This is a genomic window from Burkholderia savannae (assembly GCF_001524445.2).
Classification (GTDB): Bacteria; Pseudomonadota; Gammaproteobacteria; order Burkholderiales; family Burkholderiaceae; genus Burkholderia; species Burkholderia savannae.
This window is the reverse complement of record NZ_CP013418.1, coordinates 920,422-976,059: the sequence shown is the minus strand read 5'-3', so window position 1 is coordinate 976,059 and position 55,638 is coordinate 920,422. Positions and strand designations below refer to the sequence as shown.

Below are 55,638 nucleotides of genomic sequence, written 5' to 3'. Positions count from 1 at the left end.
TACATAACCGCGCGGGCGCGGCGGCGCGGGGCGGCGCTCGTGCCGAAGCGGCGGCGGCGGACGGTCCGGGCGACCATGGTACGGCGGCCTGGCGGGCTGAGGCTGCATCGGCGGGCGGTAGTCGGGCGGCCGATAGCCGGGCGGCGACTGTGGCGATTGCGGCGGCCCGGGCGGCTGCTGGGCGGTTGCGGCGGTGCCGAATCCGAGGCCGCCGGCAAGTGCGATGCCGCCGAGCGAAAGCGTGTGGAGAAATTGACGTCGATTCATGGTTGCTCCATGGAGTGAACCGGAAGCGGCGCAAGCCGAAGCGCCGCCGCAGGTTCGACCCTAACGCGTTGCAAGCAGGCTATCGTTACGAACCCTGTAACGGCTGTTACGGCGCCCAACCGTGGTGCGGACTGGTGGAGCGAACGAGATCTATCGAAAGTATGCTGGCGATAGTCTTTCGTTTTGGCGACGCCGAGTGCGCTTAAATGAGTAAAAAATACCGAATCCGCCGGTTTTACTGGAAGGCGTTTGTTGTTTATACGCAACCGTCAAGACGCTGACACAGAGGAATGATCTTGGCGAGACCGCCAAAAAGGAGGTGTCAAGAGGTCAAAAACTTGCGACAAAACAAATACTTATAAGAGGTCGGCATTTCTATTATTTCTAGTTCTGGAAAAGCTTATTTCTTTATTCGCGAATGGCGCCCCTAGGGTACACCCCTAAACTCACGGTTCCCAGAACGGGCAACCATCCGGGCGCGGCCATGCAGGAAGTTTCGCAAGCCGATATGGCGCTTCCGGGCGGTTGCAGACCGTTTATCGAAACGAGGTCGCAAGGCCTACCTTTTTTAAAAGGGAGCTCCACGCATGAACAAGACTCTGATTGTTGCAGCAGTTGCTGCATCGTTCGCCACCGTCGCACACGCGCAAAGCAGCGTCACGCTGTACGGCGTGCTCGACGCAGGCATCACGTACCAAAGCAACGTCGCGACGCCGTCGGGCTCGGGCAAGTCGCTGTGGTCGGTCGGCTCGGGCGTCGATCAAAGCCGTTTCGGTCTGCGCGGCTCGGAAGACCTGGGTGGCGGCCTGAAGGCAATCTTCACGTTGGAAAGCGGCTTCAACATCGGTAACGGCCGCTTCAACAACGGTGGCGGCATGTTCAACCGTCAAGCGTTCGTCGGCCTGTCGAGCAACTACGGCACCGTCACGCTGGGCCGTCAGTACGACGCAACCCAAGACTACCTGTCGCCGCTGTCGGCAACGGGCACCTGGGGCGGCACGTACTTCGCTCACCCGCTCAACAACGACCGCCTGAACACGAACGGCGACGTCGCGGTGAACAACACGGTCAAGTTCACGAGCGCGAACTACGCCGGCCTGCAATTCGGCGGCACGTACTCGTTCTCGAACAACTCGCAATTCGCGAACAACCGTGCATACAGCGCGGGCGCTTCGTACCAGTTCCAAGGCCTGAAGGTCGGTGCTGCGTACTCGCAAGCTAACAACGCTGGCGCGAACACCACGGGCGCAACGGATCCGTTGACCGGCTTCAACATCGGCGGCACGAACGCGGCGAACATCCAAGGCCGTTCGCGCGTGTACGGCGCTGGCGCAAGCTACGCGTACGGCCCGCTGCAAGGCGGCGTGCTGTGGACGCAATCGCGCCTCGACAACCTGGCAAACGGCACGCCGACCATCCGTGCCGACAACTACGAAGCCAACGTGAAGTACAACCTGACGCCGGCACTGGGTCTGGGCGTTGCTTACACGTACACGAACGCGAAGGCAAACGGCGAAAGCCAGCACTGGAACCAAGTTGGCGTCCAGGCCGACTACGCTCTGTCGAAGCGCACCGACGTGTATGCACAAGCTGTGTACCAACGTTCGTCGAAGAACGCGAACGCGTCGATCTACAACGGCGACCTCAGCACGCCGTTCAGCACGTCGATCAACCAAACCGCGGCAACGGTTGGTCTGCGTCACCGCTTCTAAGCTTGACGGCTGGCTTGTCCAGTCTCGAAAAGGCGCCTTCGGGCGCCTTTTTTTATGCGCGACGCCGATGCGATGCGCGTCGAGGTGAAAGAAAAAAGCGAGGGTTGCACATGCATCCTCGCTTTTCTCTTGGTGGGTCGACGTCGACGGGCGGCGCGCCCGTTCTTCGGCATTCGTGCTGTGCGGCTGGCTAGCCGGCCGTGCTTGCCCGGCTACCGTGCCGCATCCGGCGATTCGCCGCCGTTCAGTAGGTGTAATCGCCGCTCGCTTCCGGCTGGTACACGATCTCGGCGATTTTCAGCGTCGCGTCCGCGCCGCCCGGCAGCGTGACTTTCACTTTTTCGCCGCAGCGTGCGCCGAGCAGCGCCATGCCGACCGGAGAAAACACGTTCAGCCGGCCCTGTTCGAAGTTGACCGCATCCGGATAGACGATGGTCCAGGTCATGTCCTGGCCGGCCGTTTCGTCGATCAGCTTGATCTGCGAGTTCATCGTGACGACGTTTGCCCGAATCTTGTCGGGCTCGACGATATCCGCACGCTCTAGCAGCGTGTCGAGCATTTCCTGGTAGCGAGGGTTGCGTTCCGCGTGCTTTTCGAGGCGCGCGACGTCGAGTTCGGTGAGCTGATAAATCCTGTTCTTCATGACAGTCTCCAAATGATCGGCTTGGGTGGCGTGGCCAACCTGCGGGATCGCCCGGAGCCTGGCTGACGCGGCTCCGGGATGGAGGCTGCTGTCAGGTCAAGCGCCGGGCCGCGGCGAGCGGCGCTGCAAGCGTGCTTCGAAGGAGGGGAGGCGTCGCGACGGCGACCACGGCCGCGCGCGCACCGCGCGGGCGGTGCGCAAAATTGGCGTGGAAGGTCTGCGTGCGCATGATCGAGGCAATGAAACGAAAGACGAAAGACGGGACAAACTTTACAAATATACAACAAAACGACGAACCGGACAGCAGGCGAGCGAGCCTGTGGCGTCGCTTCCCATTGTTGCCGTCGTGATGCTTTTGACTGGCTTTCGGCTGCAATACAGCCTGAAATTATTGCTATTGATGCAACGCTGTATGTTTAAACTAGGGATTTCCCCTTGTAATGCCGGTGACTAGACTGGAATCAATCGCTTCGGACAACGGTGCCTGGAGCGACGCCAATACAACATTCCGGAGGTCCATCATGAAATCGTTCGTCTATGCAGCCGTTGCCGCGTCGATGCTCGTCGCGCCGCTCGCTTCTTTCGCGCAAGCCGACCAGCAGCAGCCGCTGACCCGCGAGCAAGTGAAGTCCGAGCTCGTCCAGCTCGAGCAGAACGGCTACAAGCCCGAATCCGGCGAGACCCAGTATCCGGCGAATGTCCAGGCTGCTTCGCAACGCATGCGCCCCGCGCAGCAAACGCTCACGCACGCCGACACGAGCGGCTATGGCGTGCAGCCGGCCGGCGCATCGGAATCCGGTAGCCGCGCGAGCATGTCGCCGACTTCGCCTTCGTTTGGCCATTCGGTCTACTTCGGCAACTGACTGGATCGGCACGTCGTACTGAATGCACCCGGCAGCGCCGAGCGCCGCCGGCAACCCTGAAGAGGTCGATTCCATAAACCGCGAGCCCGTGCGATGCGCGAGGCTCGCGAGTGCAGAGCCGAACCTCCGTCGCCGCACTTCGGCGGCTTTGCCCAGACGCGATGCGTTTGGGCATTTTTTGATAGGCGCCGTGGCGCGTGTCTACTGCGGGTGCACGGCAGCCGGAATTCCGTGGATGTAATGCTCCAGCTGATCGATCGTAAACTGCTGATCGGCGATCACGTTTTTCACAAGGTCGCCGATCGACACGAGCCCGATGAGCCTGCCGTCGTCGAGCACGGGCAAGTGGCGCATCCGGTGTTCCGTCATCAGCGCCATGCACTCGTCGCTCGTCTGCGTCGGTTCGACGTAGCGCACCTTCGACGTCATGATTTCCTCGACGCGCGTCGCCTTCGACGAACGGTCGAGGAGCACCACCTTGCGCGCGTAGTCGCGCTCCGTCACGATGCCGGCAATGTCCGCGCCGTCCATCACGAGCAGCGCGCCGATGCTCTTTTCGGCCATCAGCTTGATCGCGTTGTAGACGGAATCGGACTTCTCGATCGTGTGAATCGTGCGTCCCGAATCAGGCTTGGACCTGAGAATCTGTGCGACGGTGAGGCTCATACGCTGTCTCCCTTGGCTGGGCGATTCACGGAAGGCGGCGCGCGGCCGCCGCGTCGGGTGAAGCATCCAGTATAGATCGGCGTCCGCGGGCGGGTGCGTCCAGTTCGCAGATTAGCGGTAAACTCCGTCCACTCGCCATCCAGAACATTCCTTAATTCTTTCGTTTGATGCATTCCATGAAGTCTTCGCATCCTGAATCGCCGCAGCCCGACGACGGCGCCGTGCCCGAGTGCGTGACGCTCGTCGCCACGGCGACGCTTCCCACCCGCTACGGCACCTTCACGTCGTATGCGTTTCGCGTCGCGGGCGGCGATGCCGAGCACCTCGCGCTGGTGATGGGCGATGTCGCCGAGCAGCCGTCGGTGCTGACGCGGCTTCATTCCGAATGCCTGACGGGCGACGTGTTCGGCTCGTATCGATGCGATTGCGGCGAGCAACTCGATCTCGCCTTGCGCTACATCGCGGCCGAGGGGCGCGGCGTGCTGCTGTATCTACGCGGACACGAAGGCCGCGGGATCGGCCTGAGCAACAAGATCCGCGCGTATGCGCTGCAGGAGCAGGGGCGCGACACCGTCGAGGCGAACCTCGACCTCGGCCTGCCGGACGATGCGCGCGAGTATGATTCCGCCGCCGCGATCCTGCGGATACTGAAGGTCACGTCGGTCCGACTGATGAGCAACAACCCGAAGAAGTTCGACACGCTCGTGCGGCACGGCATCCCGGTCTGCGAGCGTGTCGCGCTCGCGGTGCCGGTGCGCGAGGAGAACGAGCGCTATATCCGGACGAAGCAGCTCAAGTTCGGCCACTATTATTTCGACGAAAACGAGTAGAGCGCATTGCGCGGCGCGGCTTGCGCGCGCCGAAGCGCTGCTCGGCAATCGGTAGATCGAAGCGGCGGCGCATCTCGGCCGCGATCCACTCGCATGCCTGCCGCGCGCAATCGGTGAGCATTCTACGGTCCGCGTGGCCGTCGATGTCGTAGACGAAGCGCACGTCGACCTCGTCGCCCGTCAGGTGCCGCTCGAGCTCGTTCAGGTGCAGCCGCGGCGACAGGCCTTGCGCGAGCGCGCGTAATTCGTCGAAGTGGTATTCGAGCCAATCGGCGAAAAAGAGGGCGTCGCCGCGGTCCGCGAGCCGGAACGCCGCGCTGCGCGTCACGCGCATGCCGGCCCCGGCCGCTTGCGAGCCGCACGGTTCGTCGCGCGTCGACGCGTCGCGCCGGCGCGACGCCGCCGGCGCGTTGGCCGCCGACGGCGCTCGGCCGCCCGGTGCGCGTTGCGCGAGCGGCGCCCGCGCATGCCGGCAACGCGTGCGCAGCGCATGCCAGAGGAGCGCGTCGCCGTTCGCGGCCGACGGCTGCATCGTCAGGTCGTGCGCGCCGTCGTCGCACGAGTCGACTTCGCGGATCACGAGGCGCAGCGTGCAGAGCGGCTCGTCGTCGAGATACAGCGTCGCGGAGCGGGGCAGTCCGCAGACGGGCGGCATCGCGCCGCGCGCGCGAAAGACGAGCCCCTGCCTGCCGAGCCGCACGAGCGGCAGGCGCCCGGCGAACGACGGGAAGGCGACGGCGATGCGGGTTTCGCCGGCATCGAACGTGGGCAGCATCGCGCGAAATACCGATGAATGGTCCACGGTGTATATATCTCCTTGAATGGCGAACGGCACGGTTCCGAGGGCCGACAATCGCGCGCTCAGGCCGCTTCGGCGCGCGGCGCGCACAGCAGCGGATCGAGGCCGAGTGCGGCGAGCGTCTGTGCATCGAGATCGATCCAGCACGCGACCACCATGCGCCCGTCGATCTGTTGCGCGGGCCCGGCCCGGTGCGCGTGCACGCCGATCCGGCGAAACAGCCGCTCCATGCTGAGGAAGGTCACGCCGATCAACTGCTTCGCGCCGCGCCGCACCGCGCACTCGACGACGGCGGCGAGCATCGGCCGCACTGCCCACGCCGGATTGCCGCTTCCGGCCGGATCTTCCGCGTTCGCGGCGAAGCGCGACAGCTCCCAGACGGCCGCGGCCTGCGGCAGCGGCATGTCGTTCGCGACGAGGCTCGGGAACAGTTCCTGCAGAAGATACGGGCGGGTGGTCGGCAGCAGCCGCGCGCAACCGCAAATTTCGCCGTCGTCGTCGCGGGCGAACACGTAGACGGTGTCGTCACGGTCGTACTGGTCCCGCTCGAACCCTTCGCTTGCCGACGGTAGCTTCCAGCCGAGCTGCTCGACGAAAACGCGGTGCCGATAAAGGCCCAGATCAGCCGCCAAGTCGCTCGGCAGGCGCCCGTCGCCATGAACGAAAGTTCGCATGGTGTCGTCCTCGTGCGTGTACTTTGGAATGGGCGCATTACATCGCGCGCTCCGAGGACAAGTAACTGTTAACCCTTACAGGGTCGGGATGGCGAGGCGGGTGGGGGAGCTTTGGCGGATTTCGTCAGTGCCGGGTTGCAAAGATTGGATAATTTGCTTGTCAATCCGCAACGTTCGAGGAAAATTGGACAATATGCACTAATTGCACCAATGCGCATCATTGCAGAGTGGGGCCCGCGTGCGAAAAATCGCCGCGACGAAACATCGCGGCGGCGACTGCGGACGGCCAGTTCAACTGGGCGAGCCGGCGTGACAGCGCGGCCGACGTCGGGTCCATCCCGATGTCGAGACCGTTGCCGTCCACGCCCATCACGTTGCTGCGCACGTCGCCCCATGCTATGACGAATGCGCCCGTGGAGCCGTCGACGTACCAGTCCCAGCCGACGGTGACGTGCGCGGCGCACGTGCTCGACGGCCGCTCCCATTCGGTGTAGCCGGCGAGACGGGCGTCGATTTCGCTCGCGCGCAGCTCGACGAGCAATCCGGAATCGATTCCGGACGACACGTGCACGAGCTGCAGCTCCGCGAGCGCGTGCACGGGAAGGCGCACGTAGCCGTCGGTGGATGGGCCGCAAAAGCGGTGGAGCAATGGTGAATTCATGCCGCGGAATGTATCAGTCCGCGCGCGTGCTGAAACCTAGCAAGTATGACAGCGTGAAGCTGCTGGAGAACGAATGGAACTGCGCTGGCAAGATGCCTATCTTCAATTTAGCGCCGCGGAAAACGAGCAGCAGCTCTTTCAACAGATCGCCGCGTACTCGAAGCGGCTCGGCTTCGAATATTGCTGCTATGGCATACGCGTGCCGCTGCCGATCTCGAAGCCGGCGGTGGCGATCTTCGACACCTATCCGAACGGCTGGATGGAGCGCTATCAGGAGATGAACTACCTGGAGGTCGATCCGACCGTGCGCGACGGCGCGCTCTGCTCGAACATGATCGTCTGGCCCGAGGCGAGCAGCGTCGACGAGACGACGCTATGGCGCGACGCGCGCGATCACGGGCTGGCCGTCGGCGTCGCGCAGTCGAGCTGGGCGCCGCGCGGGGTGTTCGGGCTCCTGACGATCGCGCGGCACACGGATCGCTTGACGCCCGCCGAGATCAATCAGTTGACGCTGCAGGCGAACTGGCTCGCGAACATGTCGCACTCGCTGATGAGCCGCTTCCTCGTGCCGAAGCTCGCGCCCGAATCGGGCGTGTCGCTCACGCATCGCGAGCGCGAAGTGCTGTGCTGGACGGGCGAGGGCAAGACGGCGTGCGAGATCGGCCAGATCCTCAACATCTCCGAGCGCACCGTGAACTTCCACGTGAACAACATCCTCGACAAGCTCGGCGCGACGAACAAGGTGCAGGCCGTCGTGAAGGCGATCGCGATGGGGCTCATCGAGGCGCCGTGAGCGGCGCGGGCGCGCCCGCGTCACTCCATCATCGGCTCGGCCTCCTTCGCCGTCCAGCTCACGCTCGAGATGCTCTTTTCCATGCTCATGCGGCTCGCGATCTGCTCGAGCTTCTGCTGATCCTTCGGGTGCAGCTTGAGCGTCGCCGTCACCTTGATGCGCTCGGGCGCGTCGGGCTCGCGCGGCACGTCCTCGCTCGTCAGGCTCTGGAACGACAGCGGCTTCGCATACATCGAATTCGACAGCAGCGTCCGGATGTGCACTTCGTCCGACGCGAGGCAGATCACGATGATCTGATATTCGCGCACGAGATCGGCGTTCGAGACGGGCGTCGCGTTGATCGCCTGGCTCACGCCGCGCAGCAGCGTGTTCGTCAGCAGTACGACGCCCGTGCCCGCGAGCGCGGGCATGTAGTGGCCGGCGCCGGACAGCACGCCGACCGCGGCCGAGCACCAGAGGGTCGCCGCGGTGTTGATGCCCTGGATTGAGCCTTTGTCGCGCATGATGACGCCGCCGCCGAGAAAGCCGACGCCGGACACGACGTAAGCGGCGATCTGCGTGACGCCGGGAATCCCGTTGCCCGTCAGCACGCCGAGCGTGACGAAGAGGCACGCGCCGCTCGCGACGAGCGTGATCGTGCGCAGGCCGGCCGTGCGCTGGCGGATTTGCCGCTCGAGGCCGATGGCGACCCCGCAGGCGAATGCGGTGAAGAGGCGAAGTGCGAATTCGAAAGTCATTGGTGTTCTGCCATGCCGAGTGCGCGGCGCGCGACGGAGCGCGGCGGCGCGAGCGTCCCGAGCGGGCGCGCATGCATCGTGCGCCGCACGCCACTTTAGCGCGCGAATCGATGCGTTTGTGTGAATCGGGAAATCGCACGCGTTCCGATGAACGCGCGCGGCGGCGACTGGGCCGGCAGGCGGGCGTTCAGGCGAAGCGGCGTGCGGACGTTGCGCTGCTACTGTCCACGACGGTTCCTGAAAGGATGGATGGCCGGCATTCTAGGCGGGACCCGTCGCGCGAGTCAACCCGCAAGAGCGGCTGCGCGGGCGCTCGGGTGGGCGACGTCCGGCGACATTCCGTGACGGCCGCGGCGATGCGCGAACGCGGGCGGGGTGCAGACGTTGCGGAGTGGATATCGTCGGGATTCCGCATGAATCGATCCGGCAGGCGACGGCGAGCGTGGGCGTTTGCCTCGACATTCGTCTCTTCTATGGTCCGTCGAATCGCGTTCTGCCTTCGGCATTCGGCATTCGGCATTCGGCATTCGGCATTCGGCATTCGGCATTCGGCATTCGGCATTCGGCATTCGGCATTCGGCATTCGGCATCGACGGCGCGCACGCTTAGTTCCCGTCGTCGCGCACGAGACGCAATCGCGTGATTTCCGACGGCGCGCCGAGCCGCTTCGGCGGCCCCCAGTAGCCGGTGCCGCGGCTCGTATAGACCCACAGCCCGCCGAGCCGCGCGAGCCCCGCGGTAAACGGCTGCTGGAGGCGCACGAAGAAATTCCACGGGAAGAACTGGCCGCCGTGCGTGTGGCCCGACAATTGCAGCGTGAAGCCCGCATCGGCCGCCGCGGTCGCGCTGCGCGGCTGGTGCGCGAGCAGCACGCGGATGCGCACGTCGACGGGCGCGCCCGCGAGCGCCGCGTCCGGATCGCTGCGATGCGCGGGATCGAAGTGGCCCGCCGAGTAGTCGGTGACGCCCGCGATCACGAGCCTGCCGTCGCCGTGGTCGAGCGTGCGGTGCTCGTTGAGGAGCACGTCGAGGCCGATGCGACGGAACTCGGCGATCCATTCGTCGGCGCCCGAGTAGTACTCGTGATTGCCCGTCACGACGTACGCGCCGTGCCGCGCGCGCAGCCCGCCGAGCGGCGCCGCGTGGCCCGCGAGCTGCGCGACCGTGCCGTCGACGACGTCACCCGTCACCGCGACGAGGTCCGGCTCGAGCCGGTTGACCGCGTCGACGATCGCCTCGACGTAGCCGCGCTTGATCGTCGGGCCGACGTGGATGTCGCTGATCTGCACGATCGTGAAGCCGTCGAGCGCGGCGGGCAGGTCGTCGATCGGCACGTCGACGTCGACGACGCGCGCGCGGCGTCGCGCATTGACGAAGCCGACGACGCTGACCGCGAGCGCCGCGAGCGGCACGCCGGCCGCCGTCTGCGTGCGCCAGTGCGCGAGCGACACCGCGCCGGGCGCGAGCGCGTCGATGGTGACGAGCGACGCGAGCAGCACGTCTCGCGCAAGCGTGAGCACGAGCAGCGACGAGAAGAAGCCCATCGCGACGAGCCCGACCCATGCGATGCGATCGCCGAGCGGCTGCCGCTCGAACACGCGCGAGAGCATCCCGAGCGGAATCAGGAAGCACGACGCGACGAGCCACAGCGCGCCCGCGTAGCGGGCGGCGGGCGACGCGAGGTCGGGAAGGAGGCGAAAGCCGACGTACACGTGCAGCAACACGCCGATGATCGTGAGGCGCAGCAGAAACGATGAAACGCGTCGCATGGGCGGGAACGGGAGGAACTGGGGAGAAGGCGGCGCGCGCACGCGCCGCCCGTTGCACGATTATGCGATGCGCGCGATTTCGTCGAACGAGAAGCGGGGGCTGCGCGGGAACAGGCCGGCGGGGTCGCCGTAGCCGAGGTTCACGAGGAAGTTCGATTTGATCGACGTGCCGGCGAAGAACGCGGCGTCGACGGCCGCCTGATCGAAGCCGGACATCGGGCCCGCGTCGAGGCCGAGCGCGCGCGCGGCGACGATCAGGTACGCGCCTTGCAACGACGAATTGCGGAACGCCGTGGCTTCGATCAGCGCGTCGTTGCCCGCGAACCAGCTGCGCGCGTCCGCGTGCGGAAAGAGTTTCGGCAGATGATCGTAGAACGCGAGATCCATCCCGACGATCACCGTGACGGGCGCGGCCATCGTCTTCGCGCGATTGCCCTCGGACAGCGCGGGCTCGAGCTTCGCCTTCGCTTGCGGCGACTTCACGAACACGAAGCGCGCGGGGCTCGAGTTCGCCGACGTCGGGCCGTATTTGACGAGGTCGATCAACTGGTGGAGCAGCGCGTCGTCGACGGGCCTCGGCTGCCACGCGTTGTGCGTGCGCGCGGTGCGGAAAATTTGATCGAGGGCGGAATCGGAAAGAGTCATGTCGAGATCCGGATGAGCGCGCAAACGGCTTTGCGTTTGCGCGGCTAGAATTTGAACAGGGCGGCGCGGCGCCGCACGATGCGATGCGCGCCATTCCGCGATGATAGCCGGATGCGGAGATTTTGACCGACGATGTTCGATTTGTTCGACGACCTGCCGAAACCCGATGTGGACTGGCATCCGGACTGGCTCGCGCCCGCCGACGCAGACCGTTTCCATGCGCGCCTCGTCGACGAGGTCGCGTGGCGGCAGGACACGATGCGCACGCCGCGCGGCCTGCTGCCGCTGCCGCGCCTGACCGCGTGGCAGGGCGAACCGCAGGCGATCTACGTGTACTCGGGCATCCGCAACGAACCGGCGCCCTGGACGCCCGCCGTGCTCGAGCTGAAGCGGATGGTCGAGGCGGCGAGCCGCGCGCGCTTCAACAGCGTGCTTTTGAACCGCTATCGCAACGGTTTCGACAGCATGGGCTGGCACGCGGACGACGAACCGGAGCTCGGCGCCGAGCCGGTGATCGCGTCGCTGAGCCTCGGCGCGACGCGCATTTTCGATTTGCGGCACAACGGGACGGGCGTCGCGCATGCATATCGTCTGACGAACGGCAGCCTGCTCGTGATGCGCGGGCGTACCCAGCAGGAATGGCGGCACCGCGTGCCGAAGGAGCCCGCCGTGCAGGGCGAGCGGATCAACCTGACGTTTCGCTGGGTGAGCGCGCCGCCCGCCGCCGCGCGGCGCGTCCGGCCGCTGGCGGGCGGATGACGGCGGGCGCTGCCCGCGCGTCAAAACCGGGCAGCCTTCGCGTTATGATTCGGTTTCTTTCCGTCCACTGCAGCCGACATGGCCAAAACCACCACGACAGCCGCGGCGAAGCGTGCCGCCGACGCCGCAACGGGCAATCCGCGCCATGCCACGGCCGCTGCGGCCGCAGCGCCTGACGCGGCCGACGACGAAGCCGCGGGCGGCGCGTCGTCCTATCTCGTTCCGGGGCTCGAACGCGGGCTGCGCATCCTGGCCGAGTTTTCCGCGCGCGAGCCGGTGCTGAGCGCGCCGGAGCTGTCGAAGCGAATCGGCATTCCGCGCACGACGACGTTCCGTCTGCTGCAGACGCTCGAGGCGCTCGGCTTCATCGAGCGCGCGAACGGCGACCGTCATTTTCGGCTCGGCGTCGGCGTGCTGCGACTCGGCTTCGAATATCTGAACTCGCTCGAACTGACCGACCTCGGCACGCCGGTGCTCGAGCGCCTGCGCGATGCGACCGGCCTGTCGGCGCATCTGCTGATCCGCGACCGGCGCGACGTCGTGTTCGTCGCGAAGGCGCAGAGCAACGCGCCGATGTTCGGCTCGGTGAAGGTGCACGTCGGCACGCGGCTGCCCGCGCACGCGACCGTGCACGGCCATGTGCTGATGGGCGACCTGACGCGCGACGCGATGCGCCAGCTCTATCCGGAAAAGCGGCTCGAAGCGTTCACAGAGCATACGCCCGCGACCGTCGACGAGCTTTACGAGCGCGTGCGCCATTACGCGCGCCTCGGTTATGCGGTAAGCGAGGGCGCGTTCGAGAGCGGAATCTCGGCGGTGACGGCGCCCGTGCGCGATCACTCGGGCTCGATCGTCGCCGCGATCACGGCGACGGTGCCGCGCTCGGAGATCGGCTCGGCCGATGAAAAGGAGCGGCTCGTCGAAGTGGTGTGCGGCGCGGCCGTCGATCTGTCGCAGCGCCTGAACTATCGGCCGCTCGACAGCGATCCGACCGTCGCGCACGCGCGGCACAAGGTCGCGTTGTTCTGATCGCTTCGTTCGTCTCGGGCGGCGCGGGGCGCGTGGGATGTGCGGGCAGCGCGGGCGGCGCACGATGCGGCGCGAGGCGAATCGGGCTGCGGCGGTGGCGGTTCGAACTGGCTGATCGGTCTTTGAGGTTCTTCTCGACGACGCTTCAAAAGACAAAGCCCTCGCACGAAGCGAGGGCTTTTTTGCATCCGCGCGCTGCCGCTGCGGCGTGCTGGGCCGCCGCGGCGAAGCCGCGTTGCGCGCCGCCCGCCCGTCACGCGACGGGTGCTCGGCGCGCCCGCGCGGCGTCACGCCGCGATCGGAGCAACGTCAGAACGAGTGATGAATCCCCGCCAGAAGGATCACCTGGTTCGCCGTGCTCGACACGCCCGCCGTGAAGAACGCCGCCTTCGCATTGCCGCTCGCGTGCTCGTAGAGCACGTTCGCATAGAGCTGGGTGCGCTTGGACAGCGAATACGTATCGCCGAGCTCGAACTGCGTCCAGCGGCGGCCGGCGAGCGTCGATGTCGCCGCGCCGCCCGCAATCACGTTGAACGGCGACGTCTGATAGTTCGCGCCGGTGTCGTAGCTCTGGAACGTGTCCGAGTGGCCGTTCGCCTGCAGCTTCACGCGCGTGTAGAGGCCGTGCACGAGCAGCGGCCCGAACTGGTACGACAGCCCCGCGCCCATGTTCTCGGCCTTCTTTGCGACGTAATTCGCGACGGGCATGCCCTGGAACGTGCCGCCCGGCCCGGCGATGCCGCCGACGGTCGCCATCGAGAACGCCTGGTCGTGCTCGTTCGAATAGACTGCGGCCGCCTTGAACGGGCCGTTCGCGTAGTTGACGCCGAAGCTCATTGTCCGGCCGGTCGAGAAGTTCGTCGTGTTGCCGAAGCCGAGCATCGCGCCCGCGGTGAAGCCCGCGTAGGTGGGCGACCGGTACTTGACCGAGTTGTTGAACGGCACCGTGCTCGTGTCCGCGAGCTGGTCGAGGTTGCCCGGATGGAACGCGTACCAGCTCTGCGCGAGGAACGCGGTCGACAGCGGGTCGAGCCAGTCGAAGTTGAACGGCGTCTGATGGCCGAGCGTCAGCGTGCCGAGCTTGTCCGAATTCAGGCCGACGAACGCCTGGCGGTTCCACATCGTGCCCGCCGCCGCCATCTGGCCGCTGTTCGTATAGAAGCCGTTTTCGAGCTGGAAAATCGCCTTCAGGCCGCCGCCCAGATCCTCGACGCCTTTCAGGCCCCATCGGTCGGGCTGCGTGTTGCCCTGAATCATCGACCACTTCGCGCCGCCGCCGGCGTTGTTCACGTACGCGACGCCGGCGTCGAGGCTGCCATACAGCGTGACGCTGCTCTGCGCCCACGCGCCGGCGGCGACGCCCGCCCCGAGTAATGCTGCTACCGCATGCTTGACCATCTGATCTCCTGACCTTCGCTTCGAATGACGCGGGCGGTGGCCGCGCGCGAAAGAGTCGGCCACGCGCGTTCCCACGGCTGAGTATTTGGCCTTCTTGTGTTCCATATATGGAACTTTGTGCCTTTGGTGGAATGAAGTATAGGGGCGGAAATTGACAGGAACAAAATAAATTTTCGAATCGGAACGGCGCGCGCGATTCGTCCGACGACACGCTCGTAACATCATGAAAAATCGAGGGAAAACCCGAAATTCCCATCTCGTGCCCGGCTGGCCTGGGTTGCGGCGCATCGCACGGAATCCACACCTCGGTGTTTTCCCTAGGAGCCGCAGCTTTTTATTTTGATCTTCGAGACGCACTCCTATAATCACCATCCATAAACTGATGTTCCGCATGTGGAACAAACGGACAGGCCGACTTGAAGGAAGGGTGTGAGATGTCTGAACAATGGGTTTGCGCCGGACATGCCGGCGCGTTGTCCGAGGATTCGCCGATCGAGTTCAAGCGCACCGACGGCGTCGAGATCGGGATCTATCGCGTTGGCGACGAGGTGTACGCGCTCGAGAACGTCTGCCCGCACGCGTATGCGCTTCTTACGCAAGGCTTCGTCGACGAAGGCACGGTCGAGTGCCCGCTGCACGAGGCCGTGTTCGACATCAAGTCCGGCCAGTGCCTGAAGGGGCCGGGCGGCCGCGCGCTGAAGACATACGCGGTGCGGCTCGCCGGCGAAGAAATCCAGATCAAGGTGGAATGACATGAACGAGACGACCGTGAACTTCAACCCGTTCCTCATGCCGTGGCGCGCGCCGCAGCCGAACAACGTCGCGGGCAAGGGGCAGATCGAGACCCCCGGGCAAATGCCGAATCTCGTGTGGCAGACGCGCAAGGCCGAGCCGACGCAGTACGAGAACGATCTGGGCGACGCGCTCGAGCGCGTGTTCGAAGGCGGCGCGACCGAGCTGGCGGACGTCGTCGCGGGCCTGAACCGCATCGGCTTTCGCGCGCCCGACGGCGCCGAGTGGACCGCCGAGCGCTTCTGCGCGGAACTCGCCGCGCTCGCCGAATGACGCAGCCGCCCTCAAACGCTTCCGGAGCAAACAGATGACGTCTTCCGCCCAAACGAACGCCGGCGCCGATCCGATCCGCGAGTATCTCGACCGCGGCATCCGTAACTACTGGTACCCCGTCGCGCCGAGCTGGCAAGTGTCGAGCGCGCCCGTCGGCATTACTCGGTTATCCGAACAGATCGTGCTGTGGCGCGATCAGCAGGGCAAGGTGCAGGCGCTCGAGGATCGTTGCCCGCACCGCGGCGCGCGGCTGTCGCTCGGCTGGAACCTCGGCGATCGCGTCGCGTGCTGGTATCACGGCGTCGAAGTGAACGGCGGCGGCACCGTGACGAAGGTGCCGGCCGTGTCGAACTGTCCGCTCGAAGGGCAGGCATGCGTGAAATCGTATCCGGTCGAGGAGCGCGCGGGCGCGATCTTCCTGTGGTTCGGCGACGACGCGCATCGCGAGCCCGCGCCGCTCGTGCTGCCCGACGAGCTCGTCGGGCCCGAGTATGCGCAGTTCGTGTGCGTGTCGAACTGGACCTGCAATTACCAGTACGCGATCGACAACGTGATGGACCCGATGCACGGCGCGTACTTGCACGCGACGTCGCATTCGATGGCCGAAGGCGACAAGCAGGCCGACATGCGCGTGCGCAAGACCGAGACCGGCCTGATGTTCGAGAAGGTCAACCAGCGCGACGTGAACTTCGACTGGGTCGAGCTCGGCGAGACGGGCTGCATCTGGCTGCGTCTCGCGATTCCGTACCAGCGCAAGTTCGGCCCGGGCGGCAGCTTCGGGATCGTCGGCTTCGCGACGCCGATCGACGACGACCACTGCCAGGTCTATTTCTGGCGCACCCGCAAGGTCGATGGCTGGCAGCGCGACGTGTGGCGCTTCCTGTATCGCAATCGCCTCGAAGGGCTGCACTGGGCGGTGCTTGAACAGGACCGCTACGTGCTCGAGAGCATGGCGCCGAACGCGCGCGATCACGAATACCTGTATCAGCACGACGTCGGCATCACGCGCGCGCGGCGGATGCTGCGCCAGCGCGCGCAGGAGCATCTCGCGGCGCTCGACGCGCATCGCGCGGCCCAGGCCGAAGCGGCGGAGCGCGCATGAGCGCGCCCGTGCAAGCGGTCGCGCTCGCCGGCCGCCGCGTGCTCGTCACGGGCGGCGCGCGCGGGCTCGGCGCGGCGTTCGTCGAGGCGCTCGTCGCGGCGGGCGCGAAGGTCGCATTCGGTGACGTGCTCGACGTGGAAGGGCGCGCGCTCGAGCAGCGTTTGCGCTGCGCGGGCCACGACGCGCGCTTCATTGCGCTCGATCTGGCGGACCCGGCGAGCGTCGCCGCGTTCGTCGACGAAGGCGCGCACGTGCTCGGCGGCGTCGACGGCCTCGTCAACAACGCGGCGATCACGAACTCGGGCGGCAAGCTCGCGGCCGAGCTTTCGATCGACACGTGGGACGCGGTGATGAATGTCAACGCGCGCGGTGTCTGGCTCGCGTGCAACGCGGTGCTGCCGCATCTCGCGCGCTCGGGGCGCGGCGCGATCGTGAATCTCGCGTCCGATACCGCGTTGTGGGGCGCGCCGAAACTGCTTGCGTACGTCGCGAGCAAGGGCGCGGTGATCGCGATGACGCATGCGCTCGCACGGGAGTTCGGCGAGCACGGCGTGACGGTCAACGCGATCGCGCCGGGCCTGACCGAAGTCGAGGCGACGGCCTACGTACCCGCCGAGCGCCACCAGTATTACCTGCAGGGCCGCGCGCTGCCGCGCGCGCAGGCGCCGGCCGACGTGACGGGGCCGGTGCTGTTCCTTCTGTCCGACGCCGCGCGCTTCGTGACGGGCCAGCTGCTGCCCGTGAACGGCGGCTTCGTGATGCATTGACCGATTGTTAGAACTCTTGAAGGAGATGACGATGGCGGACGCCGATATCGAGCGTAAATCGTGGGACCAGCCGGCGAGCGCGAGCTTCGCCGAGTGGATGGACGGGCGCGTCGCGCGCTTCGCGACGCGCCGCTACGACTGGGACGCGCTGAAGTTCCAGGCCGATTTCGATCCGAAGTACCGCCGCGCGCAGATGCGTTACGTGGGCACGGGCGGCACGGGCGTCGCGAAGGATACGAACACGGTGCCGGCGGGCGGCTTCACGTTTTCGACGATGGTGATTCCGGCCGGCAACGTCGGCCCGAGCCACATCCACGTCGACGTCGAGGAAATTTTCTTCGTGCTGCGCGGCAAGATGAAGGTGATCTGCGAGCGCGACGGCGAGATCTGGGAAGCCGTGCTCGGCGAGCGCGATCTGATCTCGGTGCCGCCGGGCGTCTATCGGACCGAAATCAACGTCGGCGAGGAGGACGCGCTGATGTGCGTGATGCTCGGCTCGCCGAAGCCGATCACGCCGACGTATCCGCCGGATTCTCCGCTTGCGAAGATCAAGCGCTGAGGCACGGACGACGACGATGAGCGCAATTTCCAGGCCGGCTGGCGACGCCAGCGCGAAACCGTTCGCGGAGCTGCTCGGCTGCTTTGCCGAGCGCCGCGCGGACGCGGGCGCCGCGGGCACGATCGGCTACCGCGAGGCGGGCGACGCGCACGGCGAGCGCTGTCCCGTCGTGTTGCTGCACGGGATCGGATCGGGCGCGGCGTCGTGGGTGCGTCAACTCGATGCGCTCGGCGCGACGCGCCGCGTGCTCGCGTGGGATGCGCCCGGCTATGGTGCTTCGTCGCGCGTCGCGGCCGATTCGCCCGTCGCGGCCGATTACGCGGCGGCGCTCGGCGCATGGCTCGATGCGTTGCGGATCGGGCGCTGCGTGCTTGTCGGCCATTCGCTCGGCGCGATCGTCGCGGGCGCGTTCGCGCGGCGCGCGGGCGAGCGTCTGTCAGGATTGCTGCTGATTTCACCCGCGGGCGGCTACGGCAGCGCGCCCGCCGACGTGCGCGCCGAGCGGCGCGACAGCCGGCTCGCGCTGCTCGCGGCGCTCGGCCCGCAAGGGCTCGCCGACGAGCGCAGCGCGAACATGCTGTCCGCGTACGCGAGCGACGCGGCGCGCGCGTGGGTGCGCTGGAACATGGCGCGCATCGTGCCCGCGGGCTATGCGCAGGCGACGCACCTGCTCGCGAACGCGGACCTCGCGTCCGATCTTTCGCATTATCACGGCCGCATCGCGGTCGCGGCCGGCGCGAACGACGCGATCACGCCGCCCGCCGCATGCGAGCGGATCGCACAGGCGGCGGGCGTCGGGTTGCAGGTGATTCCGCGCGCGGGCCACGCGGGCTATGTCGAAGCGCCCGATGCGTACAGCGCGTTGATCGACGCATTTTGCCGTCAATGCGACGGATCGCGAGGTGCGCCATGAGCGAGCCGCTGCTGAAAGACGCCGACGACGCGAAGAATGATTCGAACTACGTAGTACCTGGGCTCGAGCGCGGGCTGCGGATTCTCGCCGAATTCTCGCCGCGCGAGCCGGTGCTCGGTGCGCCCGAGCTGTCGAAGCGGCTCGGCATCCCGCGCACGACGGTGTTCCGCTTGCTGCAGACGCTCGAATCGCTCGGCTTTCTCGAGCGCGCGGACAAGGATCGCAACTATCGCCTCGGGGTTGCGGTGCTGCGCCTCGGCTTCGAGTATCTGAGCTCGCTCGAGCTGACCGATCTCGGCTTGCCGGTGATCGAGGGGCTGCGCGACGCGACGGGCTTCACGACGCACATCGTGATCCGCGACGGCCGCGACGTCGTGTTCGTCGCGAAGGCGCAGAACGCGGGGCATGCGTTCGGTTCGGTGCGGGTGAACGTCGGCACGCGCCTGCCCGCGCATGCGACGACGCACGGTCACGTGCTGATGGGCGACCTGTCGCTCGCCGAGTTGCGCGCGCTGTACCCCGAACGGGAGCTCGAGCGCGTGACGAAGGCGACGCCGGAAACCCTCGACGCGCTCTTCGACGTGATTCGCGACGACGCGCGCCGCGGCTACGGGATCGGCAATTCGGCGTTCGAGCGCGACATCTCGGTCGTCACCGCGCCCGTGCGCAACGACGCGAGGAAGATCGTCGCGGTCGTCACGGTGACGGTGCCGAGGCCCGAGATCGACGCATCGCTCGTCGCCGACGGGCTGATCGACAAGGTGCTGCGCGCGGCGGCGGAGCTGTCGCGGCGGCTCAACTACCGTTCCGACGACGAAAACACCTATTTGAAGGCTTTGGGATTGCGATGATCCAGATCGATTTGAGCGGGCAGGTGGCGGTGGTGACGGGCGGCTCGTCCGGCATCGGCTACGCGAGCGCCGAGCTGTTTCTGCGCGCGGGCGCGTCGGTCGCGATATGCGGCCGCAGCGACGAGCGGCTCGCGAGCGCGCATGCGCGGCTCGTGCAGCAATTCCCGCGCGAGCGCGTGCTCGCCGCGCGCTGCGACGTGCTCGACGAGGCCGACGTGAACGCATTCGCGCAGGCCGTCGCCGAGCGCTTCGGCTGCGCCGACATGCTCGTCAACAACGCGGGCCAGGGCCGCGTGTCGACGTTCGCGGACACGACGGACGACGCATGGCGCGACGAGCTCGAACTGAAGTACTTCAGCATCATCCGCCCGACGCGCGCGTTCCTGCCGCTGCTGCGCGCATCGGCCGCGCCGACGATCACCTGCGTGAATTCGCTGCTCGCGCTGCAGCCGGAGCCGCATATGGTCGCGACGTCGTCGGCGCGCGCGGGCGTGCTGAGCCTCGTGAAGTCGCTCGCGACCGAACTCGCGCCCGAGCGCATCCGCGTCAACTCGATCCTGATCGGCATCGTCGAATCGGGGCAGTGGCGGCGGCGCCACGAGGTGCAGGCGCGGCCGGGCGAATCGTGGGAAGCGTGGACGGCCGCGCTCGCCGCGAAGAAGAACATTCCGCTTGCGCGTTTCGGCCGGCCCGACGAGGCCGCCTGGGCGCTCTTTTATCTCGCAACGAATCTGTCGTCGTACACGACGGGCAGCCATATCGACGTATCAGGAGGCTTTGCACGCCATGTCTAACAAAACCACGACCACGGTGGGCGAGCTGATCGCCGCCTTCCTCGAACAATGCGGCGTGAAGACCGCCTTCGGCGTGATCTCGATTCACAACATGCCGATCCTCGACGCGATCCATACGCGCGGCAAGATCCGCTACGTCGGCGCGCGCGGCGAAGCCGGCGCCGTCAACATGGCGGACGGCCTCGCGCGCGTGTCGGGCGGCCTCGGCGTCGCGTTCACGAGCACGGGCACTGCCGCCGGCAACGCGGCGGGCGCGATGGTCGAAGCGCTGACGGCGGGCACCGCGCTCTTGCATATCACCGGGCAGATCGAGACGCCTTACCTCGATCAGGATCTCGCGTACATCCACGAAGCGCCGGATCAATTGTCGATGCTCAACGCGATCTCGAAGGCCGCGTATCGCGTGCGCACGGTCGAGACCGTGCTGCCGACGATCCGCGAAGCCGTGCGCGTCGCGATGACCGCGCCGAGCGGCCCCGTGTCGGTCGAGATTCCGATCGACATTCAGGCGGCCGAGATCGAATGGCCGGACGATCTCGCGCCGCCGCACGTCGCGGTGCGCGAGCACGACAGCGCGCGCGTCGCGAAGCTCGCCGACGCGCTTGCGAACAAGCGCCGGCCGCTTCTGTGGCTCGGCGGCGGCGCGCGGCATGCGCGCGCGGAGGTCGAGCGGCTCGTCGCGCTCGGCTTCGGCGTCGTCACGAGCGTGCAGGGGCGCGGCGTGCTGCCCGAAGACCATCCGGCGACGCTCGGCGCGTTCAATGTGCACGCGGCCGTCGAGAGCTTCTACAGGACCTGCGACGCGATCGTCGTCGTCGGCTCGCGGCTGCGCGGCAACGAGACGCTGAAGTACAAGCTCGCGCTGCCGCGTCCACTCTTCCGCGTGGATGCCGATGCGCTTGCCGACAACCGCGGCTATCGCAACGATCTGTTCGTGCACGGCGACGCGAAGCGCGTGCTCGCCGAGCTCGCCGACCGGCTCGAAGGCAAGCTCGCCGTCGATCCGCGCTTCGTCGACGATCTCGCGGCCGCGCGCGAGGCGGCGGCGGCCGACGTGGGCAAGGGGCTCGGCCCGTACAAGCGTCTCGTCGACACGCTGCAGCAGGCGGTCGGCCGCGACTACAACTGGGTGCGCGACGTGACGATCTCGAACAGCACGTGGGGCAACCGCCTGTTGCAGATCTTCGAGCCGCGCGCGGGCGTGCACGCGTTGGGCGGCGGCATCGGCCAGGGCATGCAGATGGCGATCGGCGCGGCGCTCTCGGGCGCGGCGGCGAAGACCGTGTGCCTCGTCGGCGACGGCGGCCTGATGGTGAACGTCGGCGAGCTCGCGACCGCCGTGCAGGAAAACGCGAACGTGATGATCGTGTTGATGAACGACCAGTGCTACGGCGTGATCCGCAACATCCAGGACGCGCAGTACGGCGGCCGCCGCTGCTACGTCGATCTGCATCAGCCGGATTTCGCGCAGTTCTGCGCGAGCCTGAACCTCGCGCATCACCGGATCACGTCGCTCGACGACGCGGAGCGCATCGTTCGCGAAGGGCTCGCGCACGAAGGCCCGGTGCTCGTCGAAGTCGACATGCTGTCGATCGGCTCGTTCGCGACCGCGTTCGCGGGCCCGCCCGTGAAGAAGGACACGCCCGCGGAGCGCCAATATGCGTAACGCGCACGCTCCCGTCGACGTCGCGATGATCGGCTTCGGCGCGATCGGCGCGGCCGTCTATCGCGCGGTGGAGCACGACGCCGGGCTGCGCGTCGCGCACGTGATCGTGCCCGAGCATCAATGCGACGCGGTGCGCGGCGCGCTCGGCGAGCGCGTCGACGTCGTGTCGTCGGTCGAAGCCCTCGCGTACCGTCCGCAGTTCGCGCTCGAATGCGCGGGGCACGGCGCGCTCGTCGACCACGTCGTGCCGCTCTTGAAGGCGGGCACCGATTGCGCGGTCGCGTCGATCGGCGCGCTGTCCGATCTCGCGCTGCTCGACGCGCTGTCCGAGGCGGCCGACGAAGGCGGCGCGACGCTCACGCTGCTGTCGGGCGCGATCGGCGGCGTCGACGCGCTCGCGTCCGCGAAGCAGGGCGGCCTCGACGAAGTGCTGTACATCGGCCGCAAGCCGCCGCTCGGCTGGCTCGGCACGCCGGCCGAGGCGCTCTGCGACCTGCGCGCGATGACGTCCGAGCAGACGATCTTCGAAGGCAGCGCACGCGACGCGGCGCGGCTCTATCCGAAAAACGCGAACGTCGCGGCGACGGTCGCGCTCGCGGGCGTCGGGCTAGACGCGACGAAGGTGCGCCTGATCGCCGATCCGGCGCTCACGCGCAACGTGCACCGGATCGTCGCGCGCGGCGCGTTCGGCGAGATGTCGATCGAGATGAGCGGCAAGCCGCTGCCGGACAACCCGAAGACGTCCGCGCTGACGGCGTTCAGCGCGATTCGCGCGCTGCGCAACCGCGCGTCGCACTGCGTGATCTGAACGGTTAGGACACCCATCATCATGACTGCATTCGACTCTTCCCTCGTGCCGACGGGCGAGATCCTGATCGGCGGCGAATGGCGCCGCGGCCGCGGCGCGACGACGCCGAATTTCTATCCGGCCGACGGCTCGCTCAACACCGAGATCCACATGGCCGGCGCGGCCGACGCGCACGAAGCGGTCGAGGCCGCCGACGCCGCATGGCGCCGCGCGAACTGGTCGGGACTGAAGCCGCATCAGCGCGCCGGCGTGCTGTACCGGATCGCCGATCTGATCCACGCGAATCACGAGGCGCTCGCGCAACTGCAGCGGCGCGACAACGGCAAGCCGATCAGCGAGACGCGCGCGCTCGTCGCGAGCGCGGCGAACACGTTTCGCTACTTCGCCGCATCCGCCGAGACGCTCGACGAGGCGCTCACGCCGTCGCGCGGCGACTATCTGTCGATGAGCGTGCACGAGCCGCTCGGCGTCGTCGCGGCGATCACGCCGTGGAATTCGCCGATCGCCTCCGACGCGCAGAAGCTCGGCCCGGCACTCGCGGCGGGCAACGCGGTCGTGCTGAAGCCGGCCGAGGTGACGCCGCTTGCGTCGCTCGCGCTCGCGCGTCTCTGCGGGCAGGCGGGCGTGCCGCCCGGCGTGATCTCGGTGCTGCCTGGCAAGGGCTCGGTGATTGGCGACGCGCTCGTGCGCCATCCGCTCGTGAAGAAGGTGTCGTTTACGGGCGGCACCGAAGTCGGCCGAGGGATCGCACGGCTCGCGGCCGAGAAGCTGATGCCGCTGTCGCTCGAGCTGGGCGGCAAGTCGCCGACGATCGTGTTCGACGACGCCGATCTCGATCACGCGGTGAACGGCGTGCTGTTCGGGATCTTCAGCTCGTCGGGCGAATCGTGCATCGCGGGCTCGCGCCTGTTCGTGCAGCGCGCGATCTACGACGCGTTCGTCGCACGGCTCGTCGACGCGGCGCGCAAGCTGCGCGTCGGCGATCCGGCGAGCGAGCGCACGCAGATGGGGCCGCTCGTCACCGCGCAGCATCGCGACACGATCGAGCGTTACGTCGCGCTCGGCCGCGACGAAGGCGGCCGCGTGCTGTGCGGCGGCGAGCGGCCGACGGGCGAAGGCCGCGACGCGGGCTTCTTCTATCTGCCGACGATCCTCGACGGCTTGTCGAACCACGCGCGAATCTGCCAGGAAGAGATTTTCGGGCCGGTGCTCGTCGCACTGCCGTTCGACGACGAGGCGTCGCTCGTCGCCGAAGCGAACGACAGCGTGTTCGGCCTCGCGGCCGGCATCTGGACGCGCGACTACAAGCGCGCATGGCGCATCGCGCGCGCGCTCGACGCGGGCACCGTGTGGATCAACACGTACAAGCAGTTCTCGATCTCGACGCCGTTTTCCGGCTGGAAGGAAAGCGGAATGGGCCGCGAGAAGGGCAGCCTCGGGATTCGCGAGTACATGCAGCAAAAGAGCCTCTACTGGGGCTTGAACGAATCGCCGCTGCCGTGGGCGAACTGACGCAAAGGATCATCGAATGAGCATTCTCGGCATCGAACAGATTACCTACGGCGTGACCGATCTCGCGACGTGCCGCCGCTTCTTCGCGGACTGGGGGTTGAAGGAGATTGCGTGCGACGACGTGCACGCGCGCTTCGAAACGATGAACGGCTGCACGGTGCTCGCCGTCGACGCGCGGGAGCCGTCGCTGCCGCCCGCGTTCGAAGCCGGCCCGACGCTGCGCGAGGTGACGTGGGGCGTCGGCACGCGGGCGGAGCTCGACGCATTGCGCGGCAGGCTCGCGGGCCAGCCGGGCCACTACGAGACCGACGACGCGATCGGCTGCATCGATCCGAACGGCATGGCGATCCGCATCGAGGTGACGCGCAAGCGCGCGATCGACGTGAAGGGCTCGCTGCCGAACGTGTGGGGCGAGACGCTGCGCGTCGATCAGCCGGCCGCGATCTACGAGCGTGCGGAGCCGATCGAAGTCGGGCACGTCGTGTTCTTCACGAACCGGCTCGCGGAGCAGGAGGCGTTCTATCACGAGCTGCTCGGCTTCGAGACGTCGGACCGCTATCCGGGCCGCGGCGCGTTCATGCGCTGCGCGCCGCACGGCGGCCACCACGACCTGTTCCTGCTTGCGCTGCCTACGGCCAAACGCGGCCTGAATCACGTCGCGTTCACGGTGCGCGACATTCACGAAGTGTTCGGCGGCGGCATGCACGTGAGCCGCTGCGGCTGGGAGACGCAGCTCGGGCCGGGGCGGCATCCGGTGTCGTCCGCGTATTTCTGGTACTTCCGCAATCCGGCGGGCGGCCTCATCGAATACTACGCGGACGAGGACATGCTGACGCCCGCGTGGCAGCCGCGCGAGTTCGAGCCGGGCCCGACCGTGTTCGCCGAGTGGGCGATCGACGGCGGCCTCGACGGCAACACGCGCCGGCAGAAGAACGCGAAGGCGCCGGAGGGCAAGTTCATGACGGAGCGTAAGGATGACTGAGCAAGCGAATGCCGAAGCGCTCGCCGCGCCGCGTACCGTCGTCGTGATCGGCGGCGGGCAGGCGGCGGGCTGGGTGGTGAAGACGCTGCGCGGCGAAGGTTTCGCCGGCCGCATCGTGATGATCGCCGACGAAACGCATCTGCCTTACGAGCGGCCGCCGCTGTCGAAGGCGGTGCTGGCGGGCGATGCGGACCTCTCGACCGTGCGCGTCGTGCAGCCCGACGAATTCGGCGCGCTCGGCGTCGAAGCATGGCAGCCTGAGCGCGCGGCGTCGATCGATCGCGTGCGGCGCGTCGTGCGCGCGGCGTCGGGCCGCGAGGTCGAATACGATCGGCTCGTGATCGCGACGGGCGGCGCGCCGCGCCGTCTGCCGGAATCGATTGTCAAGACGCCTAACCTTCATTATCTACGCACGCTCGACGAGGCCGTGGCGCTCGGCGAGAAGCTGCGCGCGAGCCGTCGCGTGCTCGTGATCGGGGGCGGCTGGATCGGGCTCGAGGTCGCGGCGACCGCGAGCAAGCTAGGCGTCGACGCGGTCGTCGTCGAAGGCGCGCCGCGCCTTTGCGCGCGCTCCGTGCCGGACGCCGTGTCCGACTTTCTCCTCGAATTGCATCGTGCGAACGGCGCCGACGTGCGGTTGAACGCGTCGCTCGCGTCGCTCGGCGCGCATCCGGACGACGCCGGCCGCGTGCGCGCGGCGCTCGCCGACGGCACGACTGTCGATGCGGATTTCGCGGTCGCGGGAATCGGCCTCGCGCTCAACACGTCGCTCGCGGCCGAGGCGGGCCTGCACGTCGAAGACGGCATCGTCGTCGACGAATACGGAACGACGAGCGATCCGGCGATCTTCGCGTGCGGCGACGTCGCGAATCATCCGAACGCGTGGCTCAAGCGCCGCGTGCGGCTCGAATCGTGGGCGAACGCGCAGAACCAGGCGATCGCGGCCGCGAAGGCGGTGCTCGGCGTGCGCGCGCCGTATGCGGAGATTCCGTGGTTCTGGTCCGATCAATATGACGTGAACCTGCAGATTCTCGGCGACCTGCCGGCCGATGCGCAGCTCGTCGTGCGCGGCGACGTCGCCGCAAAGCGCGCGACGCTGTTCTTCCTGACGGACGGCGCGCTGCGCGGCGTGATCGCGATCAACTCGGCGCGCGAGCTGAAGCTCGCGCGCAAATGGATGAACCAGGGGCGCGCGATCGACGTCGCCGCGCTGGCGGACACGACGAAGGCGCTTGCCTGACCGACGAGAACGACGACATGGAGGAGAACACACGCATGAGCACACTGGAAAGCGTCGTCGCGGGCGGGGCCGCGGCGCAGGCGGCGACCGCCGCGACCCCGGGCGCGATCATCGCCCGCCTCGAGCGGCTGCCCGCGAACGCGATGCAGATCCGCGCGCGCGTGTTGATCGGCACCGCCACCTTCTTCGACGGCTTCGACGTGATCACGATCGCCGCGACGCTGCCGCTGCTGATCCACAAATGGGGGCTGTCGCCGAATCAGGTCGGGATGCTGATCGCGTCCGGCGCGATCGGCCAGTTGCTCGGTGCGTTCCTGTTTCCGGCGCTCGCGGAGAAGCACGGCCGCGTGCGCGCGATCGCGTGGAGTTCGGCCGTGATCGGCGTGACGAGCATCGCCTGCGGATTCGCTTCGACATTCGAAGCATTCGTACTGCTGCGCATCCTGCAGGGCCTCGGCCTGGGCGGAGAGCTGCCGGTCGCCGCGACCTACATCAACGAGATCACGCGCGCGCACGGCCGCGGCCGCTTCGTGCTGCTGTACGAGATCGTGTTTCCGATCGGCCTGCTCGCGTCGATGGCGCTCGGCGCGTGGCTCGTGCCGCGCTTCGGCTGGGAAGTGATGTATTTCATCGGAGGAATGCCGCTTGCGCTCGCGTTCGTGCTGACGCGGCTCGTGCCGGAGTCGCCGCGCTGGCTCGCGTCGCGGGGGCGGCTCGACGAGGCGGGGCGCGCGCTGCACGTGTTCGAATCGGCGGTGAAAGGGCCGCTACCGCCCGTCGCGCATGCGAGCGAGTTCGACGCGCTCGTGCGCAGTCATCCGAAGCGCCGGATGGTCGATCTGTTCGGGCCGGCCTACCTGAAGCGCACGCTCGCGATCGCGACGCTGTGGGCGACGTGCGGCTTCATCCAATACGGGCTGTCGACGTGGCTGCCGACGATCTACAAGAACTTCTACCACGCGCCGCTGCAGCTCGCGCTGAACCTGGCGGTGATCGGCTCGGTGATGGGCGTGGTCGGCTCGCTCGTGTCGGCGCTCGCCGTCGACGTGGTCGGCCGCAAGCCGGTGATCGTCTGGTCGTTCGTGCTGTGCGCGCTGTCGCTCGCGTTCGCGGGGATCTATCACGCGTCGTCGGTGTACGTCGTCGCGACGTTCTGCTCGCTCGCGCTCGGGCTGATGGCATCGGGCTTCATCACGTCCTACGTATACACGCCCGAGCAGTATCCGACGAGCATCCGAGCGGCCGGCTGCGGGCTCGGCAGCGCGTGGCTGAAGATTGCGTCGTTCGTCGCGCCGATGGTGGTGCCGCGCGCCATCGTCGGTGGCGATCTGAGCCCGGCGTTCTACCTGCTCGCGGCGGTGCCGCTCGTCGCCGCGCTGACCGTGCATTTCGTCGGCATCGAAACGAAAGGGCAGGTGCTCGAGAAACTCGAGGCATAGCGCGGCATTTTCGCGACGTTTGGCAATGCAACATAAACGGCCCGGACATTCCGGGCCGTTTTTCTTTGGCGCGCATCGGCTCGAAAGCGGCAAAAGGGATGCATCGATTGCGGCGATCGGCGCATCCGGCGATTCCGCGCGGACCGGCCAAGGGCGGGCCGCTGCGCGCATTCGATAAGTGACATTCCAGGGATTTATTAATGGCGAGTTTAAAACATTTATTAGTGAATATAAATTTGGCGACGTGGGATTTATGGAAATGTTAGGTGGATTACATTTCTCACATTCTTTCGCTAGTGTTCGATGGGTTACTGTTTTTGATTATTTGAAGTTTGGTTGGGTGGAAAGTTATTAATATCCCTGCCTGCGAGGCGTGATCGGGGTTCGCGATTGATATGCGGGAAATCATATATATGGTTTTTACATTTTAATCGCAATGCGTGATTTCGTATTCGGCGGCAACGTCGTGCGAACCGCGCGCTCGGAATTCAACCCTGCTGACGACCCGTGCGAATTAAATTCACAGGGGATATTGAGTGAACAAAATCTACAATGTTGTCTGGAGTCGGGTGCGAGGCCAGTTGATTGCGGTTTCTGAATTTGCCGGGTCGAATGGAAGCAAGGGATCGACGACGCGCGTCGTCACGGCGGCGCCTCGCATCGGCGCAAGTGCCGCGGCCTCGCGGGCGTCGCGCCTGTCGTGGGCGAAGCTCGGGCTGATGTCGCTGTCGGTGAGCGCGGCGATGGGTTGGATGGCGGCTGACGCCGCCGCGCAGGTCAGCTATGCGGCGGGCTATAACGCCTACGCCGGCCCCGGCAGCAATACGGGCCCGTGGGCGTTCTACAACCCGGCCTTCAGCCCGGGCGCACTGCTGTACGGCACGGCGGTCGGCAATTACGCGCACGCGAACGGCGAAGGCAGCTCGGCCTACGGCGATCACGCGACGGCGACGGGGCGCATCGGCACCGCGGTCGGCGTCTATTCGGAAGCGGCCGGCGACGGCGGCACCGCGATCGGCGCCAGCGCACGGGCGCTGCCGGACTTCAGCCTCGCGATCGGCGCGAACGCGCAGGCGCTGAAGGACACGGGGCAATCGATTCCGGGCCGCGAAGACATCGGCACCATCGCGATCGGCGCGGGCGCGCTCGCGCAGGGCGACAACAGCGATCCGCTGCACGTCGCCGCGCCGAATGCGTTCGGCGGCTACACCACTGCGACGGCGAGCGGCGCGGTGGCGCTCGGCGAGGGCGCCGCGTCGACCGCCTATTACGCGAACGCGCTCGGCTCGTATTCGAAGGCGTCGGGCGCCGGCGCGGTCGCGGTCGGCGGCGGCGCGCAAGCGACGGCTCAAGGCGCGGTCGCGATCGGCGGCGCGACCGGCGTCAACAACGCGACCGCACTGTCCGGCTTTGCTAGCGCGAGCGGCGTCAATGCGATCGCGATCGGTTCCGGCGCGCAGGCGACGGGCAGCCAGTCGATCAGCATCGGCACGGGCAACGTCGTGTCGGGGGCGAACGCCGGCGCGTTCGGCGATCCGTCGACGGTCACGGGCACGGGCTCGTACTCGTTCGGCAACAACAACACGATCAACTCGAACAACGCGTTCGTGCTCGGCAACAACGTGACGATCGGCTCGGGGCTCGACGGCTCCGTCGCGCTCGGCAATGGCACGACGGTGGCGGCGGCCAACCCGACCAGCAGCGCGACGATCACGACGACGTCCGGCGGCCAACTGACGCTATCCGGTTTCGCCGGCGCGAATCCGACGAGCGTCGTGAGCGTCGGCGCGCCCGGCGCCGAGCGCCAGATCACGAACGTCGCGGCGGGACGCATCACGGCGACGTCGACGGACGCCGTCAACGGCAGCCAGCTGTATGCGGTCGCGAGCACCATCGACAACGCGGTGAACGGCGGCGGGATCAAGTATTTCCACGCGAATTCGACCGCGCCGGATTCGACGGCGGCGGGCACGGACAGCGTCGCGATCGGGCCTGCTGCCGTCGCGTACGGCCAGGACTCGATCGCCGAGGGCAACAACGCGACGGCGGGCGTGAGCGGCAATCCGGCGATTGCGGGCGACGTCGCGCTTGGCAGCGGCGCACAGGCCACGGGCGGACGCTCGCTCGCGCTCGGCGCGAACGCGACCGTCAACACGGCGGGCGGCGTCGCGCTCGGCGCGGGTTCGGTCGCGAATCGCGCGGCCGGCACGTACACCGATCCGATCACGGGCAGCAGCTTCACGACGGCGTTCGGCGCGGTGTCGGTCGGCCTCGAAGGTTCGCTGCGGCAGATCACCAACGTCGCGGCAGGCACGCAGGCGACGGACGCGGTGAACGTCGGGCAGCTGCAAGGCGCGATTGCGCAGCTCAATCAAACGATCCAGAACATCACGAACGGGTCGAACTCGGGCAACAACGGGAACAACGGCAATAACACCGGGCAGACCGTGTCGGGCCAGTGGATCACCGGCAATCCGTCGACCTATACGCCGCCGGTGGCGAGCGGTGTCGGCTCGACAGCCGCGGGCAGCAGCAGCGTCGCATCCGGCGCGAACAGCGTGGCGATCGGCGACGGCGCGACGGCTTCCGGCTACAACTCGGTCGCGCTCGGCGCGCATTCGGTCGCGACTGCGCCGAACACGGTGTCGGTCGGCTCGGCCGGCAACGAGCGGACGATCTCCAATCTCGCGCCGGGCGTCAACGGCACCGATGCGGTGAACGTGAACCAGTTGAACAGCGGCATCGGCAATGCAGTGGGGCAGGCCAATCAGTACACGGATCAGAAGGTCGACCACCTGCGGCGCGAGATGAACGGCGGCGTGGCGGCGGCGATGGCCGTGGCCGGATTGCCGCAGCCGACCGCGCCGGGCAAGAGCATGGTGGCGGTCGCGGGCTCGACGTGGCAGGGCCAGCAAGGTTTCGCGCTCGGCGTGTCGACGATTTCCGAGAACGGCAAGTGGTTGTACAAGGGGTCGCTCACGACCAGCACGCGCGGCGGCACGGGCGCGGTGCTCGGGGCAGGCTATCAGTGGTGATGGGGTGAGGTGAGTCGCGCATGACGGCCGGTTTCGCGCCGGCTGTCCAAACGATAAGGAATCCAATATGAAAATGAACAGGATATCGAAATATGTGGCGGCTGCCGGGTTTTGCGGGGCGCTGCTGGCGGGATGCGGAATGGCGCCGACCACCGCGCCGGACGGCTCGGTCGGGTTCCCGGCGCGCAACAGCGCGTGGCTGAAGGAAGGTACGTTCGTGAACGCCGAGAATCTGCGGCAGATCGGGCCCGGCCTCGACAAGAACCAGGTTTATGCGCTGATCGGCGAGCCGCATTTCAGCGAAGGCATCGTCGGCGTGCACGTGTGGAACTACGTGTTCAATTTCCGCACGGGTCAAGGGCCGGGGGACGTCGTGACCTGTCAGTACCAGATCCAGTATGACGATCACTATCGCGTGAAAGCGACGTACTGGAAGGACCCGGCATGCAAGGCGCTGGCCGACGGCCCGAAGCCGCCGCCGGTGGCGCAGACGGCGCCGAGCGATGAAGTGAAGCAATTCACGCTCGATTACCACCTGCTGTTTCCGTTCGACAAATCGGCGCTGCGCGATCTGCTGCCGAGCGGGCGCGCGGAACTGGACCGGATCGCGACCACGCTGCAGCAGCAATACCAGCACATCCGTTCGGTACGGGTCACGGGCTATACCGATCGGCTCGGCACGGACGAATACAACCGCCAGTTGTCGCATGCGCGGGCCGAAACGATTCGCTCGTACCTGACGACGCGCGGGCTGCCGGGCGATCTGATCGTCGCGCAAGGTTTCGGCAAGGCCGATCCGGTGAGCGCCGGCTGTCCTGCCGGACGTTCGGCCGAGGCGATCGCCTGTCTCGCGCCGGATCGGCGCGTGAGGATCGACGTCGCCGGAGAGCGGCGCTAGTTTCGCGGCGAATCGCTTGCGTCGGCATGCATCGGCGGCCATGACGGCGCCGGCGCATGCCGCGTTTGCGCGTCTATGCGATGGTGCGGTGGTTCGATGGTGCGGTGGTTCGGCCGTGCGCAGGCGCGACGTCCGGCAGTCGCTGAAGGCGGATCAAGCGCGAATTATCGCAAGCATCGCCTCGACCCGGCGCGCGACTCAGCGCACGGCGGTGACGGGCACGCTCGCGATGCGCACGAGGCGGTCGAGGATGCTTTGGTGGAAGAAGTGGGTGATCGCGTGGAGCGGATCGCGGCGCGGGGCGACGACGACGATTTCGTCACAGCCGTTTTCCGTTGCGCACGCGGCGATCGTGTCGGCGATCGGGCCGACTTTCATCGCAACCGAATATTTGACGTTGGCGTCCTTGAGGATGCCGATGGCTTGGGCGAGTTCGCCCTCGGAGAAATCATGCTCGATCTGGCGGAGCTTCGCGAGCGAGTGGAAGGCTTCGAGGCGGGTGGATTCGAGAGGGGGCTGCACGTTGACCAGCACGACTTCGGACGCACATCGCTCGTGATACAGAAACGCGGCGTGCCGTACGGCCTGCAGCGAACGCTGCGAGTGACCGACGGGAACCAGGAGTTTGAGCATGAGAAAACCTGTTCGGTGATGCGATGACGATAGGCTAGTCCTGTCCTCGTCGGCATGGCCTAAAGAATTTTGGGGACGGCGTAAAAATGTCGTAAACGCCCGGTGCGCATTCGCTTAATAAAAAATATAAGAAAAATAAGTTTATGCGCATAAAGGGGCGGGTTCAGCCGGTGACGGATTCGGATCTTCTGCGCCCGGCGCGCATCGAGGCGCGCCGTTGCGCGGTGAGTGCGGCAACGTTAGCGCGTGACCATGGGCAACGCGCTTGTGCGCCGCCGCAAGGCGCTGCGGGTTCGATGCGTCGATTGGATCGTAATCCGAATCGTCTGTCGGACGTCTCAGGGGATGTTGCGGTGCAGCGGGCTATGCGCGGTTCACGGCCGTAGCGCAGTGCGATCCCATGCGTTTATATAATCGTCTGCAATCGTTCGACGCGACGCCGCCGAGCATGGTCGCCCGCGTTGCCGCCGATCGCCCCATCGACCCGCACGGAGTTCCGCATGTCAGCAGGCATTCCCCCGTCTCCCGCCGCATCTCCCGCGCCGTTCGATCCGCTCGTCGAAATGCCCGCTCATGCGCTTGCCGCAGCGATCCGGCGCAAGGACGTTTCGTGCGTCGAGACGATGCGCGCGTATCTCGCCCACATCGAGCGCGTGAACGGCGACGTCAATGCGATCGTCGCGCTGCGCGAGCCCGACGTGCTGCTTGCCGAGGCCGCGCAAAAAGATGCGGCGCTTGCGCGCGGCGAATACGCGGGCTGGTTGCACGGCATGCCGCAGGCGCCGAAAGATCTCGCGATGACGAAGGACATCGTGACGACGCTCGGCTCGCCGATCTTCCGCGCGATGAAGCCGTCGGCCGACGCGATCGTCGTCGAGCGGATGCGCGCGGCGGGCGCCGTGTTCATCGGCAAGACGAACACGCCGGAGTTCGGGCTGGGCTCGCACACGTTCAACGAGGTTTATGGTGCGACGCGCAATCCGTACGATCTGTCGAAGAGCGCGGGCGGCAGCAGCGGCGGCGCGGCGGCCGCGCTCGCCGCGCGGATGCTGCCCGTCGCCGACGGCAGCGACTTCGGCGGCTCGCTGCGCAATCCGGCCGCGTTCTGCAACGTGTACGGCTTTCGCCCGTCGCAAGGGCGCGTGCCGCGCTGGCCGAGCGTCGACGTATTCATCCAGCAGCTCGGCACGGAAGGGCCGATGGGGCGCACGGTCGTCGACGTCGCGCAGCTGCTTGCGATCCAGGCGGGTTACGATCGGCGCGATCCGCTGTCGCTCGCCGAGGAGCCGCGGCGCTTCGCGCAAGCGCTCGATGCCGACTTGCGCGGCAAGCGGATCGCATGGGTCGGCGACTGGAACGGCTATCTCGCAACGGAGCCGGGCGTGCTCGAACTGTGCGAGGCGAGCTTCGACGCGCTGCGCGCGATCGGCTGCGACGTCGACGCGGCGCTGCCGTCGTTCTCGCCGCAGCGGATCTGGCAGACGTGGCTCGTGCACAGGCATCTGCTGTCGGGCGGGAATCTGCTGACGCATTACCGCGAGCCGTCGCGGCGGGCGCTGCTGAAGCAGGAGGCGATCTACGAAGTGGAAGGCCTGTTCGAGCTTGGCGCGTCCGACGTATACGACGCGAGCGCCGCGCGCAGCGCATGGTATCAGGCGCTGATGACGTTCTTCGAACGGTATGACTACATCGCCGCGCCGACCGCGCAGGTCTTTCCGTTCGACGTGGATCTGCGCTGGCCGCGGACGATCGCCGGCCGCTCGATGGATACCTATCACCGCTGGATGGAGACGGTCGTGCCGTGGACCCTCGCAGGCTGCCCGGCGATCAGCGTGCCGGTCGGATTCAACGCGGCGGGATTGCCGATGGGCATGCAACTGATCGGCCGGCCCCGCGGCGATTTCGCGGTGCTTCAGCTCGCGCGCGCATACGAAAAGGAGCGTGATTGGGTGAATGCGCGCCGGCCCGTGTTATCCGGCGCTTGAATCAAAAGAATGCGGCGCAGCCGCTCGCCCGATGCGGTCGACGGGCGGCACGCAGAGTCGCTCAGCGCAAGTGGCGAGATCTATTCTGGCCGCAGCCGGGTGATGACTGTCCCGACTGACGGCTGTTGGTGACGGGCGCGGAACGATACCCGAAGTTATTTTGTCATGCTGAATTGTTTGGGGCGGTTAGGCCGCGCCAATTAAACCGATTCACTTCGTCATCCTCAATTCGTTCGCCGGCAGCCGGCTCGTCGATTTCAATTCGCGCATCGAAATGGTGCTGAGCAGTTCCTTGACGCCCGGCAACGACCGGAGCCGATTCAACACGAAACTCGAGAACGTATCGAAATTCTTCGCCACGATCTGCACGAGATAGTCGTGCTGGCCGGTCGTGTTGTGGCACGCGACGACTTCCGGCATCGCCATCACGCCCGCCTCGAACGCGCGGCAGGTTTTTTCGGTGTGGCTGTCGAGCGAAATGTTGACGAACGCGACGATCTCGTAGCCGAGTGCGCGCCGATCGAGGATCGCCTGATAGCCCGAGATGAAGCCGTCGGCTTCGAGCCGACGCAAGCGCTTCCAGCACGGCGCCGCCGACAGCGCGACGCGATCGGCCAGCTCCGCGTTGCTGAGGCGTCCGTTCTCCTGCAGGATCTTCAGGATCTTCAGATCTGTCTCGTCCAGCTTCATGCCGATCGCCATTTTTTTATGAGGAAAATGAAAGAAGAAAGATTCTTTTGATTATAGGGGTGAGCGGGAATGAAATGGAAAGCATATTTCCTGCTAGCTTTTTTACACTAATTCGATTGGCGATCGGCGCCGCGCGCGGCCTGCCGGCAACCCGCTTCGCATTCATCGTAAAAAGGAGCCACCGCATGACGTATTCGAGCTATCACAAGAAGGACATCGACGGTCGTCCGTTGCATCCGGAAACGCAGATGATGTCGTACGGATTCGACCCGTTTTTGTCCGAAGGTGCGGTGAAGCCGCCGGTGTTTCTGACGTCGACGTTCGCGTTCCGCTCGGCGGAGGACGGCGCCGATTTCTTCGACGTCGTGTCGGGCCGCAAGCCGCTGCCGCAGGGCGAGGCGGCGGGCCTCGTCTACAGCCGCTTCAATCACCCGAACCTCGAGATCGTCGAGGATCGCCTCGCGCTGCTCGACGGCTCCGAGGCGGCCGTCGTCACGTCGAGCGGGATGTCGGCGATCAGCTCGATTTTTCTCGCGTTCCTGCGCCCGGGCGATCAACTGGTTCAGTCGGTGCCGCTGTACGGCGGCACGGAAACGCTGATCGCGAAGTACTTTCGCGAATGGGGCGTCGCTGCGCACCCGATCCAGGACGGCCTGTCGCCGCAGTCGATCGGCGCGGCGCTCGAGGCCGCCGCGCAGCAGGGCCCCGTGCGGCTTTGCTACGTCGAGACGCCGGCGAACCCGACCAACGCGCTGATCGATCTCGACGGCATGCGTCGCGAGCTCGACGCGTTCGAAGCGCGTCACGGCTATCGCCCGATTTCGGTGTGCGACAACACGTTGCTCGGGCCGATCTTCCAGAAGCCGAGCGAGCACGGCGTCGACATGTCGGTGTATTCGCTGACGAAGTACGTCGGCGGCCATAGCGATCTCGTCGCGGGCGGCGTGACGGGACGCCGGGATCTCGTCGCGAAGGTTCGAGCGGTGCGCAGCGCGTTCGGCTCGCAACTCGATCCTCACTCGTCGTGGATGCTGATCCGTTCGATGGAAACGGTCGTGCTGCGGATGAAGCAGGCGGCGCGCACGGCGTCGGCGGTTGCGAAGTGGCTCGCGACGAATCCGTATCAGAAGGTCGACGTCTATCATCCGGAACTGATCGTCGACGATGCTTATCAGGCCGTGTACAAGCGGCAATGCGAGGGCGCCGGCTCGACGTTCGCCTTCGTGCTGAACGGCGGCCGCGCCGAAGCGTTCCGGTTCATCAACGCGCTGCATCTGTTCAAGTCGGCGGTGAGTCTCGGCGGCACCGAGTCGCTGATCTGCCATCCGGCGTCGACAACGCATTCGGGCGTTCCGGAGGCGGCGCGCAAGGCAGCGGGTGTGTCGGAAGGGTTGATTCGCGTGTCGATCGGGCTCGAGCACGAAGAGGATCTGATCGCCGATCTCGACAACGCGTTTCGCCGGTCCGGCCTCGCGGCGGGCGGCTGACGCGCCTGCGGCGAGTGTGTGGGGGATGAATCGGCGTCGTCAGTGATCCTGAGCGATCGACGCGCCGGGCTCGTTTGCGTTCGTCGATAACGTCGCGCGATATCCGAAGAATGCCGGAATTTGGCTTCGACGGATGGCGGCGCGCCATTGATCGGAGTCGATCGATTTTTATCGATCGGCTCCGGTTTCCATTCCAGTCAATTGGAATGGGACTGGTACGTCGACAGTGCCGCGATGATCGCGTTTCTCGATTCGATGAAGTCTTTTTGCACTCGCTTGATTTCCTCTCCCGTTTTGGCGAAGCCGATCTTCGGCACGAGCGTCGCTGCGTACAGATCGACGATCCATTGAGGCGGGTGTGGCGATATCTCTCTGACGAGCTTTGCAGCGATGATTTCCGCGTCGATTGTTGAGGTATCCATAATGAAGTTTTCAAGTAATCGATGTGGTTAACCTAGGTAATTTTTGGCGATTGGTCAATTCGTCGGCCGATGTTTTTTTTGAGTGCTCGATTAATCGATTTTTTAAAATGGGGCGGTGTCGAATTCAATAAGGCATTCGAAAGAAATCAGATGTTGAATTTTGCTGCGGGAGCGCGCGATGCCGTGCGCATGGAACAGTTGCCGTCACCGCAAGCACGGCATCGGTTTCGGCCGCCGACCGCCGACCGCCGACCGCGGACCGCAGGTCATCGATCACGCCACATCCGTTCAATCGCGGTTCAACTGCGCGAGCCGGCGAACGTCGATTCGCCGCGCGTGTGCCGTGCAACAGATCCGGCGGCGCCGCCGCATGCATGTCCCCGCAACATGGCCCGTCAATACGTTTCGATATGTATCCGTGATTGCATTCGCCGCATGCTCGCCTCGACAATTCTGCTGGCAGGATTCACAGGGAGATTCGATGAAATCAATCAATCGCTTCGCGAAGCGCGCGGCGCTCGTCTGCTGCGCAAGCGGCGCGTTCGCGAGCGGCGCTGCGTTCGCACAGGTCGATCTGCAAAGCCTCGGCGCATCGCTGCTCGGCGGCGGCGGTGCGACGCAGCAGGCGAGCACGTCCGGCGCATCCGGCATGTCGCAGCTGCTGCAGTCGTACGTCGGCGCAAATCAGCAGGTGCTTGCCGGCCAAGCGAGTCTCGCGTCGGCGATGGGGCTCTCGGGCGCGGCCGGGCAGGCGCAGCACGCTGCGGGCCTGTTGACCAACGGCGGCGCGAACGCGCTGACGCCCGGCGCGCTGTCGCAGGTCGGCGGCGCGCAGCAGTCGGTCGCGCAGGCGCTGACGCAAGCGTTCGCATCGGGCGGCGCGAACGGCGCCGCGCCGGGCGCGGGCGTCGACAAGGCGGCGTTCACCCGCGGCCTCACGTCGCTCGGCGAAGGCGTCACCCAGTATTCGCAGCTTCAATCCGGGCTCGGGAATCTCGGCGCATCGAACCCGGCGTCGCTGCTGCAGGCCGGGCTGGACCCGAACAACCTGCAAGCCGCGTCGTACATCGCGCAGAATGCGCCGAACCAGTTGCAGGCGATCGGCGGCACGCTCGGCGCGGCCGTGCAGTTCGCGGCGAGCCACGGCATTTCGGTGCCGTCCGTCGCATCCGCGGCGCTCAAGCTGCTGCCGTAACGCGTGTTGTCGATGCGCGCGCCGCCGCGACGGCCGGCGCGCGCTTTTCCCCGCGTCGGATGGGGTTATCCGCGTAATGCTATGGTGACGCGATTCGTCATCCTCGGATTGCCTACATGCGCGACGCAGTCGATCTTTCCCGTTATTTCGCCCGCATCGGTTATCGCGGACCTGCGCAGCCGACGTTCGACGTCCTTCGCGAGCTGCAACTGCTGCATCCGCAGTCGATTCCGTTCGAGAACCTCAATCCGTACACGGGCGCGCGCGTCGCGCTCGACCTCGAATCGGTCGTCGACAAGCTGATCGAGCGGCGTCGCGGCGGGTACTGCTTCGAGCAGAACAAGCTCTTCTACACGGTGCTCGTGCAGCTCGGCTTTCGCGTGACGCCGCTGATCGCGCGCGTGCGCTGGCAGCGTCCGCCCGACGTGTCGACGCCGCAGACGCACATGCTGCTGCGCGTCGATCTGGACGGCGCGACGTGGTTCGCCGATGTCGGCTTCGGCTCGACGACGCTGACGGCGCCGCTGCGCTTCGATCCGAACGTCGCGCAATCCACGCCGCACGGGACGTTTCGCGTCGTCGACGCGCCTGTCGCGGGCGAGCTCGAAATCGAGTGCGAGACGCCGGCCGGCTGGCAGCCGCTGTATCGCTTTTCGCTGAAGCCGGTCGAGTGGGTCGATTACGAGGTCGCGAACTGGTACACGTCGCGTCATCCCGATTCGTTCTTCACGCACGACCTCGTCGTGTGCCGAATCCTGCCCGATGCGCGCGCGCTGCTTTTCAACGATGCGGTGACGCTGCGGACGACGGACGGCGCGGCGCAAACGACCCGGCTGCCGGATGTCGACGCATGGGCGGCGTGCGTGCGCGAGCGCTTCGGCCTCGACCTGAGCGGATTCGATGTGGCGGCGCTCTACGCGCGGGCGGTCGCGCGCGCCGCCGACGAGCGCGAGAGCGACGAGACGACTTGAATCGGCGTTGCCGGCCGGACGCAGGTAAGTTGGGGCGCGATGCTATTTGCCGAAGGCGCGGACCGACTCAGTGAATGGGCTCGCGTGTGCTGCGAATGCCGATGAAGGCCGCTGCGCCGTTTGGCGTCACGAAGCGCATGAGGCCGCCGACGCAAAGCGACGCACGGCACTCGCGCGACGACGAACGCATCCATGTTCGCCCGCGCGCATTGGCGCAAGCGATCGAAGGTTAGAGACAAAACAGAGACAATCGAGGAGAAATCCGATGCGTGAAGTGCGTTGGGCGTCGCTCGAGCACGACGGGATCGAGCATCTGGCGTTCGAGCGACACGCATTCGGCAGCATCGCGGAGAGCGTGGTCGTCGGGCGCGACGAAGGGCGTGCGTATGGTGTCGCCTATCGCGTCGTCTGCGACGAGGGCTGGCGGGCGAAGCACGTGATTGTGACGGTGATGGGCGGCGGCGCGCTCGAGCTGCGCGGCGACGGGGAGGGCCGCTGGCGCAACGGGGCGGACGAGCCGCTCGCGATGCTTGACGGGAGCATCGACGTCGACATCGCCGCGACGCCGTATACGAACACGCTGCCGATCCGCCGTCTGAGGCTCGCGCGCGACGAGCGGCGGCCGATCGATGTCGTCTATATTTCGATCCCCGATCTGACGGTCGGCCGCATGCGACAGGCGTACCGATGCATCGAGCCGGATCGTGTCTATCGCTACGAAAGCGTCGCGAGCGGCTTCACCGCGCAACTGGAAATCGATCGCGACGGGCTCGTGCTCGACTACGAAGCGCTTTTCAGGCGCTTGCCGGCCGACGCGCGCTGATTCGCGCGCTGCTGGCCGCCGGATTTCGCGGCGGCGGCCGCATGCCGCTTCGGCTCGTGCGCGGTCGCGAACCGGCCGATTCGCGCGGCGATCAGCGCCGCGTCGCGAATCACCGTCCAGTGCGATGCGGCGATTTCGTCGCGGCGATGCGCGCCGAGCCAGCGATCGAGATGGCGGGTGAGGGCGGGCGTCACATACCGGTCGTAACGCGGCACGATGATCTGCACCGGCGCCTGCGCGTAGCGCTCGCGCGGCCGACGGGCGCGCTCGATGAAATTCGCGCGGTAGAGCTTGAGGCCGTTCAGGCCGTTGCGCAGTTGATCCGGATCGGCGTCGACGGCGATGCGCTCGGTCTTGCGCAGCCACAGCGGCCACAGCTTCGCGCCGCCCAGCCGCCACACGAGCTCGGGCACGAGCGGCAGATGAAAGAACGCGATGTACCACGACTTCAGCGTCTGCTTCAGATTGAGCGGCGCGCGAAACACGTGGTCGAGGCACGGCCCCGAGATCGACGTGTACGACGCGAGCCGGCCGTTGATCGCGGGATCGGTCGCCGCTTCCCAGCATTGAATCGATCCCCAGTCGTGGCCGACGAGGTGAAACGGGCGATCGCCGCACGTCACGTCGGCGACGGCGAGCAGATCCTGCGCGAGCAGGCTCAGCTTGTAGTCGGCGCGGCGCTTCGGCGCATCCGATGCGCCCGCGCCGCGCACGTCGTACGCGATCACGCGAAAGCGCTTGTCGAGATGCTCGCGCACGCGTTCCCACACGCGCGCCGAATCCGGATAACCGTGCACGAGAATCACGGGCGGAGCGTTGCGCGGCCCGCTCAGGTAGACGGCAAGGCGCACGTCGCCCGAGCGGACCGTCAGCGTGTCGCGAACGGACGCCATCGCTCGTTCGCTTACGCGTGCTGATGCGCGGGCGACGAGTGCAGCGGCACGCGGCGCGGCGCGACCTGGTCGGCGTAGCGCTCGTTCGCGGCGTCGATGTTCGCGAGCAGCGCGTCGAGGTCTTGCAGGTACACGCGATTGTCGTGGTCCCACGGATGAAAGCCCGGCCGGAAGTAGTCGAGCCATTCGAGCGCGATGTTCGCGAACACGCCGTTCTTCGGGCTGTACAGATACTTGACGAGCCGCCACATTCCCTTGAGCTTGCCGTGGCGCATCCGGTGCGCGAACATCAGGCGCACGTGGAAATCGAACACGACGGTCCAGAAGATCAGCGTCGTCAGCAGCATCGTGCCCGTGCGCAGCAGGTAGGTCTTCACGCCGGGCTTCATCACGGCCGTCCACACGTCGTACGAAACCGCCTTGTGCTCGGTTTCTTCCATCGCGTGCCACATCCACATCTGCTTGTAGCCTTCGACCGAGCCGTCGATCCGGTGTTCGTGGCCCGACAGCAGCTGGTTCGCGAGAATCGCCGTGTAGTGTTCGAGCGCGATCGTGATCGCGAGCTGCATCGAATGCGGCAGCACTTTCTTGCCCCAGCCGAGGAGCGCCCACAGGCGCTTGTCGAGCTTGTGCGCGGGCAGGCCGGCCGATTGCAGCAGATCGTTGTACTCGATGTGCTCGCGCGTGTGCATCGCTTCCTGGCCGATGAAGCCCGCGACCTGCTTCTTCAGCTCGGGGTCGTGGATCTGGTCGCGGTAGTTGCGCACCGAATCCATGAAGAAGCGCTCGCCCGCCGGAAACAGCAGCGACAGCGCGTTCATGAAGTGCGTGACGGGCGCGCCCTGGACGTGCCAGTCGTAGACACGGTCGGGGGGCAGCGCGAAGCGGATGTCGCGCCGGACCGGCATCATATGCGGTGTCGTCATGATTGCTCTCCTCCCTGGTTGCCAGCGGTGTTGTAGGTTGCCTGCGCGGGCGCCGGCGTTGCACGGCCCGCACGGCGGCGCGCTCGCGCGCTCTGAAGCTTGGTCGCGAGCACGACGAGCGGCTGGTACGCGGCGGGCAGCGTGCGCGCGAGCCAGTCGGCGCCGCGCGCGTCGCGGCCGATCAGCACGCGGCGCTTGTTCTTGCGCACGCCCTGCAAGATCACGCGCGCCGCTTCGTCGGCCGTCGTGATGAAGAACTTCTCGAAATCCTCCTTGCCCTGCTGCTCGCTCTCGACCATGAAGCCGACCATGTTCTGCGCGAGCCGCGCCGATTGCGCGATGTTCGTGCGGATGCCGCCCGGATGCACGCAGGTGGCCGACACGCCGCTCTTCATCAAGTCGAGCTCCTGGCGCAGCGATTCGGTGAAGCCGCGCACCGCGTATTTCGTCGCGTTGTAGCCGCTCATGCCGGGCTGCGCGAAGATCCCGAAAATGCTCGACGTGTTGACGATGTGCCCGTCGCCCGACGCCTTCAGATACGGCAGGAACGCCTTCGTCCCATGCACGACGCCCCAGAAGTTGATGTTCACGATCCACTCGAGATCGCTGTATTCCATGCCGTCGATCGTGCTCGACAGCGCGACGCCCGCATTGTTGAAGACGAGGTTCACGCGGCCGTGCGCGGCGGCCGTCTCGTCGGCCCATGCGTGCATCGCGGCGCGGTCGCCGACATCGAGCACGCAGGTCGTCACGCGCACCGACGGCGCGAGCGCGCGGACGATCCGCTCGGTCTCGGCGAGGCCGGCCGCGTTCCTGTCCGCGAGCGCGACGTGGCATTGCTGTTGCGCGAGCTGCACCGCGAGCGAGCGGCCCATGCCGGAGCCCGCGCCCGTGATCGCAGCGACTTTGTTGGAGAAGGATTTCATGTCGTAGGCTCGTGTGGGTTCGGGGCTCAGGCGGTCGTCTCGGCGGCCGTCTGCGCGACAGCCGGGTTCGGCAGCGCGGGGGCCGGCTGCCCGTTCTGGCGCGGGTTCGCGTAGTACGCGTGATAGTCGGCCATCGAGAAGAACGCCGTTTCCTGCCGGAAGCGCCACGTGAAGGTCGGCCAGAGCGTCGTGTTCTTGCCGGTGCGGGGGTCGAGATACCAGCTGCTGCAGCCGCCCGTCGACCAGACCGTGCCCTTCAGCTTGTTCTGGATGCGGTTGTTGTATTCGAGCTCGACGAGCGGACGCACTTCGATCGCCTCGGCGCGCTCGGTGCGCATCGCCTTCAGCGCGCCGAGCACGTACTCGATCTGCGATTCGATCATGTACACCATCGAGTTGTGGCCGAGGCCGGTGTTCGGGCCCATCAGGATGAACCAGTTCGGATAGCCGGGGACCGTCGCGCCGAGATACGCGTGCAGGCCGTCGCGCCATGCGTCGACGACGTCGACGCCGCCGCGGCCGACGATCGTGCCGCGCGGGAACGGGTTGTTGATCTGGAAGCCCGTGCCGTAGATCAGGCAGTCGACTTCATGGCGCTTGCCGTCCGTCGTGACGACCGCGTTTTCCTCGATGCGCTCGATGCCCGTCGTGATCACGTCGACGTTCTTGCGCGTGAGCGCCGGATAGTAGTCGTTCGACATCAGGATTCGCTTGCAGCCGATCGTGTAGTCGGGCGTCACCGCGGCGCGCAGTTCCGGCTCGGAGATCTGCCGGCTGATGTGGCGCAGCGCGAGCTTCTGCACGAGCTTCATCGTCGACGGATGCACGGCGAAGCCGAGCACGCGCGATTCGAGCATCCAATAGATGCCGCCGCGCATCAGCTTCTGCGTGAACGGCAGATTGCGGAAGAGCCACTGCTCGAAGCCGCTGACCGAGCGGTCCGGCTTCGGCATGATCCACGGCGGGGTGCGCTGGAAGAGCGCGAGATTCGCGACGCGCGGGGCGATCTGCGGGACGAACTGAATCGCGCTCGCGCCCGTGCCGATCACGGCGACGCGCTTGCCTTCGAGCGGATAGTCGTGCTTCCAGTGCTGCGAGTGGAACGCTTCGCCCTTGAACGTCTCGATGCCGGGGATGTTCGGGTACGCCGCGCGCGACAGCCCGCCCATGCCCGACACGAGCACGCGCGCGCATACGCGCTTGCCGTTCTCGAACGTCAGGCGCCAGCGATGCGCGGTTTCGTCGTAGGTCGCGTTGACGAGTTCATGATTGAAACGCAGGTGCGAGCCGACGTTGAAGCGCTGCACGCAGTCTTCCATGTACGCGCGGATTTCCGGCTGCGGCGCGAACATCCGCGTCCAGCGCGGATTCGGCGCGAACGAGAACGAATAGACATGCGATTGGACGTCGCACGCGCAGCCGGGGTAGTGGTTGTCGCGCCAGGTACCGCCGACCGAGCTGGCTTTTTCGAACACCGCGAAGTCCTGGTTGCCGGTCTGCCGGAGGCGAATCGCCATGCCGAGCCCGGAAAAGCCGGTGCCGATGATGGCGATATCGATGGTTTCTTCGTGATTTGTGCTGTCGAGTGGACCGAAGGACATATTGCGCGCGTTCATCCAAGCGTCTCCATTTGGGCTCATTTTTTACTGTTACATTGATGGATGTAACAATAGTTCGTGAAAACCGAAACCGCAAGCCGGGTAGACATAGCCCTCTAAGCGCGGGATTCAACGGATGCCGAAGCCCGCCGGATGGGCTTGTGCGAGAAAAAGCGCGGCGCCGCGCGGAATTCTGATGTTGCGTTGCAGAATTGCTCGCAGTCCCTAATAAATTAAGGATTGCGACGCGAATTCGATTAGTTCGTTTTGCGTCGCAACACGCCGAACGCAATGGTCAATTGCGCGACCGCATAAAAAAACCAGATGAAATAATCGACGCCGCTGAACGCGCCGAGAAAACGATCGATGCCGATCAGCGCATCGGATGCGACGAACACCAGCGCGCCCGCCGCGATCTGCGGGCCGGGCGTGCGTGCGCTAAGCGCGAGGCTCGCCATCGCGCCGAGCACGGCGACGTAGACGGCCACGGGCGCCGCGAGCGCGGCGAGATGGGGAAGGAACGCGGCATAGAGCGCGGCGGCGGCGATCCACAGCGCGACGAGCGCGATCGCGCGCGGCCCGCGCGGCATGGCGCGCCACGGCGCGAACAGCGCGCAGTAGGCAAGATGGGAGAGCAGGAATGCGCCGAGGCCGGCGATAAACGACGGCGGCCATTGGGGAAGCGCGAGCAGCACGTCGCCGAGCACCGACGCGGCGAGCGCGGCGCCGAGCCACGCGCGCTCGCGCTCAGGCGAATGCCGCAACGCCGCGGCGAACAGCAGGACGCCGAGCGCCGCCTTGGCGGCGGGCTGGCCGGGATAGGGAGCATGGCCGAGCGACAGCCCGTACAGCAATGCGGCAAGCGCGGCGGCGAGCCAGAAGCCGCGCGTGCGCGCGGGCAGGTTGGACAACATGGTCGGACGGTCTCCTCGCACGCAGCGTGTCGTCGGGTGCGCGGTGCGGCGTCTCGGGCGACGCTCGACGTCCGCGCGGCCGTCCATTATCGGCAAGAAGGCGTTATCGGGGACGGACGAATCCTTCTAACCGGGCTGCGGGCGAGGCGTCGCGCCTACTTCGCCGCGAGCGCGGCGGCGGCGTCGCGCTCGGTCCAGACGTTGTCGCCGACGGTCAGCTTCTGCGGAATCAGCTTCGCGGCGTGAAACGCGTCGGCGACGCCCTGTTGCGACGCGACGATCTTCTCGTCGAGCGGCGTCGTGCCGTACGGCACGCGCTTCACCCAGGTTTCGACGAGCGCCCGATCGAGCCCGATCTTCGGCGCGATCAATGAGGCGGTCTCGGCGGGATGCGCGTTGACCCACCGGCCGGTTTCGCGCAGTTGCTGCAATACCGCGCCGACCACGTCCGGGTGACGGGTCGCGAATTCGCGCGTCGCCTCGTAGAAGTTATAAGCGGCGGGCAGGCCCGTGTAATCGGCGAGCGTGCGCGCCTTCAGCGCCTGCTGCGCGGCTGCGTAGTAAGGGTCCCAGACGACCCACGCGTCGACGGTGCCGCTTTCGAACGCGGCGCGCGCATCGGCGGGCGGCAGATAGATTGGGCGGATTTCGTCGTAGCGCACGCCGGCCTTCTGCAGCGCCTTGAGCAGCAGGTAGTTCGCGCTCGAGCCTTTCTGCAGCGCGATTTTCTTGCCCCTGAGGTCGGCCACGGTCTTCAGCGGCGAATCGGCCTTCACGACGATCGCCTCGTTGTGCGGCGACGGCGGCTCCGCGCCGACGTAGACGAAGCGCACGCCGCTCGCCTGCGCGAACACGGCGGGCGGCGCGCCCGTGTAGCCGATGTCGATGCTGTCCGCGTTCAGCGCCTCGAGCAACTGCGGGCCGGCCGGGAACTCGAACCATTTGACCGCATAGCCGAGCGGCTTCACGCGCGCCTCGAGCGAGCCCTGCGCCTTGACGACCGCGAGCAGCCCCGCCTTCTGGTAGCCGACGCGCAACACCTTGCCGCCCGCGTCGTCCTGCGCGAACGCGGCGACGGCGACGAGCGACGCGAGCGCGGCGGCTACGGTTCGGGGAATCCAGCGGGCAGGGCGAATCATCGGCAATCTCCACGACGTTGAAAAGAAGCGAGCGGCGCGCACGCCGCTCGGGTCGGGAAATCGTCGCACGGGCAGCCGCCCGCGCGAACCAAGCATTGCCGATATCAATATGACGCGTGCGCGCCTAACGTTTCTTGGGCGTGTCCTTCGCCGCCGCTCGCTCGAGCTTGGATTCGCGGTCGCGCGCGGCCTGCGAGCTCAGCTTCTTGTCGAGGATCGTCGCGACGCGGCCGCCCAGGTACGCGCTCGACGCCGCTTCGAGCGCCCGGTTCATCTCGCCCTCGACGAACACCGACGACAGCGGGCGCAGCCGCCAGATCGCGTCGACGAGCGCCGGCACGTCGGTCGGCGGCGGCAGCGAGCCTTCGTCGTAGCGGTCGAGGCGGCGCACGACGAGCTCGACGAGCACGCGCGCGATCGCATCGAAATACGGCCGCGTGATGCTGATCGCGTCGAGCAGTTCGCGCGCGGGAATGCCTTCGCGCACCATCGCGGCCGCGGCTTCGAGAAGCGCCGGACTTTTCGAGACGAACGACATGCCGCGCCGCTCGAGCAGGCCGAGCTCGGCGACGCGCCCGAGCGACGCGGGCGTCTGCGGGCCGAACATCTGGATCAGCTGCGCGAGCGAGAACGATTGCGGGCGCTCGTTGGACCAGCGGCCGCCGATCGCGTTTTCGAGCCCGAGGATCGAGCGAAGGTCGTGGCCGTCGTCGATCGCCTTGATGAGATCCTGGATGTTCGACAGCGTGTAGCCGCGCGCGAGCAGGTGATTGATGACCTTCAGGCGGGCGACGTGCGTATCGTCGTAGATGCCGACGCGGCCGCGCTTGCGCGGCGGCGCGAGCAGGCCGCGATCCTGATAGGCGCGCACGTTGCGCACCGTCGTGTCCGACACGCGCGCGAGCTCGTCGACCGTGTATTCGTTCAACGTCGACGCGTCCGGAGCGGCGTCGGCGGGGGTGGTTGAGTTCGATTTCGGCATGCGACGATTTTAGCGCGACCGCGCGCTTCAGTGCGAGGCGTCGTCGTCGGAGGGCGGCTTGCGCGCGCCGTCTCCGAGCACGCGTTGCATCAGTGCGGTGTCGATCCATCGGCCGTGCTTGAAGCCCACGCCGCGCAGCGTGCCGACGGGCTCGAAGCCAAGCGCGCGATGCAGCGACGTCGAGCCGCCGCGTCCGCCGTCCGCGATGACCGCGATCATCTGCCGCCAGGGGCCGGCTTCGCAGCGCTCGATCAACGCGGCGAGCAGCACGCGGCCGATGCCGCGGCCGCGGCACGCGTCGTTCACGTAGATCGAATCCTCGATCGCATAGCGATACGCGCTGCGCGGCCGGTACGGCGTCGCGTACGCGTAGCCCGCGACCATGCCGTCGAGCTCCGCGACGAGATACGGCAGGCCGTGTCGCCGCACCGCTTCGCGCCGCGCGCGCAGATCGTCGACGGACGGCGGCGTCTCCTCGAACGACGCGACGCCCGTCAGCACGTGATGCGCGTAGATCGCCTGGATCGCTGCGAGGTCCTGCTCGGTGGCGTCGCGAACGATCGCGGCGGAAAGGGCGGGAGTGCCGGATGTCTTCATTGCAAAACGGGGCGGGAATGGCGGAATCGTTACTATGCTCGCATTCAAAAATGTCCGCAAAGCGAGCGCTTCGATCGCAGCGCGCCGGAATTGCGGACGATGCGTGCGATGTATGACGATGCGCGTCGCGATGATCGCGGCCGCCGAGAAACGCATTCGATCGGCGATCCTCGACGGTTGCGTCCGAAGCCGCCGGCGATCTTATAATCCGCAGCCGTTCCGAGGCGCATAGCGTAGCGACGAAAGCGACGATAACGACGAAAGCGGACGCCGTCGCTCGATACGAGTGCGTAATGAAAAAATGCTCGCGACGATTTGGGCGAGCCGAATAATCAAGACACGATGAACAAGCGAAACACGAGGCCCGCCGATTTCCAGAAGAAGACCGACGCGCGCCGCACGTCCGGCGCGCGAGAAGCGAAGTCCGTTTCGCGATCGGTTGAATCGAAACATGGCGTGCGGCACGCGCATGAAGATGTCGCAACCGCAGAGGTTGCGACGAATGTGGTGCCGGAGATGCGGGCGCAACCCGCGCGATCGTTGGAGTCGCAACCGAAGCCCGCGATTGCAACCGCTGCGCCCACGAAAACCACGGCACCCGCGGCAACCGAGGCGGCTGCGCCGGCTTCCGCGCCGATCGACTCGACCGATTCCACCCGCTCGACCGACATGCGTGGCTCGACGGAAGAGGCCGCTCCGGCCGCTCCGGCCGCATCGCCCGAGCTTTCGTCCGCGCCCGGCCGACCGGCCGCACGGGCCGGCGTGCGGATGCCCCGCCTGTATCGCGCGATCACGTGGCTGCAAGGCACTTATCAGAAGCTCGACACGGGGCAAAGGCTCTACCTGAATTGCGCGCTCGTGGTGCTGCTGTACTTCGTGACGTTTCCGCTGCATCGCTGGTGGAACTTCGTCGGCTTGCTGATGCTCGCAATCGTCTTCTGGTTCGCGGGGATGGTCTACGACGCGCTGACGCTCTACAAGCGGATCTACGCGACGCACATCGGCAAGGGCCTGCTGCTGCTCGCGTTCACGGGCCTCACGAATCTGTCGATCGCGCTCGCGAATCTGCGGATCAACGGCATCGCCGGCGTCGATCCGTCGAAGTTTCCTCATACGGAAATCTTCGTCGCGATTCTGTCGATCCCGTTCATCGGGCTGCTGATCCTGATGACGCTGTATGCGGCGTCCGTGCTGTTTCTGCCGGTCTACGGCTTCTTTTTCTTCGCGATGGACGCGAAGGCCAAGGCCTTCTTTTCCGCCGGCCTGATTAAACAGGACGAAAGCGCGTATCCGGTGATCACCGGGATTCTCAGATTCGTCGGCTTTTTCGTCTTTGTCGGCATCGTGATCTTTTTCGCGAAGCAGAAGCTCGTCGACTACGACCGCTTCATGACGCAGACCGCCGAGCAGTCGATCTATCAGCTCGAAATGTACGAGAAGGCGCCGTGCGACGTGCCGGCCGGCGCGCGGGTCGCGTTCCTCGACGACGACAACATCGTGTACGCGCTGCGCGTCGGCGCCGAGCTGAAATTCTTCCCGCAGCCGTGCAAGAAGGGCGCGAAGTGATCGATCGGGCCGACGCGCGCGCCGTCGGCTCGAATCACGCGCGCTTCCTGAACGGCACGTCCTCGACGAACCACGCGAGCGCGAACGCGATCGCGATCACCGCCGCCGCCCACAGATACACGGAATGCAGCGAGCTCGCGAACGCGTGCAGATACGCGCCGCGCACGGCGTCGGGCAACTGGCGGACCGCCGACGGCCCGAGCGACGGCGGCAGCTCCGTGTCGGGCGGCAGCGCGGCCGCGAGCCGCGCATGCAGCCCGTTCGAGAACAATGCGCCGAACGCGGCGACGCCGAGCGAGCCGCCGATCGAGCGAAACAGCGTCGCGCCGGACGTCGCGACGCCGAGGTGCCGGAACTCGACGGTGTTCTGCACCGCGAGCACGATGACGGGCATCACCATCCCGAGCCCGCCGCCGAGGAGCGCCATGTACAGATACATCGCGCGCAGCGGCGTGTCGAGCGACAGCGTCGCGAGAAGCAGCATCGCCGCGCCCGCGACGAAGGTGCCCGCGATCGGGAACAGGCGGTACTTGCCGAGCTTCGTGATGAGGCGCCCGCTCGCGATCGACGTCACGAGCATGCCGCCCATCAGCGGCAGCAGTTGCATGCCAGCTTCCGACGGCGTGGAGCCTTTGACGACCTGCAGATAGAGCGGCAGGAACGTGACCGAGCCGAACAGCGAGAGGCCGACGACGAAGCCGATCAGGCTGCACAGCACGAAAGTCCGATGGCGGAACAGCTCGAGCGGCATGATCGGCTCGGCGGCGAGACGTTCCTCGTAGACGAAGCCCGCGGTCGCGACGATGCCGAACGCGAGCGTGAACCACAACTGCGGCGACGACCACGGCAGGATCGTGCCGCCCTGGCTCGTGAACAGCACGACGCAGGTGAGCGCGGTCGCGAGGAACGCGGCGCCCGCGTAATCGATCCGGTGCCGCACGTGCGCGGTGTGCGGCCTGAACGCCGCGCCGATCACCGCGAACGCGAGTGCGCCGAGCGGCAGGTTGATGTAGAAGATCCAGCGCCACGACAGGTGCTGGACGAGAAATCCGCCGAGCAACGGCCCGATCACCGTCGCGATGCCGTACACGCCGCCGAACATCCCCTGATAGCGGCCGCGTTCGTCGGGCGGAATCAGGTCGGCGATCGCGGCCATCGTGACGACCATCAGCCCGCCGCCGCCGAGCCCTTGCAGCGCGCGCAGCAGGATCAGCTGCGTCATGTCCTGCGCGAGTCCGCAAAGCGCCGAGCCGACGACGAACAGCACGATGGCCGCTTGCAGCACGATCTTGCGCCCGTACAGGTCGCCGAGCTTGCCGTAGAGCGGCAGCACGACGGTCGACGACAGCAGGTAAGCCGTGACGACCCACGACAGCTTCTCGAGGCCGCCGAGCTCGCCGACGATCGTCGGCAGCGCGGTCGACACGATCGTCTGATCGAGCGCCGACAGCAGCAGCACGAGCAGCAGCGCGGCGACCGTGAGCCGCACGGATGCGCGCTGGCCCCCGGCATCGGCGTGGTCGGGCGGCGCGGAGGAGTCGGTATGCATGGGGAGTCGCATTGTCGTTGGGAGCGAGTCGGAATGTAGAAATAATCGATTGACTAGTCAATATCTGCTTCGTCACAAAGATTTCCATCGGTTACGAGTCGTAACGGCTGCGTTCGGGCGGGGCGGCATGTCGCCGCACCCTGCGAGGCGTCTCAAGTTTTCGGAAGCCGGGCCGTAATACCGGCGACTGTCCCCCAAACCGGCGGCTACCATTTGCGACTCTCCCTGGTCATGAACGCTTTTTTCTCCCGTTTTTCGATTCGCACCCGGATCTTCTCGACGCTCGGGCTCGTCGCCGCGCTGCTCACGATCACGGGCGTGATCGGTTTCTTCAGCATGCAGAACTCGAACGCCGCGCTCGACGACGCTTATACGCGCCAGCTCGCGGCGAAGACGGCGCTCGCGTCGGCGAGCCTCAATCTCGCGATCACGCGCACGACGCTCGACCGCGTGATCCTGCATCCGGAGGCGCCCGACGCCGCGAACACGATCGCGAAGGCGGAGCAATACCTGGCCGCGTCGGACCGCGGCTGGGGCGATTATGACGCGCTGCCCCGCAGCGACGACGAAAAGGCGCTCGCCGCGCAGGCGAACGCGGCGCGCCGCGCGCTCGTCGACGAGGCGATCAAGCCGATGATCGACGCGCTGAAGGCGGGCCGCCACGACGATGCCGATCGCCTGATGATGACGGCCGCGCCGCCGCTGTCGGTCGCGTGGACGAAGGCGACGACCGCGCTCGCCGACGCGCGCGCCGCGTACGGCAAGGCGGCGTACGACGACGCGGAGCAGATGTACGGCTGGCTGCGGCTGACGCTCGGCGGCCTGATCGTGTTCGGTCTCGCCGCGTGTCTCGGCTGCGCGATCGGCCTGCACTTCGCGATCACGCAGCCGCTCGTGCGGATTCTCGGGCACCTGCGCCGCCTGTCGGACGGCGATCTGACGAGCGAGCTGCACTGGACGTCGCACGACGAAATGGCCGAGCTCGTGAGCGGCTTGACGACGATGCAGCGCAGCCTGTCGGACACGGTGCGCAAGGTGACGGACGGCTCCGAATCGATCGCGACCGCGACGCGCCAGATCGCGGCCGGCAACACTGACCTGTCGCAGCGCACCGAGGAGCAGGCGGCCGCGCTGCAGCAGACGGCGGCGAGCATGGAGCAGCTGACCGTGACGGTGAAGCAGAACGCCGACAACGCGCGCGAGGCGCAGAACTGCGCGGACAGCGCGACCAACATCGCGACGAAGGGCGCGACCGTCGTCGGCGAAGTGGTCGGCACGATGGCCGAGATCGACCAGAGCTCGCAGAAGGTGGCCGACATCATCGGCACGATCGAAGGGATCGCGTTCCAGACCAACATCCTCGCGCTCAATGCGGCCGTCGAGGCGGCGCGCGCGGGCGAGCAGGGCCGCGGTTTCGCGGTCGTCGCGGGCGAAGTGCGCACGCTCGCGCAGCGCTCGGCGTCGGCGGCGAAGGAGATCAAGGCGCTGATCGGCGAATCGGTCGAGCGGGTCGCGACGGGCTCGCGTCTCGTCGGCTCGGCGGGCGACACGATGCAGGAGATCCAGCGCGCGATCGCGCGCGTGACGGGCATCATGACCGAGATCTCGGCCGCGTCGAACGAGCAGCGCGACGGCATCGAGCAGGTGAACCGCGCGGTGTCGCAGATGGATCAGGTGTCGCAGCAGAATGCGGCGCTCGTCGAGCAGGCGGCGGCGGCCGCCGCGTCGCTCGAAGAGCAGGCCGACGGGCTGCGCCGCACGGTCGGCGTGTTTCGCGTCGTCGTCTGACGTTTTAGTGTCGGCCCGCGTCGGCCCGCGTCGGCCGATCCGCGGGCCCATGCGGCCCGCATGGGCGGCCGATCCACGCGCGTCGCTCAGCCGAAGCGATTCGGCCGCGTCCGGCGCGAATGCGGCGTCGACGCCGTCAAGCGGACGGCGCGGACGGCGCGATCCGTTGCGCCGCGCGCTGCGCCGCGACGACGATCAGCTTCATCGTCGCGCGCGTCGCGCCGACGAACAGCTTGCGCGCCGCTCGCGCGTCGAACGCGTCGAAGTCGACTTCGGTCAGGATCACGCACGGCGCCGCCTGCCCCTTGAAGCGATAGATCGAATCGAGCAGCACGTCGCCTTCCCGATATTCCGGATTCCCGAACAGGTCGTACTTGCCGGTGAAGCTTTTCACGCGGTGCGGGCCGAGCTGGTCGAGCGCCGTGAACGCCGAGCCCTCCCGCCCCCTGAACGAGAGCACCGCGATGTCCTGCTTGCGAAAGCCTAGCGCGAGCGCCTGCGTGATCGCGCGCTTCGTCGCGTCGATGCACGCTTGCGCGGCCGATTCCGCGTCCGTCGCGTCGTACGCGGAGATCGCGATCTCCGATCCGCCGAACGGGCTGCCCGACGTGAGTTCGGCGGCGAGCGGCTCGACGCCGCCGACGACGTCGCGCACGTAATCGAGAATATCGCGCGGGCTGCGGTAGTTCGTCGTTTCCTTGAGCGTCACCCAGCCGGGCAGCGGCACGCTGTCGCGCATGTAGAGATTCTGCAGCGGGTCCTCGAGCCACCACCATGCGCCGCCCGGCGCGACGAGCCGCTCGAGCGCGTCCGCCCACGGCGGCTGGAAGTCCTGGCCTTCGTCGACGATCAGCGTATCGAACTGCCAGCGCTCGGCGATCGGCGTCTGCGCGAAGCGCGTCTCGAGTTGCCCGAATGCGTCGCGCGCGCCGAAATCGGGGACGTGGCCGCCGTCGCGCGCGACCCAGTCGCAGAGCTGGTGATAGTTCGCGATCTTCGCGCCCCCGGGTGCGATTCGTGCGACGTGATCCGCGAGCGGCCGGTTGAAGCACACGTACAGCACGCGCTTGCCCGCCGCGATCGCGTCGCGCATCGCCTGCACGGCGAGCTGCGTCTTGCCGGAGCCGGCGGTCGCGATCACGCGCAGCCGGAACGGCGCGAACTCGAGCCGGCGCGCCCAGGCCGCGAGGCCGCCCGACAGCCGCGTGACGAGCGTGTCCGCCTGGCCGACGAGCGCGCTCGTGTCCGGCGTCAGAGACAGCTCGTCGGCGAGGAAATGGTGGATTTTCGCCGCGCTCGGAAAGGGCGGCTCGTCGGCGGGCAGCGCGTCGACGATGCGCGCGGCGAGTTCGTGCTTGCGCGTCGCGTCGACGATTCGCGCGGGCGCGACGCCCGCGATCGCCGGATTCCTCACCGTGTAGTCCGGGCAATACAGCAGTTCCTCGACGCCGTACGCGCCCGCGCCGAGCGCGGCGGTGAGCCGCCGATGCAGGTTTTCGAGCGTGCGTGCGAGCTGGATCGACACGTTGCGTTCGGTCTGCAGATAGACCTTGACGAGCCCTTTCGGCGTCTCGCGCAGGAAGCCCGCCTTCTGCTCGATCATGAGCACGCGCCCGGCCGGGCTCACGATCACGAAGTCCGCTTCGCCGAATACCGAGAAATTCTGGTCGGCGCGCGTCCAGTGCACGCCGTGGTAGACGGTGTATGCGTCGGGCAGCGTCCGCTCCAGCGTCGCGAGCGTTTCGCGCTCGCGTTGCGCCGCGCCCGTGGCGGCGAGATTCTTCCAGTCTTCGGGAATGATGCGGGCCATGTCGGGTCCTGGCAGTGCGTGCGATGGGCAAGGATCGCCGGCTATTGTACGCAGACGCGTGAGCAGCGGGCGCACGGCGGTTCGGTTCGCAGTATGCGCGGCGGGTCGGGCCCGCGACGGGCGGGCGAGCGCGTTCGACATGAATCGGCTTGCATGCGCGACGCGCGCATGTGCCGATGCGCGTTCGTCGGGCGCGCGTTCGCGGCGGCGCGCCCGGGTGCCGGCGATGAAGTCGGCGCGCAGGCGTCACGCACACGCTCGCGGCGGGGCGCGCAGCGGCACACGCGGCGGATCGAATTCGATGCGGCGACGGCCGCATGTCGACGGACGAATAATCGTGTCGATCGAAGCGGGTATGTCATGTGCGCGACATATCGTCGATGTGGGCGTTTCGACGCGCGGGCGCTGCCGGCGCGGCGCGGGGCGCGCGCGCCGATCGACGCGACCAGCCGCAAGCGGGACGGGAATCGAACGACGTGGAACGGCGACGCAAGCCGTGCGGGCGCGAATGCGAAGTGAGGTGCGATGAGTTGGCGACGAACGTCGCGATTTCACGGAAAGGGGCGCAATCTCAAAATTCGTTGCGGCGACGGCCGCCGCGGCATGCCCGACATCCGCGGGCCGGCGCGCATGCCGCGCGCTTTCGTCGTCACGCGCGCGACAGACGCTTCGCGAGATCGGCGCTCAGGATCGCCATGCGGGCGGGCTTCTCGTAGCAGACGACGTCGTAGACGCGGATCACTTCGCTGATTTCGGTCTCGCTCGCGCGGCCCGTCAGCAGATCGCCCGTCAGCACGAAGATCGGCGCGCCCGGATTGTCGGACGCGCGCACGGCCTGGATCGCGTCGGCGGCGCTGCGGCCGTCGAA

Annotated in this window: 55 protein-coding genes and 1 pseudogene (2 of these 56 cut by a window edge); 30 read left to right on the top strand and 26 right to left on the bottom strand. The window is 66.8% G+C overall.

What is annotated here, in order from left to right:
• Positions 1-267: the 5' portion of a YXWGXW repeat-containing protein gene (locus WS78_RS25315; protein ID WP_059582533.1), read on the bottom strand. It extends 150 nt beyond the left edge of the window; the window shows 267 of its 417 coding nt (coding positions 1-267); its start codon is at positions 265-267; its stop codon lies off the left edge, out of view.
• 587 nt (positions 268-854) lie between these two features.
• On the opposite strand from WS78_RS25315, the gene omp38 reads away from it, so the two are divergent.
• Entirely contained in the window at positions 855-1,979 is a 1,125-nt protein-coding gene (gene omp38 / locus WS78_RS25310; protein WP_038744058.1) for a porin Omp38, read from the top strand.
• Positions 1,980-2,223: 244 nt separating this feature from the next.
• Here the strand turns inward: omp38 and WS78_RS25305 are convergent, their stop codons facing one another.
• Positions 2,224-2,622 carry a GreA/GreB family elongation factor gene (locus WS78_RS25305; RefSeq protein WP_038744060.1) on the bottom strand — a complete coding sequence of 133 codons (399 nt, stop codon included), beginning with the start codon at positions 2,620-2,622 and terminating at the stop codon, positions 2,224-2,226.
• Positions 2,623-2,815: 193 nt separating this feature from the next.
• Between WS78_RS25305 and WS78_RS36300 the strand changes: the two genes are divergently transcribed.
• Entirely contained in the window at positions 2,816-3,076 is a 261-nt protein-coding gene (locus WS78_RS36300; RefSeq protein WP_157131161.1) for a hypothetical protein, read from the top strand.
• A 67-nt stretch (positions 3,077-3,143) separates the two neighbouring features.
• Positions 3,144-3,485, top strand: coding sequence for a DUF4148 domain-containing protein (locus WS78_RS25295; protein ID WP_038744062.1), 342 nt, complete (start codon positions 3,144-3,146; stop codon positions 3,483-3,485).
• A gap of 201 nt (positions 3,486-3,686) precedes the next feature.
• Here WS78_RS25295 and WS78_RS25290 read toward each other — a convergent pair whose 3' ends face one another.
• Positions 3,687-4,151, bottom strand: coding sequence for a CBS domain-containing protein (locus tag WS78_RS25290; protein ID WP_038744064.1), 465 nt, complete (start codon positions 4,149-4,151; stop codon positions 3,687-3,689).
• 176 nt (positions 4,152-4,327) lie between these two features.
• Between WS78_RS25290 and ribA the strand changes: the two genes are divergently transcribed.
• A complete protein-coding gene (gene ribA, locus WS78_RS25285) occupies positions 4,328-4,981 on the top strand; it encodes a GTP cyclohydrolase II (protein WP_038744066.1) in 654 nt (217 codons plus the stop codon).
• On the opposite strand, the gene WS78_RS25280 is transcribed toward ribA, so the two are convergent.
• The 3 genes from WS78_RS25280 to WS78_RS25265 all read right to left on the bottom strand — a co-directional run bounded on the left by WS78_RS25280 (position 4,944) and on the right by WS78_RS25265 (position 7,115).
• Entirely contained in the window at positions 4,944-5,756 is an 813-nt protein-coding gene (locus WS78_RS25280) for a hydroxymethylglutaryl-CoA reductase (protein WP_038744193.1), read from the bottom strand. The two genes, ribA and WS78_RS25280, sit on opposite strands and share 38 nt — an antisense overlap.
• Positions 5,757-5,842: 86 nt before the next feature.
• Positions 5,843-6,454 carry an N-acylhomoserine lactone synthase BspI1 gene (gene bspI1 / locus WS78_RS25275; RefSeq protein ID WP_059582528.1) on the bottom strand — a complete coding sequence of 204 codons (612 nt, stop codon included), beginning with the start codon at positions 6,452-6,454 and terminating at the stop codon, positions 5,843-5,845.
• Positions 6,455-6,671: 217 nt separating this feature from the next.
• Positions 6,672-7,115 (bottom strand): DUF4902 domain-containing protein, encoded by a 444-nt coding sequence (locus tag WS78_RS25265; RefSeq protein WP_038744070.1) that lies wholly within the window; start codon positions 7,113-7,115, stop codon positions 6,672-6,674.
• Positions 7,116-7,188: 73 nt separating this feature from the next.
• Here WS78_RS25265 and bpsR point away from each other — a divergent pair, with 73 nt between their 5' ends.
• Positions 7,189-7,908, top strand: a complete 720-nt coding sequence (gene bpsR, locus WS78_RS25260; protein ID WP_038744072.1) for an autoinducer-binding transcriptional regulator BpsR — start codon at positions 7,189-7,191, stop codon at positions 7,906-7,908.
• 20 nt (positions 7,909-7,928) lie between these two features.
• Here the strand turns inward: bpsR and WS78_RS25255 are convergent, their stop codons facing one another.
• The 3 genes from WS78_RS25255 to WS78_RS25240 form a co-directional block, all read right to left on the bottom strand.
• Complete coding sequence (locus WS78_RS25255) at positions 7,929-8,645, bottom strand: MgtC/SapB family protein (RefSeq protein WP_038744074.1); 717 nt, start codon at positions 8,643-8,645, stop codon at positions 7,929-7,931.
• Positions 8,646-9,250: 605 nt separating this feature from the next.
• A complete protein-coding gene (locus tag WS78_RS25245; protein ID WP_038744077.1) occupies positions 9,251-10,414 on the bottom strand; it encodes a metallophosphoesterase in 1,164 nt (387 codons plus the stop codon).
• Positions 10,415-10,474: 60 nt separating this feature from the next.
• Entirely contained in the window at positions 10,475-11,059 is a 585-nt protein-coding gene (locus tag WS78_RS25240) for a malonic semialdehyde reductase (protein WP_038744198.1), read from the bottom strand.
• A 132-nt stretch (positions 11,060-11,191) separates the two neighbouring features.
• On the opposite strand from WS78_RS25240, the gene WS78_RS25235 reads away from it, so the two are divergent.
• Positions 11,192-11,818: an alpha-ketoglutarate-dependent dioxygenase AlkB family protein gene (locus tag WS78_RS25235; RefSeq protein ID WP_038744079.1), complete on the top strand. Its 627-nt coding sequence runs from the start codon at positions 11,192-11,194 to the stop codon at positions 11,816-11,818.
• A gap of 78 nt (positions 11,819-11,896) precedes the next feature.
• Entirely contained in the window at positions 11,897-12,847 is a 951-nt protein-coding gene (locus WS78_RS25230; protein WP_038744080.1) for an IclR family transcriptional regulator, read from the top strand.
• 309 nt (positions 12,848-13,156) lie between these two features.
• Here the strand turns inward: WS78_RS25230 and WS78_RS25225 are convergent, their stop codons facing one another.
• Complete coding sequence (locus WS78_RS25225; RefSeq protein ID WP_038744082.1) at positions 13,157-14,245, bottom strand: porin; 1,089 nt, start codon at positions 14,243-14,245, stop codon at positions 13,157-13,159.
• A 434-nt stretch (positions 14,246-14,679) separates the two neighbouring features.
• Between WS78_RS25225 and WS78_RS25220 the strand changes: the two genes are divergently transcribed.
• The 16 genes from WS78_RS25220 to WS78_RS25140 all read left to right on the top strand — a co-directional run bounded on the left by WS78_RS25220 (position 14,680) and on the right by WS78_RS25140 (position 31,876).
• A complete protein-coding gene (locus WS78_RS25220) occupies positions 14,680-14,997 on the top strand; it encodes a non-heme iron oxygenase ferredoxin subunit (protein WP_038744084.1) in 318 nt (105 codons plus the stop codon).
• Between the two features lies 1 nt (position 14,998).
• Positions 14,999-15,310: a recombinase-like helix-turn-helix domain-containing protein gene (locus WS78_RS25215; RefSeq protein WP_038744087.1), complete on the top strand. Its 312-nt coding sequence runs from the start codon at positions 14,999-15,001 to the stop codon at positions 15,308-15,310.
• 34 nt (positions 15,311-15,344) lie between these two features.
• Positions 15,345-16,412 carry an aromatic ring-hydroxylating dioxygenase subunit alpha gene (locus tag WS78_RS25210; RefSeq protein ID WP_038744090.1) on the top strand — a complete coding sequence of 356 codons (1,068 nt, stop codon included), beginning with the start codon at positions 15,345-15,347 and terminating at the stop codon, positions 16,410-16,412.
• On the top strand, positions 16,409-17,179 hold the full coding sequence (locus WS78_RS25205) for an SDR family oxidoreductase (RefSeq protein WP_059582523.1): 771 nt from the start codon (positions 16,409-16,411) through the stop codon (positions 17,177-17,179). The genes WS78_RS25210 and WS78_RS25205 overlap by 4 nt, the downstream gene beginning before the upstream one ends.
• A 31-nt stretch (positions 17,180-17,210) precedes the next feature.
• On the top strand, positions 17,211-17,738 hold the full coding sequence (locus WS78_RS25200) for a cupin domain-containing protein (RefSeq protein ID WP_038744200.1): 528 nt from the start codon (positions 17,211-17,213) through the stop codon (positions 17,736-17,738).
• Between the two features lie 16 nt (positions 17,739-17,754).
• Positions 17,755-18,651, top strand: coding sequence for an alpha/beta fold hydrolase (locus WS78_RS25195; protein ID WP_059582519.1), 897 nt, complete (start codon positions 17,755-17,757; stop codon positions 18,649-18,651).
• A complete protein-coding gene (locus WS78_RS25190) occupies positions 18,648-19,502 on the top strand; it encodes an IclR family transcriptional regulator (RefSeq protein WP_038744096.1) in 855 nt (284 codons plus the stop codon). Before WS78_RS25195 ends, WS78_RS25190 begins: the two co-directional genes overlap by 4 nt.
• Complete coding sequence (locus WS78_RS25185; protein WP_059582513.1) at positions 19,499-20,296, top strand: SDR family oxidoreductase; 798 nt, start codon at positions 19,499-19,501, stop codon at positions 20,294-20,296. The genes WS78_RS25190 and WS78_RS25185 overlap by 4 nt, the downstream gene beginning before the upstream one ends.
• Positions 20,289-21,962, top strand: coding sequence for a thiamine pyrophosphate-binding protein (locus WS78_RS25180; RefSeq protein ID WP_059582509.1), 1,674 nt, complete (start codon positions 20,289-20,291; stop codon positions 21,960-21,962). The genes WS78_RS25185 and WS78_RS25180 overlap by 8 nt, the downstream gene beginning before the upstream one ends.
• Complete coding sequence (locus tag WS78_RS25175) at positions 21,955-22,770, top strand: aspartate dehydrogenase (protein WP_038744102.1); 816 nt, start codon at positions 21,955-21,957, stop codon at positions 22,768-22,770. The genes WS78_RS25180 and WS78_RS25175 overlap by 8 nt, the downstream gene beginning before the upstream one ends.
• Positions 22,771-22,791: 21 nt before the next feature.
• The gene (locus tag WS78_RS25170) at positions 22,792-24,282 is read left to right on the top strand and encodes an aldehyde dehydrogenase (protein WP_059582508.1); all 1,491 of its coding nucleotides are present in this window, start codon (positions 22,792-22,794) and stop codon (positions 24,280-24,282) included.
• Between the two features lie 16 nt (positions 24,283-24,298).
• Entirely contained in the window at positions 24,299-25,264 is a 966-nt protein-coding gene (locus tag WS78_RS25165) for a VOC family protein (RefSeq protein WP_059582507.1), read from the top strand.
• Positions 25,257-26,504, top strand: coding sequence for an NAD(P)/FAD-dependent oxidoreductase (locus WS78_RS25160; RefSeq protein ID WP_059582506.1), 1,248 nt, complete (start codon positions 25,257-25,259; stop codon positions 26,502-26,504). The genes WS78_RS25165 and WS78_RS25160 overlap by 8 nt, the downstream gene beginning before the upstream one ends.
• A 35-nt stretch (positions 26,505-26,539) precedes the next feature.
• Positions 26,540-27,943 carry an MFS transporter gene (locus tag WS78_RS25155; protein WP_038744203.1) on the top strand — a complete coding sequence of 468 codons (1,404 nt, stop codon included), beginning with the start codon at positions 26,540-26,542 and terminating at the stop codon, positions 27,941-27,943.
• Between the two features lie 569 nt (positions 27,944-28,512).
• Positions 28,513-30,978 (top strand): YadA family autotransporter adhesin, encoded by a 2,466-nt coding sequence (locus tag WS78_RS25145; protein ID WP_059582502.1) that lies wholly within the window; start codon positions 28,513-28,515, stop codon positions 30,976-30,978.
• 67 nt (positions 30,979-31,045) lie between these two features.
• On the top strand, positions 31,046-31,876 hold the full coding sequence (locus WS78_RS25140) for an OmpA family protein (RefSeq protein ID WP_038744111.1): 831 nt from the start codon (positions 31,046-31,048) through the stop codon (positions 31,874-31,876).
• A 198-nt stretch (positions 31,877-32,074) separates the two neighbouring features.
• On the opposite strand, the gene WS78_RS25135 is transcribed toward WS78_RS25140, so the two are convergent.
• Positions 32,075-32,509, bottom strand: coding sequence for a universal stress protein (locus WS78_RS25135; RefSeq protein WP_038744113.1), 435 nt, complete (start codon positions 32,507-32,509; stop codon positions 32,075-32,077).
• Positions 32,510-33,009: 500 nt separating this feature from the next.
• Here WS78_RS25135 and WS78_RS25130 point away from each other — a divergent pair, with 500 nt between their 5' ends.
• Positions 33,010-34,494 carry an amidase gene (locus tag WS78_RS25130; RefSeq protein WP_038744115.1) on the top strand — a complete coding sequence of 495 codons (1,485 nt, stop codon included), beginning with the start codon at positions 33,010-33,012 and terminating at the stop codon, positions 34,492-34,494.
• 210 nt (positions 34,495-34,704) lie between these two features.
• Here WS78_RS25130 and WS78_RS25125 read toward each other — a convergent pair whose 3' ends face one another.
• On the bottom strand, positions 34,705-35,184 hold the full coding sequence (locus WS78_RS25125) for an Lrp/AsnC family transcriptional regulator (protein WP_038744207.1): 480 nt from the start codon (positions 35,182-35,184) through the stop codon (positions 34,705-34,707).
• A 16-nt stretch (positions 35,185-35,200) separates the two neighbouring features.
• Positions 35,201-35,390: pseudogene (locus WS78_RS38295) on the bottom strand (hypothetical protein).
• On the opposite strand from WS78_RS38295, the gene WS78_RS25115 reads away from it, so the two are divergent.
• Entirely contained in the window at positions 35,370-36,671 is a 1,302-nt protein-coding gene (locus WS78_RS25115) for a cystathionine gamma-synthase family protein (protein WP_038744117.1), read from the top strand. The pseudogene WS78_RS38295 and the gene WS78_RS25115 sit on opposite strands and share 21 nt — an antisense overlap.
• A 197-nt stretch (positions 36,672-36,868) precedes the next feature.
• On the opposite strand, the gene WS78_RS25110 is transcribed toward WS78_RS25115, so the two are convergent.
• The gene (locus WS78_RS25110) at positions 36,869-37,093 is read right to left on the bottom strand and encodes a hypothetical protein (RefSeq protein WP_038744118.1); all 225 of its coding nucleotides are present in this window, start codon (positions 37,091-37,093) and stop codon (positions 36,869-36,871) included.
• A 481-nt stretch (positions 37,094-37,574) separates the two neighbouring features.
• Between WS78_RS25110 and WS78_RS25105 the strand changes: the two genes are divergently transcribed.
• From WS78_RS25105 to WS78_RS25095, 3 genes are all read left to right on the top strand, one after another.
• On the top strand, positions 37,575-38,288 hold the full coding sequence (locus WS78_RS25105) for a hypothetical protein (RefSeq protein WP_038744120.1): 714 nt from the start codon (positions 37,575-37,577) through the stop codon (positions 38,286-38,288).
• 116 nt (positions 38,289-38,404) lie between these two features.
• On the top strand, positions 38,405-39,259 hold the full coding sequence (locus tag WS78_RS25100) for an arylamine N-acetyltransferase family protein (protein ID WP_059582499.1): 855 nt from the start codon (positions 38,405-38,407) through the stop codon (positions 39,257-39,259).
• Between the two features lie 265 nt (positions 39,260-39,524).
• Entirely contained in the window at positions 39,525-40,082 is a 558-nt protein-coding gene (locus tag WS78_RS25095) for a putative glycolipid-binding domain-containing protein (RefSeq protein WP_038744125.1), read from the top strand.
• Here the strand turns inward: WS78_RS25095 and WS78_RS25090 are convergent.
• The 9 genes from WS78_RS25090 to WS78_RS37805 all read right to left on the bottom strand — a co-directional run bounded on the left by WS78_RS25090 (position 40,040) and on the right by WS78_RS37805 (position 48,728).
• Positions 40,040-40,975 (bottom strand): alpha/beta fold hydrolase, encoded by a 936-nt coding sequence (locus WS78_RS25090; protein ID WP_038744127.1) that lies wholly within the window; start codon positions 40,973-40,975, stop codon positions 40,040-40,042. The two genes, WS78_RS25095 and WS78_RS25090, sit on opposite strands and share 43 nt — an antisense overlap.
• A gap of 11 nt (positions 40,976-40,986) precedes the next feature.
• Positions 40,987-41,901: a metal-dependent hydrolase gene (locus WS78_RS25085; RefSeq protein ID WP_059582496.1), complete on the bottom strand. Its 915-nt coding sequence runs from the start codon at positions 41,899-41,901 to the stop codon at positions 40,987-40,989.
• Positions 41,898-42,827, bottom strand: coding sequence for an SDR family NAD(P)-dependent oxidoreductase (locus tag WS78_RS25080; protein ID WP_038744131.1), 930 nt, complete (start codon positions 42,825-42,827; stop codon positions 41,898-41,900). The genes WS78_RS25085 and WS78_RS25080 overlap by 4 nt, the downstream gene beginning before the upstream one ends.
• Before the next feature lie 26 nt (positions 42,828-42,853).
• Positions 42,854-44,443, bottom strand: coding sequence for a flavin-containing monooxygenase (locus WS78_RS25075; RefSeq protein ID WP_038744133.1), 1,590 nt, complete (start codon positions 44,441-44,443; stop codon positions 42,854-42,856).
• Positions 44,444-44,682: 239 nt separating this feature from the next.
• The gene (locus WS78_RS25070; protein ID WP_059582579.1) at positions 44,683-45,339 is read right to left on the bottom strand and encodes a lysoplasmalogenase; all 657 of its coding nucleotides are present in this window, start codon (positions 45,337-45,339) and stop codon (positions 44,683-44,685) included.
• Positions 45,340-45,494: 155 nt separating this feature from the next.
• Positions 45,495-46,478, bottom strand: a complete 984-nt coding sequence (locus tag WS78_RS25065) for a sulfonate ABC transporter substrate-binding protein (RefSeq protein WP_059582495.1) — start codon at positions 46,476-46,478, stop codon at positions 45,495-45,497.
• Positions 46,479-46,602: 124 nt separating this feature from the next.
• A complete protein-coding gene (locus WS78_RS25060; protein WP_038744137.1) occupies positions 46,603-47,460 on the bottom strand; it encodes a MerR family transcriptional regulator in 858 nt (285 codons plus the stop codon).
• Between the two features lie 27 nt (positions 47,461-47,487).
• Complete coding sequence (locus WS78_RS25055; RefSeq protein ID WP_059582576.1) at positions 47,488-48,057, bottom strand: GNAT family N-acetyltransferase; 570 nt, start codon at positions 48,055-48,057, stop codon at positions 47,488-47,490.
• A gap of 332 nt (positions 48,058-48,389) precedes the next feature.
• Complete coding sequence (locus tag WS78_RS37805) at positions 48,390-48,728, bottom strand: hypothetical protein (protein WP_226377340.1); 339 nt, start codon at positions 48,726-48,728, stop codon at positions 48,390-48,392.
• On the opposite strand from WS78_RS37805, the gene WS78_RS25050 reads away from it, so the two are divergent.
• Positions 48,622-49,623, top strand: a complete 1,002-nt coding sequence (locus WS78_RS25050) for a hypothetical protein (RefSeq protein WP_226377321.1) — start codon at positions 48,622-48,624, stop codon at positions 49,621-49,623. The genes WS78_RS37805 and WS78_RS25050 overlap by 107 nt on opposite strands.
• A 34-nt stretch (positions 49,624-49,657) precedes the next feature.
• Here WS78_RS25050 and WS78_RS25045 read toward each other — a convergent pair whose 3' ends face one another.
• Positions 49,658-51,172, bottom strand: coding sequence for an MDR family MFS transporter (locus tag WS78_RS25045; protein WP_038744140.1), 1,515 nt, complete (start codon positions 51,170-51,172; stop codon positions 49,658-49,660).
• A 231-nt stretch (positions 51,173-51,403) separates the two neighbouring features.
• Between WS78_RS25045 and WS78_RS25040 the strand changes: the two genes are divergently transcribed.
• On the top strand, positions 51,404-52,960 hold the full coding sequence (locus WS78_RS25040) for a methyl-accepting chemotaxis protein (protein WP_082717434.1): 1,557 nt from the start codon (positions 51,404-51,406) through the stop codon (positions 52,958-52,960).
• A 136-nt stretch (positions 52,961-53,096) separates the two neighbouring features.
• Here WS78_RS25040 and WS78_RS25035 read toward each other — a convergent pair whose 3' ends face one another.
• Positions 53,097-54,770: an ATP-binding domain-containing protein gene (locus tag WS78_RS25035; RefSeq protein ID WP_059582490.1), complete on the bottom strand. Its 1,674-nt coding sequence runs from the start codon at positions 54,768-54,770 to the stop codon at positions 53,097-53,099.
• A gap of 649 nt (positions 54,771-55,419) precedes the next feature.
• Positions 55,420-55,638: the end of a helix-turn-helix domain-containing protein gene (locus WS78_RS25025; RefSeq protein WP_038744145.1), read on the bottom strand. The gene runs 636 nt beyond the window's last position; only the last 219 of its 855 coding nucleotides appear in the window; the start codon falls outside the window, past its right edge; its stop codon occupies positions 55,420-55,422.

Coding starts and splice junctions, on each gene's coding strand:
- omp38 (WP_038744058.1), top strand. CDS start 855: ATGAACAAGACTCTGATTGTTGCAGCAGTTGCTGCATCGTTCGCCACC.
- WS78_RS25305 (WP_038744060.1), bottom strand. CDS start 2,622: ATGAAGAACAGGATTTATCAGCTCACCGAACTCGACGTCGCGCGCCTC.
- WS78_RS25295 (WP_038744062.1), top strand. CDS start 3,144: ATGAAATCGTTCGTCTATGCAGCCGTTGCCGCGTCGATGCTCGTCGCG.
- WS78_RS25290 (WP_038744064.1), bottom strand. CDS start 4,151: ATGAGCCTCACCGTCGCACAGATTCTCAGGTCCAAGCCTGATTCGGGA.
- ribA (WP_038744066.1), top strand. CDS start 4,328: ATGAAGTCTTCGCATCCTGAATCGCCGCAGCCCGACGACGGCGCCGTG.
- WS78_RS25280 (WP_038744193.1), bottom strand. CDS start 5,756: ATGCTGCCCACGTTCGATGCCGGCGAAACCCGCATCGCCGTCGCCTTC.
- bspI1 (WP_059582528.1), bottom strand. CDS start 6,454: ATGCGAACTTTCGTTCATGGCGACGGGCGCCTGCCGAGCGACTTGGCG.
- WS78_RS25265 (WP_038744070.1), bottom strand. CDS start 7,115: ATGAATTCACCATTGCTCCACCGCTTTTGCGGCCCATCCACCGACGGC.
- bpsR (WP_038744072.1), top strand. CDS start 7,189: ATGGAACTGCGCTGGCAAGATGCCTATCTTCAATTTAGCGCCGCGGAA.
- WS78_RS25255 (WP_038744074.1), bottom strand. CDS start 8,645: ATGACTTTCGAATTCGCACTTCGCCTCTTCACCGCATTCGCCTGCGGG.
- WS78_RS25245 (WP_038744077.1), bottom strand. CDS start 10,414: ATGCGACGCGTTTCATCGTTTCTGCTGCGCCTCACGATCATCGGCGTG.
- WS78_RS25240 (WP_038744198.1), bottom strand. CDS start 11,059: ATGACTCTTTCCGATTCCGCCCTCGATCAAATTTTCCGCACCGCGCGC.
- WS78_RS25235 (WP_038744079.1), top strand. CDS start 11,192: ATGTTCGATTTGTTCGACGACCTGCCGAAACCCGATGTGGACTGGCAT.
- WS78_RS25230 (WP_038744080.1), top strand. CDS start 11,897: ATGGCCAAAACCACCACGACAGCCGCGGCGAAGCGTGCCGCCGACGCC.
- WS78_RS25225 (WP_038744082.1), bottom strand. CDS start 14,245: ATGGTCAAGCATGCGGTAGCAGCATTACTCGGGGCGGGCGTCGCCGCC.
- WS78_RS25220 (WP_038744084.1), top strand. CDS start 14,680: ATGTCTGAACAATGGGTTTGCGCCGGACATGCCGGCGCGTTGTCCGAG.
- WS78_RS25215 (WP_038744087.1), top strand. CDS start 14,999: ATGAACGAGACGACCGTGAACTTCAACCCGTTCCTCATGCCGTGGCGC.
- WS78_RS25210 (WP_038744090.1), top strand. CDS start 15,345: ATGACGTCTTCCGCCCAAACGAACGCCGGCGCCGATCCGATCCGCGAG.
- WS78_RS25205 (WP_059582523.1), top strand. CDS start 16,409: ATGAGCGCGCCCGTGCAAGCGGTCGCGCTCGCCGGCCGCCGCGTGCTC.
- WS78_RS25200 (WP_038744200.1), top strand. CDS start 17,211: ATGGCGGACGCCGATATCGAGCGTAAATCGTGGGACCAGCCGGCGAGC.
- WS78_RS25195 (WP_059582519.1), top strand. CDS start 17,755: ATGAGCGCAATTTCCAGGCCGGCTGGCGACGCCAGCGCGAAACCGTTC.
- WS78_RS25190 (WP_038744096.1), top strand. CDS start 18,648: ATGAGCGAGCCGCTGCTGAAAGACGCCGACGACGCGAAGAATGATTCG.
- WS78_RS25185 (WP_059582513.1), top strand. CDS start 19,499: ATGATCCAGATCGATTTGAGCGGGCAGGTGGCGGTGGTGACGGGCGGC.
- WS78_RS25180 (WP_059582509.1), top strand. CDS start 20,289: ATGTCTAACAAAACCACGACCACGGTGGGCGAGCTGATCGCCGCCTTC.
- WS78_RS25175 (WP_038744102.1), top strand. CDS start 21,955: ATGCGTAACGCGCACGCTCCCGTCGACGTCGCGATGATCGGCTTCGGC.
- WS78_RS25170 (WP_059582508.1), top strand. CDS start 22,792: ATGACTGCATTCGACTCTTCCCTCGTGCCGACGGGCGAGATCCTGATC.
- WS78_RS25165 (WP_059582507.1), top strand. CDS start 24,299: ATGAGCATTCTCGGCATCGAACAGATTACCTACGGCGTGACCGATCTC.
- WS78_RS25160 (WP_059582506.1), top strand. CDS start 25,257: ATGACTGAGCAAGCGAATGCCGAAGCGCTCGCCGCGCCGCGTACCGTC.
- WS78_RS25155 (WP_038744203.1), top strand. CDS start 26,540: ATGAGCACACTGGAAAGCGTCGTCGCGGGCGGGGCCGCGGCGCAGGCG.
- WS78_RS25140 (WP_038744111.1), top strand. CDS start 31,046: ATGAAAATGAACAGGATATCGAAATATGTGGCGGCTGCCGGGTTTTGC.
- WS78_RS25135 (WP_038744113.1), bottom strand. CDS start 32,509: ATGCTCAAACTCCTGGTTCCCGTCGGTCACTCGCAGCGTTCGCTGCAG.
- WS78_RS25130 (WP_038744115.1), top strand. CDS start 33,010: ATGTCAGCAGGCATTCCCCCGTCTCCCGCCGCATCTCCCGCGCCGTTC.
- WS78_RS25125 (WP_038744207.1), bottom strand. CDS start 35,184: ATGAAGCTGGACGAGACAGATCTGAAGATCCTGAAGATCCTGCAGGAG.
- WS78_RS25115 (WP_038744117.1), top strand. CDS start 35,370: ATGACGTATTCGAGCTATCACAAGAAGGACATCGACGGTCGTCCGTTG.
- WS78_RS25110 (WP_038744118.1), bottom strand. CDS start 37,093: ATGGATACCTCAACAATCGACGCGGAAATCATCGCTGCAAAGCTCGTC.
- WS78_RS25105 (WP_038744120.1), top strand. CDS start 37,575: ATGAAATCAATCAATCGCTTCGCGAAGCGCGCGGCGCTCGTCTGCTGC.
- WS78_RS25100 (WP_059582499.1), top strand. CDS start 38,405: ATGCGCGACGCAGTCGATCTTTCCCGTTATTTCGCCCGCATCGGTTAT.
- WS78_RS25095 (WP_038744125.1), top strand. CDS start 39,525: ATGCGTGAAGTGCGTTGGGCGTCGCTCGAGCACGACGGGATCGAGCAT.
- WS78_RS25090 (WP_038744127.1), bottom strand. CDS start 40,975: ATGGCGTCCGTTCGCGACACGCTGACGGTCCGCTCGGGCGACGTGCGC.
- WS78_RS25085 (WP_059582496.1), bottom strand. CDS start 41,901: ATGACGACACCGCATATGATGCCGGTCCGGCGCGACATCCGCTTCGCG.
- WS78_RS25080 (WP_038744131.1), bottom strand. CDS start 42,827: ATGAAATCCTTCTCCAACAAAGTCGCTGCGATCACGGGCGCGGGCTCC.
- WS78_RS25075 (WP_038744133.1), bottom strand. CDS start 44,443: ATGAACGCGCGCAATATGTCCTTCGGTCCACTCGACAGCACAAATCAC.
- WS78_RS25070 (WP_059582579.1), bottom strand. CDS start 45,339: ATGTTGTCCAACCTGCCCGCGCGCACGCGCGGCTTCTGGCTCGCCGCC.
- WS78_RS25065 (WP_059582495.1), bottom strand. CDS start 46,478: ATGATTCGCCCTGCCCGCTGGATTCCCCGAACCGTAGCCGCCGCGCTC.
- WS78_RS25060 (WP_038744137.1), bottom strand. CDS start 47,460: ATGCCGAAATCGAACTCAACCACCCCCGCCGACGCCGCTCCGGACGCG.
- WS78_RS25055 (WP_059582576.1), bottom strand. CDS start 48,057: ATGAAGACATCCGGCACTCCCGCCCTTTCCGCCGCGATCGTTCGCGAC.
- WS78_RS37805 (WP_226377340.1), bottom strand. CDS start 48,728: ATGTCGGTCGAGCGGGTGGAATCGGTCGAGTCGATCGGCGCGGAAGCC.
- WS78_RS25045 (WP_038744140.1), bottom strand. CDS start 51,172: ATGCATACCGACTCCTCCGCGCCGCCCGACCACGCCGATGCCGGGGGC.
- WS78_RS25040 (WP_082717434.1), top strand. CDS start 51,404: ATGAACGCTTTTTTCTCCCGTTTTTCGATTCGCACCCGGATCTTCTCG.
- WS78_RS25035 (WP_059582490.1), bottom strand. CDS start 54,770: ATGGCCCGCATCATTCCCGAAGACTGGAAGAATCTCGCCGCCACGGGC.